Below are 57,671 nucleotides of genomic sequence, written 5' to 3'. Positions count from 1 at the left end.
GCTGACAGAGCTTAATATCAACAATGCCATCCTATTCGGGCACAGCGATGGAGGAACCATTGCCCTTATCACTGCTGCTAAATATCCCGAAAGAATAAAGGGTATAATCTGTGAAGCAGGGCATATTTTTGTAGAAGAAGTTACTTTAAAAGGAGTTTACGAAGCCTGGAACGCTTATAAAACGACCAATCTTGCCGAACGTCTTGCCAAATACCATGGAGAAAAAGTGGAAATGCTTTTCAGGACCTGGACGGAAACATGGACCCGTGAAGATTATAGAAACTGGAATATTGAATATCTGTTGAAGGACATCCACTGTCCGTTATTATTTATTCAGGGAGAGACTGACGAATATGGCACACTCAGTCAGGTGGAGAAAACAGTTTCCCAGGTGAGTGGTAAGGCAGAGAAATATATCATTCCCGGAATAGGTCATACGCCGCATAAAGAAGTTCCGGAGTTGGTTCTCACTAGAGTATCAGAGTTTTTAGAAAAAATATAGCTGTTGGAAACAAAATCAACAGTAAAAGAAGCATCTTGATTTTCAACAAGGTGCTTTTTTATACTTTATAACCAACCAGACAAGGAATAATTTATACAAATTGTACACATAATTGCTCGATTCAACACGGAAATACACATTATCAAGTCTGTGATTTTATTTTTAAGCTGTTTGTATATTAACCATGTACAAGTTTTAATAAAAATATGAAAATCAAAAATTTACTTTTCTGATAATATTTTAAATCTATTATTTCAAAAAGATTAACCTTTTTTTTATTTCAAAATTCTGTTTCCCAATCCGATAAATTATTGTGAAAATTACATATAATACGCAATTAAAATCACTGTTAAGTGAGATTTTGTTTCTATTTTTGAACTATCAAACAGCGATGCAGAAGATTCTGAAAACAAATTTGATGAAAAAAATCCCCTATAAGGAAATTTCCAATATTTCCTTTTTGGTTTGTTAGTTGATGGATAAGTTGTGTTTGAATGAATGGTTCCATTCTGGAGATGTGGCTTTGCTGCATCTCCTTTTTGTCATTTATAAAAGCTTAAGTTCCGCAGCTAAATTTTCCCTTGCCTGCTGCTCATATTTATCCTTGAAATGCTCTGTTTTGAAAATACTTTCCAGCTCCAGGAAGTGTTTTAACACCTTTTTTCTTCCCGGTTTGTAGAGAAGGTCTGGATACAGGGCATATTCCTTTCGGATCTTCCGCGTATAATCAAAATATATTACAGAATCTTTTCCCAGGATAGAAAGGTCTGCATCAAGAAGATAGTTTGTATCCGCATCATCTGACTTTTGATGGGACTTGGTAGCCAAAATCTGGTCTTCTATTTTTGAAATTATAGTTTGGGGCAATCCCATTTTATGAAGCCGTTCTGCAGCATACGATGCACTTCTTTCTTCATTGGACTTTGAAGAAGCATCATAAATAACATCATGGTAAAAAACAGAAAATGAAAGAGTAAAAAAATCTTCAATACGGTTTTTCACACTTTCCAGTTCCATAAACATATTCTGAAGATGAAAGAGATCATGGTAATACCTGTTTTTTCGGGAATATTTTTTTTCAATTTCATGCCACAGGTTTTCAATAAGACTCCTGTCCTTCGTAAAATGAAGACAGAGATCTGTGAAGTTTCCTTTCAGATTCATGATGAATGAATATAAAAAAAGGAACTTTTAAAAAGTTCCCTGATTTGATTCCAATACTGCTTTCAGATCAGCCCAGCCTCCGCCATTGTATCCGTCCTTCAGGCCCTGGCCATTAAGATATTCCAATGCTTTTCCACTTCTGTTTCCGCTTCTGCAGAATAAGATCACAGGTTTTTCGATGGATAAAATCTCTTCCTTTCTGTCTTCTACTTCACCAAGAGGAATATTTTTGGCTCCATCTATATTTCCGTCCATTTCAAGCTCCATTGGCTCGCGAACGTCAACTAATTCATAATTTCCTGACTGTATAACTTCTATTAAAGACATAACTGTGTAATTTAAGATTAAAAATAAGAACGAAAATACGCAATTTATTCCTGAAAAAAGTCTTTATCGAAACTTAAATTTTTCCCAAAAAAATGCTTAAAACTTAAGGCTCATCCACTTCTTACTGAAAACCATAAGATTCATAAAATTAATCTTAATTTTGCAGAATGGAAATCCTGAATGGCAGTGCCGAAAAATATTCTCAACTTATAAAATCCAAAGCAGAACATTTTGGATTTCAGAGCTGTGGTATTTCGAAAGCAGGATTTTTAGAAGAAGATGCTCCGAATCTTGAAAAATGGCTTCAAAATAATTTTCATGGCGAAATGAAGTACATGGAAAATCATTTTGATAAAAGATTGGATCCCAGGCTGCTTGTAGAAGGCTCAAAATCTGTTATTTCACTTTCTTACAATTACTTTCCAAAAGAAGAAATCTCTGCCCTGGAAAATTATAAGATCTCAAAATATGCCTACGCAGAAGATTATCATGAAGTGGTAAAAGAAATTCTCCGTGAAATGGTTTCAGAATTGCAGCAGGAGATAGGAGAGTTCGGGTTCCGGGTTTTTGTGGATTCTGCACCCATTTTGGAAAGAAGCTGGGCCAGAAAGTCAGGAATAGGCTGGGTAGGTAAAAATGCCAATCTCATCACAAAGCAAAACGGCTCCTTCTATTTTTTGGCAGAAATTATATGTGATCTTGAACTGGTTCCCGATCATGCTACTACAGATCATTGCGGAACCTGCAGGAAGTGTATTGATGCATGTCCTACGGATGCCATTGTTTCGGAAAAGATTATTGATGGAAGCCGCTGTATTTCTTACGCAACTATAGAGCTCAAAAACGAAATTCCCGATCATTTTAAAGATAAAATGGAAGACTGGATGTTCGGATGTGATATCTGCCAGGATGTATGTCCCTGGAACAGATTTTCTTCACCTAACCTTCAGAGTCGTTTTGCTCCGAATGAATCTCTTAAGAATTTCAAAAAAGAAGAGTGGAGAGAAATTACCCAGGAAATTTTTTCTGAGATCTTTAGAAAATCTCCCGTAAAGAGAACCAAATTTGCAGGTCTGAAGCGGAATATTGAATTTTTGGAACGTTCTTCAGATAAGCTTTAGGACAAATTTTTGGTGACAAATCCTTATCTGGAAGTTTAAAGTTCCAAAATAGAAGAGGAAAAATGACCATCCCTTAAGCTATCGGTCTTAAGGAGGTTAAGATTTAATTCAGTAAGAATCTCTGAAAAACTTTTCCTAAAAAGAAAATTGACTTTCAGGAGACCAATGTCCCACAGAAAATCAACGTTTTTTTTGTACTCTTTTTGGAGCTGTTTTTACCCGTACTTTAAATCTTTTTTGTGATTTTGTATTTTTACGCATATTTGTGAATATTTCGTAACTAAATTTAATCATTTTTTCGATTAAAACAAATACTTTTACAGAAAATTGAAGATTAAATTTTATTAAAACATGAGTGTGAAAATTGTATTACTGTATGTTCTGAAAACCTTAGGAATTATTTTGGGAATTGTTGCTCTGTATGTTATTCTGGGTCTTTTACTGCCGCTTATAGAAGTTTCTGCAGATAATGACGGAAAGCCTAAAGATATTCCGATTTATATTTTTACCAACGGCGTGCACACGGATATTGTAATGCCTGTAAAAAATGATCTTCAGGATTGGGGAGCAAAAGTTCCGTTTTCCAACACAAAATCAAAAAGCACAGATTACAGTTATATAGGAATAGGCTGGGGCGATAAAGGCTTTTATCTTGATACGCCGACATGGGCCGATCTGAAGTTCTCCACTGCTTTTAAAGCCACTTTCTGGCTCAGTGATTCTGCCATGCACTGTTCCTATTACAAAACCATGAAAGAAGGTGAAGACTGCAAAATGATCATGATCAGCAGGGATCAATATAAGAGTCTGGTGAAATTCATAGAAGATAAATTCGACAGAGATCAGAATGGAAACTTTATCCTGATTCCAACTGATGCTGTTTATGATGTTAACGATGCATTTTATGATGCTAAAGGAAAATATAGCTTCCTGAATACCTGCAATACCTGGGCAAACGATGCACTGAAAGCTGCAGGACAGAAAGCTGCATTATGGACACCTTCCGATTTTGGAATCTTTAGACATTACAAATAATTTTCAATGAAGATTTTTGCCCTAGTTTTTGCTTTACACCTTGTATTTTCATGCACTAATGAATCTAAAGGAAACCGTCACTTTCTAGCAGATCTTTCTGTTAAAGAAGGGAACAGGCCGGAAGCGGATCTTTCTAAAATTACATCAAAGGCCGAAGAAGCTTTGAAATTCTGTGTTTCAAAAAAACTAAATACGGATTTTTGTATTCTGATTGATATGAGTCTTCATTCAGGGATTAAAAGATTTTTTGTCTGGGATTTTAAAAAGAAATCGATTGTTAAAAGATACCTTGTGGGTCATGGCTGTGGTCCAAATCCATGGAGTGCAGATGGCTCAAAAGACAATCCACAGTTCAGTAATGAAGACGGAAGCCATCTTTCATCTTTAGGAAAATATAAGCTGTGGGGAAGAGGTCATAGTGATTGGGGAATCAATATCAAGTACCTGATGCATGGTTTGGATGAAACAAACAGTAATGCTTTAAAACGGTATATCGTTTTCCATTCCTGGGACCAGATGAGTGACGACGAAGTTTTTCCAAAAGGTTCTCCGGAAGGCTGGGGGTGTCCTACAGTGTCCAACAATGCAATGAAAGAAATAGATCCTATGATTCAAAAGGCCGGGAAGCCAGTTCTGATGTGGATCTATCAATAATTATACAGAGAATTTATGAAGTACTGTCTTGTCCGAGAGCAACAGCTCAACTGCAGTATAGAAACCGCATGGAATTTTTTTTCTTCTGCCAGTAATCTTTCCGAGATCACACCAAAAGACATGAATTTTATCGTCCTGACTACCATGGAAAATGATGAAATTTATGAAGGAATGCTCATCGATTATTACGTTTCACCTCTTTTTGGTATAAAAATGAAATGGCAGACAGTGATCATTAGAGTGGATTTTCAGAAGAGCTTTATAGATTTTCAGAAAAAAGGGCCCTATAAACTTTGGCATCATCGTCATGAATTCATCCCCAATGAAAAAGGTGTAATTATGAAAGATACTATTGATTATGAACTTCCCATGGGATTTTTGGGAGAAATAGCCCATTCACTCTTCGTTAAAAAGAAAGTGGAATATATTTTCGACTACCGCTATGCAGTACTGGAGAGAATGTTCAATAAAAAATAAGTTTAAAATACAATAAAAGCCGCTCACTGAGCGGCTTTCTTTATTTTTTTACAAAATCTGCTGTTGTGTAGCAGATCTGTTGTTTATTTAACCAATTCGATATTCACAGCAGAGAATCCTTTTGGAGATTTTTCTTTCTCGAAAGATACTTTGTTCCCCTTTTTTACAGGATGTGCACAGCTGTTGTTGTGAAAGAAAACATTTTCTTTGCTGTTGTCTTCAGTAATAAAGCCATAGCCTTTCTCACTGTGGAAAGTGATGATCCCAGTCTTTCTTATTTCTTCTGCCATAATAGGAGCGGCACCAAGCTGGATCTCATCAATGTTTACTTCCTGTCTTTCTCTGTCTTCAGGAGGTGTAGAGGTAAGTCTTCCGAATTCATCTACATACATGAAAACATCTTCTGCACCCTTGTTGTTATTCGTTTTACGATCTTCGCGTCTCAGCGCTTTTTCTTTTTGCTTTTGAATTTTTTTCTTGAAATTTTCTTTTTTAGAAAAAGAGTCTGCCATAAATTATTCTAGTATTTAATTTTATATTGTATTTGTTTACCTGATCTGCCAAATCTTATAAAGCTGCAGTCATCCGTCTGTTCTTCTTTATGAAACGAAGCGTCGAAAGCAGTTTGTTTGGGCGTTCATCAGTAAAAGAAGTGATTTTTAAAAAATGAGGCATCTGAAAAAGCGGGAACTGAAAAGAAAGAATTTCCATACTGTAACAGAGGGCAAAGGCAGCGGCCTATTAATTAATATACAAATATACGACAATTAACTGAATAAACCTATTTTAAATCATTGATTATCAAAAATGTATTTTCCCATTTAAAACAGACTGTTCATTTCATCGATTTAAATATTACTAAAAATCCTCAGCATGCTGAGGATTGTGGAAAATAATATATTATAAAAATGAAGTGGTGTATAATACGATTCATACAGCAGCAAATGTTGTGCCTAAAATTCACATATTTTGGATTTTTTTTGCGTGAAAGCTCAATTCTAGAGCAATTACAGAATGTATGCTGTTGGTATATAATATGATATCCTTTATATGTGTAAAATATTTTTTAATAATTCATTCATAATACATTAGATGTAAGGAATTCGGAATCCATTACAGTCTGTATCTTTTATATACACTTGTAGGCTGTTGATATTTGGCGTTCAAAATATTTTTTGTGATTTTTTAATTTAGATTCATGAAAAACAATTTCTATCTCTGTGCAGCTTTGTCGGTTATTTTGCTGATGCACAGTGTAGTATCTATTTTCAGTGGTGATGTTAATAATTTTGGGCGTCTTTACCTTGATACCATAGGCTTCAGTCCTTTTGGGCTCTATCTGGCCTGGGCTGTAAAACTAATCCACCTTTTCTCAGCATTGCTGATCTGGTCGGACCGGTATGTAAAGCCGGTTTCTATCTGTAATATGTTCATCCTGATGTTGGGGATTTATTTTATCCATTGGCAAAATGGGTGGTATGTTGTAGGCGGCGGAACGAACGGAATTGAATTCAATATTCTTTTAATTTGCTGTTTTTTGCAGCTTATTTTTAACGGAAAGAGAGGAAGCGGCAGTTCATAGACAATTACTGTAGATTAATCATTATATTTTTATTTTCCACTGAAAGATAGTATTTTGCATAGTAAATCCTATAACACTTAATGCCAGGCAGAAAATCAAAATTATATATCCATCTGCTCTTTTGGATACTGTATTATATTCTGGAAGTTTATCTGGACTTTTACTGGTCAAGGTATCAGTTTCCTAATGTAGAATGGCAGATAAGGCTTCAGAATACCGTTATTCTGGAACTTGGGTATCTTCTGGTTAAAATTCCGTTGGCTTATGCTCTTCTTTATGTATACGAAAGAACCGATATCAGAAGATTTCTTACCTGTATTCTCTCTGTCATTATTTTTATTGCTGCGGTTCTTGCCCACAGATTTTTCACCCATTATATTATTTATCCCCATATTTATGGGATTGTTGAAACATTGGATGGCAAACAGCCTTCAGGATTCCTCAACGGACTTGTGGCTTTCAACTCCTTTATGGATCTGGTCTTTATGGCAGGTCTTATCTTTGGCGTAGAAATTACCAGGCAGAAGAACCTGCTGAAAGAACAGATCTCAAAGCTGAAATCGGAAAAGCTGGATCAGGAGCTTACCATGCTTAAAGCCCAGATCAATCCTCATTTTTTGTTCAATACGCTGAATAATATTTACGGAATGGCTCTTAAAAAAGCCGATCAAACACCTGATGTCATCTTACAGCTTTCCAAAGTAATGCGGTATAATATTTATGATGCGGCCGAACGGTATATTTCCATAGATAAAGATGTAGAAAATATCAAGGATTTCCTTCAGATCCAGAAGATCCGGCATCATGATCTCGTGATTCGTTTTAATGAGAATATAGATAATCCTTCCCAGGAAATATCACCCCTTATTTTGATCCAGTTTGTTGAAAATGCTTTTAAACATGGCGTTTCAGAAACCTTTGGGAAAAGCTTTATTCACATTGATATTCAGCTGAAAAACGATGTTCTTCATTATCATATTGAAAATTCAAAAGAAGAGAAACCCCACGGAAATTCTACAAAAATAGGATTGAAAAATATCCGGAGACAGCTTGAACTGCTTTACCCAAAGCACATTCTTACCGTTGAAACTACCAATGAACGGTATATTATAACCTTAATTATTGATTTTAATGACACATTCCGCTTCTAGAAAATACACCTGCATCATTGTAGAAGACGAACCGATAGCCGCAGAAATCCTCGAAAATTTTGTTTCAAGGGATCAAGACTTTCATCTGGTGGCAAAATGTTCTGACGCTGTTTACGCCGGAAGCCTTTTAAACAGGTATGATATTGATCTGATGTTTCTGGATCTTCATCTTCCGGTTATCAAAGGTTTTGATTTCCTGAAAAGACTGACAAATCCACCTCTTGTCATTGTGACTACTGCTTATCATCAGTATGCTGTAGAAGGTTATGAGCTTGATATTGTAGATTATCTGATGAAGCCTGTTCCTTACAACAGGTTTACCAAAGCGGTTGAAAAATTTAAATACCTGATGAATGCAGAAGAAGTTTTATTGGAAGCGGCAGACCGCGAACATATTTTTATAAGCAGCGGAAAAAAGCAAATTAGAATTGTTCTTCATGATATTTTTTTTATTGAAAGCTTACGGGAATATATTCACATTCACACCAAAGATGGAACGATCACGGTGAAAATGCCAATCAGCAGGATAGAGGAAAGTCTGGATCCTAAAATATTTGTGAGAATTCACAAATCTTACATTGTTTCCAAGCTTAAAATTGAAGTTCGCTCTGCCAGTATGATACAGGTGATGGGTAAAAAACTTCCGATTGGCAGGACCTATAAGCCTTTCATTGAGTTGTAAGCCTTTATAGACTCAAAGCTTTATTTGATAGCTGTTTCTTTTATTTTTCTTCAGTTTTGACCAACTTTGAACTTAAAGAAGTTACGAGAACTTACAGTGGTAATAAAGGTTAAAAAAATGACCGATTGCAGTAATTAGAATATATGTGGATGTTAGTATTCTGAGGAATACGGATTGGCTTAATCATATTAAGCCAATTTTTTATTTGGAATAATCCGAAAAAAAACCTCCGGTATTACAATTGGTACCGGAGGTTTTGGTTATATTTTAAGGACTATGAAACTTTCATTTCTTTTTTGTCCCGGATACTTTTAATAATAAAGAAAAGCCCCAGGAACAGAAACGGGATGCTTAAAATTTGTCCCATATTCAGGCTCATTCCTTTTTCAAAATCAACCTGATCCACTTTTATGAATTCTACAAAAAATCTTACAATGAAGATCAGCAGAGTAGTGATGCCGAAGTAAAAACCTTTCCCCACTTTAAAGATGTTTTTGGTATAAATAAAATAAACCACAAGGAAGATCATCAGATAACAGATCGCTTCATACAGCTGAGCAGGATGCCTCGGAATATTGTCTATCTGTCTGAATATAAAAGCCCATGGCGCATTAGAAGGTGTTCCTATAATTTCAGAGTTCATCAGATTGCCCAACCTGATAAATGCTCCGGCCAGAGGGGTGGCAATAGCAATCACATCCAGAACAGTCATAAACTTAATAGAGAATTTTCTAGCATAGATCAGAAGCATAATAATAAGCCCGATTCCGCCGCCGTGGCTTGCCAGTCCTGCATATCCTGAAAAATGATAAGCTCCGTCAGCTCCTTTTTGGATCGGCAGGAATATCTCAATAGGGTGCTGGGAATAATAATCGAAGTCATAAAACAGACAGTGTCCCAATCTGGCACCTACTAAAATTCCTATAAATGCATAAGAGAAAAGTGCTTCATGTGCCTGTTGGCTTAAATTTTCTTTTTTATAGATGGTCTTTAGGATTGTATAGCACAGAACAAGTCCGGCCAAAAACAGTAGGCCATAATATTTAAGAGGAAATCCGGAAATATTGAAGATTTCAGGACTTATATCCCAGTTAACGTATAATACATTCATTGATGATGGTTGTAAAATTATTTTTTAAGGACAAATATAGCAGGATAGAGCCGTTTTTAAAGAATATAATCTAAATTTTAGGATATTTTGAGGGAATATATCATGTTTTATCTGCAAAAAACCTCTCACATCAAGTAAGAGGTTCTGAACGGACATCGAATGAAAGGTATTGCTACTTATCAGTCAATATTCGTTTAAACGTTATATTCAAATTATGCTAACTTTACGTTAACTGCATTTAAACCTTTGTCGCTTTTTTGTACTTCGAAAACTACTTTATCGTTTTCACGGATAGATCTTGTATCTAATCCTGAAGAGTGTACAAAAATGTCTTTACCTCCGTCTGCTGGAGAAATAAATCCGAAGCCTTTTGCTTCATTGAAAAATTTTACGGTGCCTTCTTGCATTGTAATAGTATTAAAAATTGTTGTATTAATTATTTGAGGATTCTTTCTTAAATTTCTTAGAGAATAATCCATCTATTTATTGTGATTTAATTTATATATTGTAATTTTTCCACTGGCATTATAAACCCTATCAACTTCTGAATATTAGTTAAATCAGAGCGTTCCCCTTCGTCACAGAAAGAAACGGCGGTACCCTGGATTCCTGCTCTTCCGGTTTTTCCAATGCGGTGAACATAGGTTTCCGGGACATCGGGAAGTTCATAATTAACTACATAAGGAAGTTCTTCAATGTCAATTCCTCTGGCGGCAATATCGGTAGCTACCAAAACACGAATCTTACTGTTTCTGAAATCTTCCACGGCCTGCTGTCTTGCCATCTGAGATTTGTTTCCATGGATAGCTGCCGCAAAAATTCCTGTACGCTCCAATTGTTTCACCAGTCTGTCGGCTCCCTGTTTGGTACGGGTAAAAACCAGTGAACGTAAAATAGATACATCCTGCAGTATATTGATAAGCAGATCAGTTTTCTTGGTTTTTTCAACAAAGTAAACGGACTGGTTAATGGTGTGTATTGGTGATGGAGCCGGATTAACTGTAATCTCTACAGGGTTCTTCAGCATGGCATCTGCAAATTTTTGGACTTCCGGTGGCAGTGTTGCGGTAAAAAATAAGGTCTGTCTTTTTTGTGAAACCAGCTTCAGTATCTTTTTTACATCTTCTGCAAATCCCATATCAAGCATTCTGTCAGCTTCATCTAAAACCAATATTTCAATTTTAGAGAGATCAATATATCTTTGGCTTACCAGATCCAGCAGTCTTTCCGGAGTTGCAATGAGGATATCCACTCTTTTTCTCAGAGCTGCCAGCTGGCTTCCTGATAATACACCTCCAAAAATGGAAAGCTGTGAAAGTGGTAAATATTTGCTGTAAACTTTAAAATTTTCTTCCAGCTGCAGGACCAAATCCCGTGTTGGAGTTAAGATTAAAGTTCGTATTTCTTTATGATCTGGTGTATTTCTTTTTAATAATTGGAGAATAGGCATTGCAAATGCCGCCGTTTTTCCTGTTCCGGTTTGAGCATACCCTATCACATCTCTTCCCGCTAAAATATGTGGAACAGCCATGTACTGTATCTCTGTGGGCTTGGAATATCCGGCTTCTGTAACGGCACGGACTATAGGATTTATTAAATTTAAATTTCTAAAACTCATCATATTCTACCGGAACATCCGGTTCTGAGTGGCCAAATCGGTTAAGATCTGAATTGTTGTCTTGTATCAAAAGTAATGAATATCAATTCTGATAAGCATTATCTTTAATTATTATTTTACTTTGCATTAACTTTGACAATAAATTCAGTTGGGAATATATTTGCTGAGCTTTGCAATATCATATCGTTTTCATTCTCAGGGCAGGATTTTATAAATCCATACTGTTCTGAGCTTTATAACTACTTTTAACCTGAAAACCAGAAGCAGTATTAAAAATTATTAAAAAATAAGTTTTAATTGGGCAGCTGAAAAAGCAAACTGAAAGAGAAAAAATGAAGATTTTAAACTGTTACAGAATAGCAAAAGGCAGAGACCTGTTTTTATAAACGCTTTGCAAAACTACAATAAAGAAACTGAATATTAATTGGTTTAAATAGTTGATTATCAAAAATTTATTCGTAGCTTTCGCACGTTAACTGAATTGTTTGCAACCAGCGGATGATTTTTAAATCCGTACTTATGCAGATTTCCGTTCCTACAACCAGCCCCCAGCCTCAAACCTTAGAGTCTAACTCAAGTCAGCACGTAAGAATTGCGTACTTCATTATGGTTCATCATAAGCCCGAAGTATTCAAAGCGATGTTTCAGAAGATCTATACGAGAGATCAGTTTTACCTTATTCATATCGACCGGAAAGCTAAAGAAGAGTTCACTGATGAGATTCAGATGTATTTCGTCAAGTTTCCCAACGTCTATATTCTGGAAAGCATTAATATTGTTTCCGGAGGATTCAGTATGATCCAGGTTGAGCTTGATGCCATGGAATTTCTTCTTAATGTCAGCCAGGAATGGGATTATTTTGTTAATCTAAGTGGTGAAGATTACCCTTTGAAATCACAGAATATCATCAGGAAATTTCTTACAGCCAACAATGGAAGGAATTATCTTTTCTATTATGATCAGAAGTTTTATCGTCCGGATACCCTTAAGAGAATACAGAATCATTTCACGGAACTATCTTATAAGATCTCGTCTCTTATGTATAAAAGAGAGTTTATGAAAGGCGTTACACCTTATATAGGAGGAAAGTGGATGATTTTCACCAGGGATACCTGCGCTTTTCTCACTAACAATAAAAGGGTGATGAATTTTGAGGATTATTACCTCCATACATTTCTCCCTGCAGAATCATTTTTCCAGACTGTACTTATGAATACTTCTTTTAATGATCTTATTGTAAATGATGATAAGAGAGCCGTCATCGAAAAGCCGATATTTGGTAAGAAACAGACACCAGATGAGCTTATTCTTTTCCTGAAAGCTACCAATCACCTTTTTATCAGGAAGATCAATGAAAAAACAGAAGAGGAAGTTCTAAAATATATTGAAGAAAGCTACGATCTTCCTTTACCGAACATAGATGAAGTAGAAAGAGAGCTGAAGATCGACAGAAGGCAGGATAATTAACTTCTGTATTTATTCAAATATTAATACAGGTCTTAGATTTCGCCCATTACATACATATTTTCCATGGTAGGGACTGCACTGCCGCCCTTCTTTTCAAGCGTTATAGCGAAGGCCTGTGCTTTCGGAATATGGGCAAGAGCTGTTTGCTGTCTTTTTCTTCAATGCATTCGCATTTTTGATTTTCACCGTTCCAAGAGGTATTTTCAGCTTTTCCGATATTTCGTTCTGCGTATAGCCCTGGTAATATGCTAAGTCGATAAGTTCCTGTTTATCAACCTCCAGACCTTTCAGTACATTATTAAATCCAATAAAATCAGATGAATTATTAGTCGTTGAAAGTTCTGCGGAGTTATATACAAAATCAGGAAACGGCTGGTTTTTAAGTTCATTCTGAAAACCTTTCGATTTTAAATAATCTATAGCCGTGTTTCTTGCAATATTAATCATCCATGTATAAAATCTTCCTTTTGAAGAATCGTACTGATGGACAACATTCCAGATCTTCACAAAAACATCCTGGATGATTTATATTTTTATGCTGTTAATTCTCTTTAATTTTTATTCGTTAAAAACACAATTATATGAAATAAAATTATGTTATATTAAATAAATTTTTAATTTTAGTATATCAAAAAACACTAAGACTATGAAATCATGGACAATGAAAATTTTAACTCATTTGAGTTGCTCAATGATCAATTTAAGTATCCTTTTCCAACTTTGAAAACCCTCATGCCAAACAGCTCCAGAAGATTACCGAAAAAGAATGGATAGAGAATATCTATGGCTTTATAAGCAAAACCCCGAACTCCGCAAAAAGTATAAAAAAACCAAAACAGCACATATTTCTGCTCAATGGTTTCTCGTTGCAATGCTATGGAATTTCCGGAAACCAGAGAATTGAAAGAAAAGTTAAGTCAATACAAATCTTATTAAAATACTTTATCTAAAATATTCAAATTTACAGCTAGAATGGAAATTTGCCGATAGGAGTCTTATGAAATTTCCCTTCTATATTCATTTTTTTTAACACTACAATTTAAAATACTATGAAAACAATTAATGTTCCAATTCCCAGTTACCCATGGCCCTATTTAGTAGGCCCCTTTGTAGAGTCCTTTACACAGGATGAAATTGATTGGTACGACACAGACTTTACATTCATGTCTGAAGCAACAAGAGAGAAATACAAAAAGCATGGTCTAGCACAGGCAACATCTTATATGTTTCCCGGTGCAGACACAATAGAAAAGATACGTCCCATATGTCGATTTATGATCTGGCTGACTTTGTATGATGATTATTATGAATTATGTCCAGTTGATGAACTGGCAGTCATTAGAGATCGCATTATGGAAGTGATGTTGGGAGCTTCGCTCAAGCCCGATGATATAGGATTAATAAGGCAGGTAGCCTATTGCAGGGATGAATTTCGCCCCTATGCTAATAATGAATGGTTTGATCGTTGGACACAGGCTTTCTACCGCTATACCACATATGGTCTTATGGAAGAAACACCATATAAGCTGTCAGGTAAAATGCCTACTCTTAATAATCTTCTGCTTATCCGTGAATACTCCATATCTATGTATACATTTGGTGAACCGGTAGAATTAACTATTGATTTTATAATGCCAGGATATATTGCAGAGCATCCGGCTATTCAACGTATAAAAATGTTGATGTGCAGGATTATTGCTATTCAAAATGATCTTGCTTCTTTACAAAAAGAACTTGCAGTAGAAACTGAAATATTAAACATTGTCTTGGTAATACAACATCAGTACAAAATTTCCCTGGAAGAGGCATGTGTAGAAACAATACGGATACATGATGAATATGTTAAAGAGTTACAGGATATGGAAGCTAATCTCCCAGACTTTGGCATATATCAAAAAGATGTGGAGAAGTACATTTATTATATGATTCTAATGATTACAGGGTTAGGTGCATGGTATTATAAAGGAACTTCTTCGCGCTATACAGTGCCTGGAGCATTTCCAAAGCCGGAATATGGAATTGCATCTTCCAATGTGCCCGAGTAGAATGAATAGAGTCTGCATATTCATTCTGACCAAAAATGAGCAAGACTACTGGATGGAGATTTCCAATTCTTGGGAATATCTTTTTGATCTTCATCCTCTAAAGTGAATCAGGCAGGGTTCAATACCAGTACTGATTTTGGAGCAGCTGCAGGATCTGTGGCTTATGATGAAATTTTAACGGGAAGTGAAGCTCAGGCGATTGCGGGTCTGTTTATTGTCTGAGGTAATTTTTAATATTGAGGTGTGAATCCTATCCTTGGAAAACTTTTGAGGATAGGAATTTTTTAATTATTTTAATCTTAATTATAAAAAATATTACCCAAAAGTGTAATTGACTTGTTTTGTTTTTATGACCAGTTTTACTATAAAATAATAAGCGATAAAATAGTGTACGAACGGCATTTATGCCGGAACTCTACTGTACAAATTGGATTTGTAATGATTACTGCTAATAAAAACAAAATTATCATGAAAACACTACATTTAAAAAAGTTAAAGACTGTTGTGAGCTTTTTCCTGCTCATTATGTTTACCAGTCTCTATTCGCAACTTCCGGCTCCTGTTGGCCGTATTTATGACCAGGCACATCAGCAAAGCTTTGTTTTGTATAATGACGGAATGATGGTACAAGATGGGAATCCCATGAATAAAGGCCTTGCGTATCATGATCCATCCGGAATGATGTATTTAAGATTGCCGGCTGCCAATCCGTACCAAAAAGCTTTTTTTCTTGACTACAACAGGAATGTTATTGAGATTGATTATATTAAGGGAGCCAGGATCATTGGTTATTCAGACATTCAGCCGCCACCAAATCCTATGATTAAGTATGTTCCGCCGATATACAATCCTAATGTTGGTATTCAGACAGCGAACGGTTTCCAGCCTTTACCGGATCAGATTGTAGACGTTGACAATCCGTATGGTAATCTGATGATCACAAATGAGCAGAACGCTAAAAACTGTTACGACCGGTCAGTTGGTTTTAATGGTGTACTGGACAAACAAAAATTTGGCGACTGCATGATTGAGAATATGGCCGGAAAAAAAGAGAATGAAATTTACCGCTGTGTTAAAAATGCTTCATCACCGGAAGAGCAGGCTTTATGTCTTGTTGGTACTATGGGAGGCACAAATGAAAGAAGAATATCTGCATCTCTGTTGAAATGTTATAAGCAGTATGGAAATGATTATAGTAAATATCCGTTATGTCTGGCAGGTGAATCCTCTGATCCTGAACTTCAAAAGCTTCTTTCCTGTGTGCAGCAGCAGGGCAGTTTTGGACAGGTAAACTTTATGAATACAGCCATGTGCTATGGAGCAAGTAAGCTTAATATGAATACAGAAGCTCAGATTGTTGTTCAGTGTGCTGTAACGTCAGGTGGACAGCCTTATGTTTTTGCCGGCTGTGCCGGTGGGCAGCTGATGTCAAGAGAGTTGGATAAATGTCTTACCAATGGAGTAGGCGGAGATTCCGGTTGTTTTGGTAAAAACAATGACATTATAAAAGGTTTGAATAAAATTGGTTTCGAGCTACAGAATCAGTTCGGCCCTAACAATGACATTGTGAAAACATGGAATAATACAATTCACGACATTCAGTATGGACCGGGTAAAAACCATGAAGCGGTAAAGGTCTTTACTAATCTTGGAAACGAGCTGGGAAAAGCAGGAAATAATATAGGGAAGGAAATAAAAAAAGTACTGCCGAAAATAAAATGGTAATTGCAGGAAGAATCTATTATTTTAAACTTAAAAAAACCTCTGATAGTCAAATGATTTCAGAGGTTTTTAATATCCGGAACCGGAGAAGTATTGAACCATTTCAGGGCCATACATAAAATCTTCTTATTTTACTCTTGTATTCCTAACTTGTTTCATTATTTAATCGCAACAAAGTTGCGGTACTTGAAATTTATATATACATTTGCAACCAAGTTGCATTATTTTTTTGTAAAATTTCCAGCCCATCAGATCTTAATTATGTATGTTATGAAGTTTTTGCTTTTTAAATCTGGAAGAAAGTTAGGAAACCAATTAAATCTGAAATTTGTGTTTATCTTCTTGATAAGCATTAATTTTGTTGAAGCTCAATATACAATATCAGGACGTATTCTTACCGAAGAAGATGAACCGGTTAAGGATGCTCAGGTTGAAATCCGGAATCTTGAATACCATATTTCCGAATGGAAGATAAGTGACTCTTCAGGCCAATATCAATTTATTAACATACCGGGGAGCTATCTGATTAATGTTGTCGCAAAAGGTTATAGATCCTATCGCAGTGACACAATACGAGTTGATGCCCAAACCCCTGTTCTTGTTAAGGATATCAATCTGAACAGTGGCGTAACTTCAATTCAAGCAGTTCATATTAACATTAGGAAACCAAATATTCAAACTGATAAAGGACAATTGATATTTAATGTCGCCGATTCCGGATTAGCAAGCGGACTTAATGGATTTGAATTACTAAAGAAAATACCGGGAATAGGCATTGGACAAAATGATGAAATATTATTCAGAGGAGGTGTCGGCGTTAATATCATGATTGATGGGCGGATGACTTATCTGTCTGGTCCCCAATTGAGTAATTATCTTAAAGGTCTCAGTGCCGAAGATATTGATAAAATAGAAATCAATACGACGCCAGGTGCAGAATTTGATGCTGCCGGGAATGCCGGTATTGTCAATTTCAAATTAAAGAAATCCAAGAAAAAAGAATTTTCTCTTGATCTGCGCAGTTCTGTCTCAAAATCCAGATTCTGGAAATTTAATGAAAATATCAATGCTGCATTTAAGTCCGAAAAATTGCTTTTTTACGGTTCTCTTGATTATAATACACCTCATAGTTTTTCCAGAGGCAGCAATGGTAACACCATCAATATTGATGGTTCGGTTCAGGAGCTTACAAGGGAAAATGAAAAAACGTTTAAAGTTAATTATTATACCTGGAAAGCTGGTGCTGTTTGGCAGTTTCTGCCAAAACATAATCTGGCTGTGGATTATCATGGATATTATGATGACTTTAAAAGTATTAGGTTATCGGAAGTTTCATTCTCAAAACCCGGCGCAGAAAATGCATATCTTTTTTCATCAAATACTGTTAAAGAGCCATATCATTATGATTCTGTAGCCTTAACGTACCGCTATGATATTGATTCCTCAGGAAAAAAAATAACAGCTGATGCTAATTATACCATCTACCGGAATTTTTCGGATGGACTAATGATTTCATCCTTTAAATTAACGGAAAATAACGTGGATACCCAATTACGTTCTCATCAGCCAGGAACGATTAAGATAAAATCGTTCAAAACAGATACTGAACTTCCTTTCACGAATTTTAAGTTGAAAGCTGGACTAAAATGGGCAGAAGTGAATAATGATAATAAGTTTGTTTATACTAATTTCACGGAAGGAACCTGGGAGATAGATCCTGGTATGAGTAATAATTTTAGTTATTCAGAAAAAATTGGAGCAGCTTATGTGACGGCAAATAAGGACTTTGAGACAACGTCTGTTATCATTGGAGTGCGTGTGGAATATACAGAAGCCAATGGTGAATTTTTACAGAATATACCGAATTACAAATTACATTATACAAAATTGTTTCCATCATTATCAGTAGAGCAGAAGATGGGGGATAATCACAAGATGAATGTTTCGTTAAGCCGGAGGATCAACCGTCCAGCGTATGCTGACCTGAACCCAGTAAAGTGGTTTGTAGATCCGTATTTTTATTTCACAGGTAATCCTCATCTCGTACCGGAAATAGCTTGGGTGTATCAGGTCAACTACAGTTTTAAAAAGAAATATATTTTCTCATTAGCCTATAACCAAAGTAAGAATTACATCAACCGAAGGCTTGTAATAGATGATATGCAGAGTATTATGAGTAGAAGCGATAACTTTGGGGATTATAGACGCTTTGACCTTACATTTTCCGCTCCTGTTAAATTGACTTCATTCTGGAACACTCAGTTTTTCATTGATCTCAACCATACATCGTACCCAATTTCAATGATTGATGGTGATAAGTTATTTAATTTATATGGAATAAACGGTTCCCTTCAGAATAATTTCCAGCTTCCTGCAGGTATTTCCGCTAATCTGCAGATGACTTATTACTCATCCGAGCCCCGCGGAATTTATAAAACAGCACCAACAGGATTTATCGATATTGGGATTTCAAAAGCTTTTTTTCATAAAAAGTTAGATGTTACGTTTAGCGCTAATGATATTTTCAACAGCAATCGTTATAAAGGAGTTTCCCAGTCCAATATCGTAGATTATCACTACAACGACAGACCATATGGTCAAAACTTCGGAATAACGCTAAAATATCATATAGGTAAAGAACTTGCTAAATCTTCAAGTTCAAAAACGGAAGAACAGGAAAGGTTATAATGAAAAAAGTATAAGATAATTTTCCATTTTTAAATATTTTTAGGGAATGGGTCTTCAAATGGGATTTTCTGGTCAAGTAGATATTTCTCATTATCTTCCAAAAGGCATTTATTCAGATCGAGAATGATTTGTTCTTTATCCAGATCCTGACCTATGAAAACCATTTCATTCATTCTGTCACCCCAGTCTTTGTCCCATTTACTTTCTATAAAATCCTGATTTTCTGTAAAGGAAGAATACATAGAACGCTGACTCATCGGCATACTGCACCACCACACACCAGCTTTTTCCAGCCTAAAAGAACCGCCCGCCTGTGAGAAGTTGAGAGCGTCATTGGGTCTTGAGGCCAGCCAGAACAATCCTTTGGCACGGATAACACCACTGGGATATTTTTCATTCAGATAATTCCAGAAACGCATCGGGTGGAAAGGTTTTTTATGTCGGAAAACAAAAGAACTTATGCCGTATTCCTCGGTTTCTGGTGTATGATGTTCTTTCTGAAGTTCCTTTTGCCATCCGGCAGAAACCTGAGCGGTACCAAAATCGAAAAGCCCGGTATTTAAGATTTCTTCGGGATTTACCTTTCCGAATTCCGATCGGATAAATTTCGCATCCGGATTGAGTTTTTTAATGGCTGCTTTCAGGAAATTCACTGTTTCATCCGTTACCAGATCAGTTTTGTTCAGAATGATGACATTGGCAAATTCTACCTGGTCGGTCAGAAGATTCACAATTGTCCGGTGATCGCCTTCGATGTCGGTAAGATCCCTGTCTATAAGCAATTCATCAGAGCCAAAATCTTTGAAGAAGTTGAGGCAGTCGACCACCGTCACCATTGTATCAATGTAACTAAAACGGGAAAGATCGATGCCGCTTTCTTCATCCACAAAGGAAAAAGTCTGGGCAATTGGCACAGGTTCTGCAATGCCGGTCCCTTCGATCAGAAGATAATCGAAGCGGCTTTCTTTAGCCAGATTTTCCACTTCTATCAAAAGGTCATCACGAAGTGTACAGCAAATACAGCCGTTGCTCATTTCTACCAATTTTTCTTCGGTTCGGGAAAGTGAATTTTCGTTTTTAACCAGCTTTGCATCGATATTAATTTCGCTCATATCATTCACAATGACCGCTACTCTCAAATTGTCTTTATTATGAAGGATATGATTTAGAAGTGTAGTTTTTCCGGCGCCCAAAAAGCCACTCAGAACGGTAACAGGAATTTTTTTTTTTGCATTTTTAAATTAAATTTTTATGATTTTTAAAATTGATGATATGGATGATGATTAATCCAAACGCTCCGATAAAATCAACTTAAAATGGATGTGAAGGATAAAATTCAGCCCAACAGAATAATAATGATAACAATTGAGCTCCAGAAAAGTATTTATTAGATTAAGCTAATCAATCAGTAATGGAAAAGCAATGCAATAGATAGGGTATAGAGCCAGTGCAGTCTAAGATTTTTTTCATAATTATCATTGTAAACTATTGCAAAAGTAAATAATAAAATTAATTAATGCAATATTGTTGCATTAATTAATCAAAAATATTTCAGAATGTTTACGGGTGTTTTCAAATCAGTAATGGATATGGTTTGGCATTATCTCATACAGGAATTCAAATAAAACAGGCATAAAAATTACCTGGGAAAAATCTTAAATAAACTAAAACGATCCTATCATAAATTGATGGCTTAAATAATAATAATAGGTTAAAACCTGTAGAAAATAGGCTAGGAAAACATTATTGGTGATGAATACTTTTAAATTAAGACTGATGGCAACGATCAGATTGAGAAGTTAGAAAATAAATTGACTAATTCAGATTAACTAAACTCTTTGCTTAGCCCCCAACTTTTGCGCTTGATCCATTTTAATTCCCTAAAAATTAAAAACCTCTGAAAATCAAATGATTTCAGAGGCTTTTTGTACCCATAACCGAAGAAATATCGAAATATTTGGTGGAAGATTTGGAAAGAATTTTAGAAATTAATAATCCTCTCATGTGACCAAGAAAGGATTATCTTCAAACACTTTTATAGATGATTTGGTTCGTTTGGGCCAACTAAAATAAGAATTACAAAGATTTTAATAATTTTCGTTAACTCTAGATATTATAATCTTTAGCAAATTAATTTTTAAAATTCAAAACACGTAAAATTATCATTTTCTAACTACACCTAAAAAATGTCGAAACACTTAATGAAGGATTACATTTAATTTTATGCAAAAAATAGAAGTATTGAAAGTCAGAAGCATTATTAAAGACCATCAAAACTATTCAGCTTAAGAAGCAATTATTTCAATTTCAAAATTTCCCCTTTCTCAAAATCAATTTTGAAATGGTCTGCAGGATCTCCCGAAGAGAGCTTAACTAAAACTCTGAAAAATAATTTCAGCTGATTTAGAAATTCATCATTTGTATTTAATTTTTCGAAATTTTCATGCAAAAATTTGAATTGCAAAAGTCGTTTTTCAGGAATATCTTTTTTTGCTAATTCGTCTGCAGACTGTAATTGATAAAGATTTAATAAAGCATCTTCAAAATTCCATGTTTTAAATTCTCCTGCATTTATTGTAGTTGAATTGGCCATGATACTTAAATAAAGTAAATCTTCTCCTGAAAGTTTACAGGCTTTCTGAATAAAATCTTTAGGCCAATCTGAAGGAACAAATCTCAGCCGCACCAGTTCTTTTAAATGGAATAATGTGAAATCGTGATAATTTTTTGTTTTTAAAATTTCAACATTCCAAACATCTTTTGTGGTCTGATTTTTTAAGATCTCAAATTCTTTCTTATACAAAGGAAATAGCTCATCAAAACGTGGCACATCAGTAATAGAAACCGTTTCGACTTCAAAATCAGCGGGAGAATTCACTGTCAGAATTTTATATCCCGGAAGATAAGCTGCCAACGAAGGAATCTGAATATTGACGAGCATTTTTCCGTTTTCAAACTTTTTGATTCCGGTGTCGTTGATGTGCATATGGCCGGCAAAATGAAGCTTCAGCCCTGCATCCGCAAAAACCTCAGCAACGTGATTATCTGGCACTCTGTCGAGCTGCCATTTATTTTTGCCTAATAAATTTTTAATATCTTCAGAAGAACCGTCATTGTAATCAAGCATCGGATAATGCGTAAATGCAATGAGAACTTTGTGTTTTTTTTCTGCTTCGTTTGAAATGTTTTTCACCCAATCAATCAAATGTTTTTTATTTGAAAGCACATTATTATATCCAACGGAAGCACTATGAAAATTATCTGGATCTATTGAATTTCCATTAATATTTTTTGGCAAATAGGTATTTCCGTCAATTGCCAAAAGCCAAATTCCATTTACGGGTTCTACCAGATAACTCAAATCAGGAACAGTAAATCCCGGACTGACTTCATACATTCTGTTGGAATATTCTGAACTTTTTAAAGCCTTTTTAAAACTATAATTTTCATAAGAACTATGATTAAACGGAGTCTCCCAAAACAGATCTTTTTCAGAAGGGCAAAATCCAAATTCTTTAAACTCTTTCATAATTTCAAAATAGCCAGACATCGCAATATCTTTGGTAATGAAAGTTTCCTGACCATTATCTTCAACTGAAATTTTATTACTAAAAATGTTAACAGGGCTTCCATTTTCACCTAAAAAATCAGATTTCCCGCCGTCTTTCAGAAACGGGCTTACCGGATCATGATTTCCTGTGGTAATAAAAAACCTTATTCCATGTTTTTTTTGATACTCATCTAAAATCTTTTTCAATCCTCTCAAATTGTAGGCTTGTCCGTCATCCGTATAATCACCGGGAAGTGCGACGATTTTAATCCCCCGTTTTGCCACATCATCCAAAGCCGCCAGAAAAGCAAAATAATTTTCATTAAAAATTCTTGTCGAGTGGAGCTGTGAATCCATTGTTCTCAATAAGGTTTTCTTTTGGGTTTTTGGATTTTTTACTCCTCTGAATGCGTTATCTGAAAAATCTCCATAAAGATCCTGAAAATGAACATCTGCCAAAAATGCTATTTGAATGGCTTTATGTTGCGCAAATACGTTTAACGAAAGCAGTAAAGCGATCAATAGATGAATGGAAAAATGTTTTTTCAAAGCTGTATGTATTTTAGAAAAAATAATTGTAAAACTAATTTACTTTCAAAGCTTTCAATATTTTATGGAAAATTTCATTATTCTCGTATACTCCCGTAAAAATTTCTGAGCCTGAACCGTAGGAAAACACAGGAATTAATGTAGCTGAGTGATCGTCTGTCGTAAAATCACCTTCTATAGTGCTTGTTTCCAGATCGCCATGAGGAATACTAAAACCTCCAGTCTCGTGATCTGCAGTAATTATCACCAAAGTCCCGGGGTTCTGGTCAGCAAACTGTACTGCTTTTGTAATTGCTCTGTCGAAATCAATACCTTCAGTAACGATGGTTCCTACATTATTGCTATGGCCGCCACTGTCAATTTGCGCTGCCTCAATCATGATGAAGAATGGTTTTTTCTTGCTTTTTAAAAATTGCAGCCCACTTTCTACAGTTTCAGCCAAAAGATTCCCGCGACCTTTCAAAACTTGCGGAACACCGTTATCGGAAAGATAATACGCCAAACGGTTGGCTTTACTTTCTGCAACCTCCTTCGGGTTTTCGGCTAATTTAAAATCATGCAGGCCGGAAACTTTAGATTTTCCGCCCGCTGCAAAAAAGTTAAGTTTTGATTTTGGTAAATCTTCAGCAATTTCCTTTTCCATACCACGGTCTTTCTGATGAGCATAAAATGCAGAAGGTGTTGCTCCCACAATTTCGTCAGTCGTAATAATTCCGGTGCTGAAACCTTTTTCTGATAGAATTTCAGTAAGATTTGCCGTTTTTTGCCCCTCAGAACTTACTCCGATAAATCTGTTTTTTGTTTTTTTTCCTGTTGCAAAAGCAGTTGCTCCTGCTGCAGAATCTGTGGTGAAATTATCAGTCGAAGAAGTCTTAATTAAACCAATATTTTTCAATTGTGTTAACGTTAATTGTCCTTTATTGGCTAAAACGGATGAAGAAATTTGTGAAAGGCCATTTCCGTCACCGATTAATAAAATAACATTTTTCACAGGAACATTTTTGTTCAGATATGAAAATTCAGGCTGATAAACTTCTGAAAACAGATTATTCTTAAAAGTTCTTTTCTGCAAAGAATTTACATATCCCACACATTCTTTCGGATGGTCTGTATTGATAAAATCAACACCGTTGTGTGCAAAAAATTCCCAGGACGTTTTTCCGTCGGGAATCGCCCAGAATCTGAATGGTTTCCCAAATGATTTTGCTTTTTTGATGACTTCGGTTACTTTCGGTAAATCTTCTTCCGTTAAACCTCCTTTACCGTTCCATTTAGAATATTGCGGAAAGCTTAGACTTACCAAGGCAACTTTCTTCCATTGATCTGTTGTTAAATTATCCAGTTTTTGATAATCAAAAAAAATAAATCCGGGATAAGAAGTATATTCTTCCGGTTGTGGCTGATTCCCTGAAATAACAAAATATACTTTTTTTTGAGCTGTAATGGCCGGATATTTCTGAATCGATTTTACAATCTGCTTTAAAGTTGTTTTAGCATCTGTTTTAATATCAATCAAAATCTGTAGAGATTCCTGTTTGATCATATTCATTCCTAATGCCTTATCAATAGGATTCAGATATAAACTTTCAAATGTTCGTTCATTGGTAATGTCTTTTTTGTTGTGGGCCACAAAAACTTCGTTGTTTTCAAGAAAAACATCCACTTCAATTGAATTTGCATCAGAACCTAAGGCATACCAAAATGGGATTTTCTGTTCATAATCATTATGAGAGTGCACTCTTGTAGTTTGACCGAAAACAGTTGCAACAAAAAAAAGAGTTACAAAGCCTGTGATTTTTTTTAAATGTAAGCACATAAAATTTCAGTAAAATTAAATTATTTAATAGTGGTTCCGTTTTTTTTCAAAGCTTCAACAAGCTTGTGATAGATGATGTTGTTTGGGTATACGCCAGAGAAAAGCTCCTGGTTTTTTCCCATCGCAAAAACGGGAACTAAAGCCGCAGTGTGTTGATTGTCGATGAAATTCACCTGCACTTTGTCTTTAATGTTCTTTTCTTTTCCTGTTGAATCTTTTTCCATGAATTTTCCGATGCTTGCACCGCCTGTCTCGTGATCTGCTGTGACAACCAACAGTGTATTCGGGTTTTCTTTGATGAATTTCATCACCACGCCGATGGTTTTGTCAAAGTCTATAACTTCTTTTACCATCATTTCGCCATCTTTTGCATGACCGCCCCAATCGATAAATGAACCTTCCACCATCAAGAAGAAAGGTTTTTCGTTTTTAGATAAGTAATCTAAAGCGGTTTGTGTGGCTTCAGGAAGAAAATCTCCTCTTCCCTGAACTTTATTCGGGAGTTCGTCCTGCGCCAAAAGATAAAAGTTGTTTTTATTTTGAATGGGTTTTGAAAGTTTCAGCGTGTCTATATTATAATTGAGTTTTTTAAATTCATTCAAAAGATTTTTTCCATCTTTTCTTTTATTAAAAAATTTTAAACCTCCGCCTGCTAAAAAATTGACGTTTGCTTTTACAAGGTCAAGTGCAATATCTTCATGAAGATCTCTGTCTTTTACATGAGCGTAGTAAGAAGCAGGTGTTGCATGGGTAATGCTTGTAAGACTTACTAATCCTGTCTGATAATTCTTTTTCTGCAGCTGTTCTAATATCGTTGGAAGTGCTACCGAATCTTTATTTACGCCAATCGCGCGTTTGTAAGTTTTTTCACCTGTTGATAAAGCGGTTGCTCCGGCAGCAGAATCTGTAACCCAATCGCTGGTTGAAGATGTTTCAGACAGACCTACAATTTTAAATTTTTGAAAATTGGGTTCTGAATTTCCAAAATAGAATGCAGAAGTAACCTGTGAAACGCCCATTCCATCACCAATCATAAAAATGACGTTAAGAGGCTTTTGTTTTTTTTGAGCTGATAACATGGCTACAAAAAGAAGCAACGAAAAAGCTGCGCTTGCCTTGAAATTAACATTTTTACAGAAATAATTCATAATGATTGGATTTTTAATAATTTTATAAGTATGAAATAAGCTGCGAAATTAGATATAATATCATTTCAAAAATTTCAATAATAAACTATAAATCCAATGTTAACAGGGAAATAATTGAATTTAAGAACTTTAAAAAAGTTTGTTTACATAAAGTTTTCATAAATTTAATTTCTGACAAAAATATTTACGTTTTATTAATTTTAAAAACCGGTTACTTAATGTTAAATTAACAGTTTTCGGCATTTTATCGAGCTAATTTTGCACGAAAATAATAAGGAATGAAACGTATTTATCTCGTGCCGACAGTTTTGATGAGTTGTGTCAGCTTAACATTTGCACAAAAAAAAGAATCCGACACGCTCAAGGATGAGAACAAATTGACAGATATTGAAGAAGTGGTGATGATAGGCTACGGAAGTCAAAAAAAATCTGATGTAACCGGAGCTGTAGGTTCTGTAAAAAGCGAAGATTTTAATAAAGGAATGGTTGCTAATGTTGGTCAATTGCTTCAGGGAAAAGTTGCCGGAGTAAATGTTGCGAATGTAAGTGGTGAACCGGGAGCTAACCAAAATATTATTATCAGAGGAGTCGGAAGTTTACGTTCAGGAACGACCCCACTTTACGTTATCGACGGGTTTGTAATCGATAACAGCAACACCGGAACAGCTAATAACCCGATGAACTTCATTAATCCTGATGATATTGAATCATTGGATATTTTGAAAGATGCTTCTGCAGCTGCAATTTATGGAGCAAGAGGAGCTAATGGAGTGATTATCATCACGACTAAAAAAGGTAAAAAAGGGAGAACTCAGATGAATCTTTCTTCCAATCTTACGATTTCCAATCTTGCGAACAAAATGAATGTTTTTGGAGCAGACGAATTCAGAAGACAGGTAACCGCAGCCGGAGGAAAATTGGATGATATGGGGGGAAATACCGATTGGCAGGATGAGTTGACAAGGACGGGTGTTTCTAAAAACGTAAATTTTTCAGCAGCCGGAGCGACAGATACTTCGAATTATTATGCTGCTTTAGGATATGAAGATCAGGAAGGAATTCTTCACAACAGTAATCTAAAAAGATATTCTGGTCGTATCAATGTTTCACAAAAAGCTTTTGACGGAAGAGTAAACATTGACTTTAACCTAAACGGAGTAAGAACCGAAAATAACAGACCCAATTCAACAGATGTAGTTTCCACTATGCTTACTTGGAACCCCACATATCCCGCATATACAAATGATGCACCAACTACTGTTTTTAATAATGGGGCTTTTAACCCATTAATTCGTCGCCAGATTTACAAAGATTTCACAACAAACAACAGAATTTTAGCCAACGTTTCCCCTTCTGTAGAAATTATTAAAGGATTGACTTATAAGCTGAATTTAGGAATTGACTATTCTACAGCGGAAAGAGTTATCCAGAATATTCCGCATGCTATTCCTCTGGAGATCGGAACTTTAAACCTAAGCAATTATTCAAATAATAATACTCTTGTAGAAAATACATTAACGTATAAATTTAAAATCAACAGTCATGATTTTAATGTAATGGCTGGGCATTCTTACCAGAGATTAATGTTAACATCGAGAGGGTGGTATTATCAGAACTTCCCAATTAATGGAATCGAACCGCAATATCAGATTCCTGCTGCAGGGGCAACGAACCAAACAACATCTGTTATTGCTAATAAAAATGAATTACAGTCCTGGTTTGGAAGGGTAAATTATGATTTTCAGGATAAATATCTTTTAACAGCAACTTTAAGAGCCGATGGATCTTCTAAGTTCGGAGCAAATAACAAATACGGAATATTTCCATCAGTCGCTGCAGGATGGAACATCAGCAAAGAAAAATTTCTTTCGGATGTAGAGCAGATCAACAATCTGAAATTAAGAGCAAGCTGGGGTAAAACAGGAAATCAGGAAATTCCGGGTAAGGTAACAAAAAAAAGCTACCAAGCCGATGCTAGCGGAACTGCACAAGCCACTTATCCTCTAAATGACAGTGGAAATTATCCTATAGGAGTGTATTTGGTAAGAGCTGACAATCCGGATCTACAATGGGAAGTAACGACACAAACCAATATTGGATTAGACTTTGGGATTTTAAATAATAGATTAACGGGTACTGTCGATTTCTTCAGAAAAATTTCTGATAACATTATTTCGGTAATAAATACTGTGGATCCTATAGAACCAGCTCCAACAATGTGGAAAAATATCCCGAATATGCAGATCAACAATACGGGTTGGGAAATTTCATTACACTACAACAGCAATCCGGATAAAGCGTTTACATACAGCATTGGAGGAAATGCTTCTTTTATTAAAAATGAAGTAAAAAATTCACCATATAAAGTAATTTCCACAGGAGAGGCACAGGGACCGGGAACAACTAATGCTGTTATCAATGGGTACATTAATAATGAACCAATCGGAACTTTCTACGTAAGGGAATTTCTAGGATTAAGCGAAAACGGCACCAATATCTTCAGAGATGTAAACGGAGACGGAATTATCACAGACAACGACAGAGTTGCTGCAGGAAGCGCTTTACCGGATTTCACTTATAATATTTACTTGAAAGCAGCTTACAAAAACTTCGATTTAGGATTAAATTTCAACGGCGTTTCAGGTAATATGATTTATAACAATACTGCTTCTACGTTATTTTCGAGAGGCAGATTGGGATTATCTCACAACACAACAGATGCTGCAACACAATTTCCTAATGAAAGTGTAAACAATACCAATGTAATTTCAACAAGATACCTTGAAAAGGGAGACTTTTTCAGATTGAATAATGCCACTTTAGGTTACAATCTGAATCCGAAAATCCTTGGAATTGGTGAGCATATCAGAAACATCAGATTCTCAGTAACAGCTCAGAATTTATTCGTGATTACCAAATATTCAGGTTTCGATCCTGAAATCAATACCGGTTTATCTCAGGGTGGAATTCAGTCTTTTGGAATTGATTACGTTACTTATCCTAAAGCCAGAAGCTTTGTATTTGGTGTAAACGTAGCATTTTAATTAATTATTTAAAAGAAAAAAAATGAAAAATAAATTTTTAACCTCTATTTTTAGTCTAAGTGTTTTGGCACTTGTAGGATGTACAGATCTTGAAGAATCGGTTATCGACGAATCACTTGATGCACAAACAACAACGCCTGTTGAATCTTTCATCGCTCCGGCTTACGGTCCGCTTTCAGATGCATTTACCCATACCAAAAATTATGGTCTTCAGCTGATCAGTTCAGACCAAGCCATTCTTCCTCCAAGAGGAAGTGGAAACGACTGGTATGATGGCGGAAAATACATTGAACTTCATCAGCACACCACTACAACTACAAACGTTGTTGTACAACAGACTTGGGATGCAATAAGATTAATGCTTTCGAGAACCGTAACTGCAATCGAAAAGCTACAACCTCTTGCTGCAACAAATCCCAATGCTGCTAAAGCTGTTGCAGAAATGCGTGCTTTGAGAGCTTATTACAATATGCTAATGCTTGATTATTGGGGAATTGCATTCAAAAAAGATAACACGGGACAAAACTCTGAAGTTCTAAGAAGGCAGGAAGCTGTTTCTTATATTGAAAGTGAGTTTTTAGCTGTTGTAAATGACCTTGACAACACGAAAGGTCCGGGAAGAGTTTCTCAAGCAGCAGTAAACGGATTTTTAGCACAGCTTTACCTTAATGCAGCGGTTTACAGAAACCCTTACGGAACTCCTTCTTTTGCAGCGGGAGATATGGATAAGGTAATTGAATATACTAACAAAGTTATCAATAGCGGGTTATTTAGTTTATCTGCGGAATATTTTGCCATATTTGACGACAATAACCATTCAAACAAAGAATTAATTTTTGCAATTGACCAACGTCAAGACCTTAATACATCACACAACAGATTAGGTTATTGGTCTTTGTCAGGAAGTCAGTATCCTTTAGCTGCATTTCCTAAGGCCAACGGAACAGATGGCCCAGCGATAACTTCTGATTTTTATAAGACATGGGTTCAGGCTTATGGAAGCACTGATCCGGCTCAGGCAGATGCCAGATTTTATAAAGAAAACTTTAGTGTTCCGTCAAATCTACAGGATTTGACTGGAGTGACTCCTGCAAATGATGGGAATCATTATTTCCTTGTGAATGGTGCTACTTATGAAATTAACAGAGGAATTCAGAGAGGAGTTCAGTGGGGATTGCGAAACGCATCAAATGGACAGCCTTTCCAAACTCTGAACGGACAATATAAAATTTATCCTATCATAGAGCAGAGAAATGGATTTGTAAGCTACGTAAATCACACGCTGGATATCGATTTAGAAAATCCAAACAATAAAGATTATACAGATGGATACCGAGTTTCAAAATACCAGTTCAGCAGAACTTCAGATACAGGAAGAAACAGAGGAAATGCAGACATTGTCCTTTTACGCTTAGCGGATATTTATCTGATGAGAGCAGAAGCCCAGTTAAGAAAAGGAAATGCAGGGGCAGCTTTAGCGGATGTTAATCTCGTTAGAGCATCTAGAACAGCTAGACCTAACGTTACACCTCCTGCACTGACAGTGATGAATCTTGATCTTTTATACAGAGAAAGAGGTTTTGAGTTTTACTGGGAATATTCCAGAAGAACAGATATGATCCGTTTTGGTCATTATGAAGATGCCTATACCTCTAAAACAAATACTGATGTACGAAAAAGGCTTTTCCCGATTCCGCAATCGACAATTGACGGAGCATCAAGCGTTCCTGGATATCTGGTTCAGAACGAGGGATATTAATTTTACATTTTTTTACTTTCAAAAAACTGTCAGCAGAATTTCTGCTGACAGTTTTGATTTTATGGTCCAATTTAATCATTTGTAAGGTTGACTTTATTTCTCCCTCTAAGGATCGATGTCTGGATTGTTCTACTTGGCAAATGTTCTTCAACTCATCATTAATCGTCTCAGTGATAGAGCACTTTCTAAGCAAGAACTTATCACTCATTTCCATCAAGTTATTCTTTATATTATTGCGTATACTGGTGATTAATTGAATTCCATCTACAAATAATAATTGGGTTAGTTTTTCGCTGATATAACTCTTGTCACCGAATAACTCACCAAATATAGCCTTTAAAAAGGTTTCATTTTTCAGCGGCTCTCTATCATCAATATTTGCCTGTGTTACACATAAACTTAGAAACTCACCCTTATCATTGATGATGATATGAAGTTTGAAACCGTAAAACCAACCCATTGTAGATTTTCCCGTGGCAGCAATGTCTCTTGTAGAAACGAACGTGAATTGATTATAATCACCCATAACAGCTCCTGTGAAGATTGTATTAAAATGAAGTCAGAAAGATCTGGGTAAGCTGATCGAACACCATCACTATCATTCAGGATTTTTTCTACATGATATAATCCTTGTATAAATCCTTTTTCAGGAGATAAATGCACACCGTAATGACTTAAGTACTCCTTTACTTTGGTATTTAAATTTTCCTGGAAGCCTGTAACTACGATGTTCATTATTGCCAAGTTTTTCAATAGTATTGTAAGAACAGATCCAAATCTATTTTTCTTATTCTACAGCTTAAAAAACTCACCACCACAATTGTCAGATTCAAAGTGAAATTTGTCCGATTGATCAAATTTTCAGAAAAACATACATCAAAAAGTTCTGAAATTTGAACAAAATAGACAGGTATGAATAGTTTTTTGAAAAAAATAAAAATGAAAAATATTCTGATTGTTATGCTTGTTGCTTTTATTGGAATTCAGTTTTACAGACCCGAAATTGTACAAAAGCCAATAACCGGCGAAATTCATGCTCCCAGCGATGTAAGAGCGATACTGCAGCGTTCATGTTTCGACTGCCATTCCAATCAGACAGATTTGAAGTGGTTTGATCAGATTGCTCCCGCTTACTGGCTGGTAGCAGATCATATTAAAAAAGGAAAAAAAGGGCTGAATTTTTCTCAGTGGGATCAACTGGCTCCTTCTGTACAAAATGCAAAACTTTGGGAAGCTTTTAACCAGATTAACCTAGAAGCGATGCCTCTTAAAAGCTACGAATTACTGCATCCTGAAGCTAAGCTTTCTGAAAATGATATCCGTATCCTGAAAAACTATGTGACCTCTCTTGCTCCAAAGCAAAAACCTGATACAGCAAAGGTCTCTGCTTATAACAAACAGCTTCAGCAAGTCAATGCGATGCATACTACAGCATCCAGGCCATCATTGCCCACTGCTCTGAATGGTATTAGCTATATCCCTGATTATAAAAGCTGGAAACCGATAAGTTCTACAGAGAGGTTTGATAATGGGACAATGCGTATCATATTCGGAAACGATATCGCTATAAAAGCGGCAAAAGAACATACAACAAACCCATGGCCGGACGGAACTATATTCGCAAAAGTAGCATGGGAGCAGATTATTGACAGTGATGGTAATATCACTACTGGAGCCTTTAAGCAGGTGGAATATATGATCAAGGATTCTAAAAAATTCGTCTCAACAAAAGGGTGGGGATGGGCAAGGTTTTTATCTCCCAAACTTGAACCTTATGGAAAAGCAGCAGACTTTACCAGCGAGTGCATCAGCTGCCACCGTCCAATGGAAGACAATGATTTCGTATTTACTTCTCCTATTAACCATTAAGCTATGAAGAATCTGATCGCTTATTTAATAATGTACGTATTTGTTGTGAACTGCAGTTCCAAAAAAGAATACGAACCCGTGAATGAAAGTGCTTCCCTTCCTGAAAGTTTTGATTTTAACGCAATGAACTTAAAGGTGGTAGCCTCTTCAATTGTAATAGCCACGACTTTATCTGACAGTTAGGGGTTAAAAATAATTGTCAGTTATCCAATATTGTCCTTACTTCCAAAAGTAAGGATTTTTTGTTCCTCTGCAAGAGTTTCCAATAATTTCTCTTTTGCTATAGTTTTACTATCCAAAAATGTCTGCATCGGTGTTTTACCGTAACAATGTTTTCCTGTATGTGTTCTTTCATTGTTGTAATACGACAACCAGCTGTTTAGATCTAATTGCAGCTCCTCAATGCTTCTGTAAATTTTCTTTCTGAAAGCTATGGCATAAAATTCTTCCTGTATCGTTCTGTGAAAGCGTTCACAGATGCCGTTGGTTTGAGGGCTTTTAGCCTTGGTCTTAGTATGATCGATATCTTCAATGGCCAAATAGAGCTGGTATTCATGCTGTTCTCTTATCCCACAGTATTCAGTTCCTCGGTCTGTTAAAATTCTGAGTAAACGAAGTTCCTGCTGCTCAAAGAAAGGGACTACCTGATCATTAAGCATGTCAGCAGCAATAAGGGCATTTTTACGGTCATATAGCTTTGCAAATACTACCTTTGAATACGTGTCAAAAGTTTGCTGATAAATATGTCCAACTCCTTTTATATTGCCTACGTAATAAATGTCTTGAGCTCCTAAATATCCAGGATGGTGAGTTTCAATTTCTCCATGAGCTTTTTTCTCTTCCCTGGCTTTCTCTAATGCTGAAAGTTGAGATTCGGTAAGAACTATACCATCTTGGGCAGATTTTGCTTCTAGTGCTTTTAATCTTAGTTTAAATGTATGTAGATCGTGTCTTAACCAGATGCTTCTAACTCCTCCTGGAGATACGATAAAACCTTTCTTTTTAAGTTCATTACTTACTCTAAGCTGTCCTAAAGCAGGGTTCTCAATAGCTATCTCAACAACAGCCTTTTCTATGGCTTCATCTACACGATTCTTTAATACTGGCTTTCTTCTCGAGATTTCCTGTAATGCCAATTCGCCTCCTTGCTCATACAATTCTTTGAATCTATAGAAACTGTCTCGGGAATACCCCATTACCTTGCAGGCTTTGGATACGTTTCCTAAATGTTGTGCTAATTCAAGTACGCCTAATTTGTTTTTGATGATTTTTTGTTGTGTAGTCATAATACTTAATCTGTTTTAAAGTTATTTAATTTGATTATAACTGTCAGATTAAGTATTGACTAATTCATTCATTTATGGCCTGTTATCAAACAGTTCATGCAGTTTTTTCTGTAGAACCTTTTTGTCAGAAAGCTGTGTTTTGTACTCCGAAACCATTGTCGGAGACAGGCTTCTGTTGAGTGTATATTCTACCACTTCACTGTCCTTGTCCTTGCACAGCAAAACACCAATGCTTGGATTTTCATTCTGACGTTTAACATCCCTGTCCAAACTGGGTGTATTAAAAGAAAAGCTGAGTTTGACAAAGAAAAGTCCAAAGGGTGAAATTGAATGACCTTGTCATATCAGCTTTTTTGTTACTTATTCCATATTCATAGGGTTTTTACTTGCCATTTTTGCAAACCCCATGTGGTAGAGGATGTCAGCTCTTGTTCCTTCCTTATGATGAAAATTTTCCATAGTATTTAGTATATCTTCTTTAAAACCCTGTCTGGAATAATGCCTGTTTACGTCCTCGATATATTTTTTGCTTAGCTGAAATCTGTTGGCTCCAACCACATCCATAGCTGCTCCTTTAGAAAGACTATAAGCTTCATTTCCATATTTATGCTTATTCACAGTAGGGTAAAGATGTAATTCAATAATCTGTTTAACGGCTGATGCCTTCTTTAGATCCTGACCATGTTCTAAACAGAATTGTTGGCTAAACTCTCCACCGTAATTTGCAAAACACTGTTTTGAACAGATATGATTATGCTTATCTGTAAGACCTATATCATGCAAAAGCGATGAAACAAAAAGCAATTCAGCATCCACTTTCAGATTTTCAGATAAGGCTAATCCGCTACTCCAGAAGTAGGTTCGGTAAGAGTGGTAAAGCAAAATAGGATTACAGGTTTCCTGAGCTTCTTCGACAGTTTTTTTCGCAAGTTGGGAGTCCGGAATAATAATTTTTTTATAATCAGTCTTTGTATATTGCTTTAAGTTGGCTGCTGACAGTAATTTATTAATATTTTCCAGTAATTTGGACTGTATCAGCATAAGTTTGAATTTCTGAACTTCACTTTTGCTTAAAATGCCGGAGGCCGGTAAAATAATTTCCATATAGAAAAGTTTTTGATTAAATGATTTTGTTGTAAATATTGGATAATACTGATAATTGTTTTACATAAAAATACTAATTAGTATGTTTTTTTGTAAAAAAATTTCAGGAAAATTTTTAGTTAAGGATTTCCGATAATCGGAAAGTATGAAAAGCGTAGTCTGCTTAGCGTTGTATTTATGTGCATTTTTTTCCTTTTTAAGTATTGTGATCAGATGGTGTTCCATTCATTAGTTCTTTTTCAAAGCCTGTCTGAAGTTTTCATGCTATGTTGTCATTTCCAGTACAAGATTAGAGACAGGGCATCCATATTTTACTGTTATAAATTTGTTTTTCACAAGCAGTCTATTCATTATGTGGCAAATGATTTCTGACAACTTAAAATCAGGTCTTCCGATGTTGATCTCATTATTTTCATTAACAACAATTCCATTTCATCTATATTCTTGAAATAATAGTATAAAAAAACCTTTGCTGACCTTTGTGGTAGATAATTTCGTCAATACTCTTTTGTTATATTCTTTCGCATAAATAAGCTCATAAGCTTTCTGAAGGATGTTCAATCTAGTGAATTTAGTTTTTCTTATAAAAACATACTAAATAGTATCTTTTGCAAAGTAAAAATATTTTTTTATGATCTGCAAGTCTTAAAGAATGGTATAATAAAATTGTTATGTGGTTCGGATTTATTTAACCTTAGATCTATATTAATATTTTTAGTTTAGACTTTAATGATAATTTTGTTAATGCAGTCCTGTTCATATATTTTTTTACGTGTTTTTTATAATTTTTACCATATAAAGCGTTAAAAATACCACCTTAGTGGCTAATGTATAATCTACCTTTGTGCTTTGATGATAACTATGGACAAGATTGATAAGATGGAATTGTATACGATAGAAACTCTGATTTCTAATCATTCTACTTTGACTGATTTTAGCATTCATAGGTTAGAGGACTTTTCAAAACAGTTTAAGCATTTGAAAGCCCCTCATCTTCATGATTTTTATTCAATTATAATATTTGAAAAAGGAGTTGGTGTGCATGTCATCGATCTTGTAAATTATAATATACAGGCGAATCGAATTTTTTTAATAAACTATGGCCAGGTCCATTCATGGATAAAATTAAAAGATGCTAAGGGATATATTATTAATTTTACAAAAGAGTTTTATAATCTTATTTATACAGGGAATAATAAAATTAAGAGTGATCTGATCAATTCTGAAATAACGCCTTACATTGATATTGATGAAACAACCATGTCTGAATGGAATCAGTTGGCAGAACTTATCAAAAATGAATACCAGGCAGAGAAAAGAGAATATAAGGAACTTATTTGTATTTATTTAAAAGCAATTCTGATAAAATACAGGAGGAATCACAGCAGCTGTACACTAGAAGGAACTATTAATAAAAGTAACAGAAAAACAGTTTTAATCCAACAATTTAATGAATTGGTTAATCTTAAATTTAAACAATGGAAATTTCCAAGGCAATATGCTGAAGAATTGCATATTACCTCTAATTACTTAAATATAGTTGTCAAAAAATCGTTGGGCTGGTCTGCAGGCTACATTATTCGTGAAAGGATTGTTCTGGAAGCCAAAAGACTTCTGCAGAGTACAGATTTAACGGTGGCTCAAATAGGAATAGAATTAGGGTTTACTGATAAATCCAATTTTAACAAGTATTTTAAGGGATATGTGAATACCACTCCTGAAAATTACAGAAAGCAATCTTTTCAGCAGAAAAGCTAATCACATTTATGGAAAACTTTACAGAAATAAAAAACTACCCATATATTATTATCATGTTCGAAAGGATGTGAGATGATTTGTCCAGTGCGGGCAGTATTTGAAAATCAAATGCTGCCCCTTTTTAATTAAAATCAAGTTTTCAAAAATTGCAAAAATGAACAAAAAACTGACGGAACTGCAATCTACTGCTATTAGTGGAAACGATATTACTTCCTCATGTCTCTATGTTTCTGCACTCACCATATTATATGCCGGGCAGTGGGCATGGCTTTCGTTATGTATTGTTGCTTTGGTACTTTTTCTTTTCAGGAGAATATATGGAGAGGTTGTTGGAGCTCTACCTTTGAACGGTGGAGCCTACAATGTACTTTTGAATACAGCTACCAAAAGAACAGCTTCGCTTGCAGCCACTTTGACCATTTTGTCTTATATGGCTACCGCCGTTATTTCTGCCTCCGAAGCTATGCATTATATGTCTTCGATTTTCAAACAGCTTCCTGTGCTTATTGCGACTGTTGTTGTTCTTGTTCTTTTCTGTATTTTAACGATCAGCGGAATAGGGGAATCAGCTAATGTAGCGGTCTTTATATTTCTATTCCATTTACTTTCTTTGGTGATTCTTATTTTAGCATCAGGAGTATTTATTTACCAGCATGGTTTTTCACTTTTAGAAATTAACTGGAATATCCCTCTACAATCATCTTCTATTTGGAAAGCATTATTTTTTGGTTTTTCAGCTGCTATGCTTGGAATATCAGGGTTTGAAAGTTCTGCTAATTTTGTCGAAGAACAGCAGCCCCATGTATTTCCTAAAACATTACGCAACATGTGGATCGTGGTCAGTATTGTGAACCCACTCCTTGCTTTTTTATTAATTTGTATATTGCCGATGGCTACCGTTGGTGATCATAAAGAGTCACTTTTGGCTTATTTGGGTCATGTCACCGGTGGAAGATGGCTTTCTATCTTAATTTCAATTGATGCAGTATTGGTATTATGTGGAGCTGTGCTTACATCATTTGTCGGAGTATCCGGTCTTATGAACAGAATTACTTTGGATAGGATACTGCCTAACTTTTTACTTAAGCAAAATAAAAAGGGGGCGAGCTACAGAATCGTCATCTTGTTTTTGATATTATGCCTATCTGTTTTAATGGTTACAGAAGGTCATCTGGGCAGCTTGGCTGGTGTATATACATTTTCATTTCTGTCGGTAATGGGGTTATTTGCTGTTGGAAATTTGCTCCTTAAAATCAAACGGCAAAAACTGCCAAGACCGGAAAAAGCTACTGTTGTATCAGTACTTTTGGCCATACTGTTTGTAGGAGCAGCGTTTTATGGAAATATACTTCTTAATAAGGCTTCGTTCTATACATTTTTGAAATACCTTCTTCCTACACTGTGTTTTATTTACATTATGCTTAACCGCTTTGAAGTAATAGATGTGCTGATCAGGTTGATTGAATTCCTTTATAGTCCTTTACGAAAGTTTGTCGTAGTGGTAAACCGCTATCTTTTTAAAGCGAAAAGAAGACTTCATAGCCAGGAGTTTGTTTTTTTTTACGAAGAAAGATAATGTGGCAATTTTGAACAAGGTAATGCAATATGTGCAGGCTAATGAGGCTACAAAGAAACTAAAGATTGTCAATGTCATTAAAGATGGGGAAGATAATGAATTGCTAAAAAAAGATCTTGAAGTTCTTGATCGGGCGTATCCAGAGATAGACATTGAGTTCATTGAGATTGAAGGAGTGTTCGGACCGGATTTAATAGAAGAGTTATCTGTAAAATGGCATATCCCTAAAAACTTTATGTTTATTGCTTCTCCGAGCGATCGTTTTAGTTATAGGGTTGCTGAACTGGGGGGTGTAAGACTAATTATGTAAATATATAAATGAAAGAATTTTTAGATTATCAGATTTTTAAAATAGGTAAAATAACCTTAGAAGTTAACCAATTGCTTTTGCTTATTGTCTTTGCAATAGTGATTAAATATCTTCTGGCTTTTATAAAAAAAATCATCTATCGTAATAAGAAACTTGACGGATCCAAAAAATATACGATCTATGCCTTGATTAAATATATCATATATATTCTTGCCATCATAGGATGTTTTGATATTATAGGAATTAATATCTCAATTTTTCTTGCCGGTTCTGCTGCATTGCTTGTTGGGATTGGTTTAGGATTACAAAACCTTTTCAGTGATTTTATATCCGGGATAATTCTTTTAGTGGACCGGACTATAAAAATAGATGATATTATTGAGGTCAATGGAATGGTATGTAAAGTAAAAGAGATTAATTTGCGTACTACTACTGTGCTGACCCGTGATCAGCGTAATATTATATTACCCAATACAGAGCTCACCAAAAATTATCTCATCAACTGGACCCATACTGATGAGTTGGCACGCTTTGATGTTAAAATAGGAATTGGATATGGAGCGGACATTGACCTGGCGATGCAAATCATGGAAAACGCAGCTCAGAGGGACCCTAAAGTTTCTATTGATGAAAAGCCCTTTTGCCGTCTTGAGGATTTTGGAGATTCCGCAGTGATTGTGGCGGTATACTTCTGGACACCTGATATTTTTGCTGTTGAAAATACCAAGAGCCGCATCAGGCAGGAAATCTTCAAATGGTTCAAATCAGGAGGGATAGATATACCTTACCCTCAAAGAGTAATGCATTTAAGGGAAGATAAAGAGAGCTGATTCTTCCATAAACAATATACTAAGATAAAAATAAATGATATAAAATATGAAAATAGGTCTGATTGGATTTGGAAAAGCCGGAAAAGCGGTAGCGAATGTTATTTTACAGAATACAGATTTTTCTTTGGAATGGGTGTTGAAGAACAGCCCTATGCCAACTATTTTTTCTGCAGCAGAGTTTTTGGGGGTGAATTCTGAAGATCAGGGCTTAATTTATTCTTTAGAAAATATTACAGTTGATGAATTGTTGGATATGCATCCAGTAGATGTTATCATAGATTTTTCATCAACCGACAGTATTTTTGTGTATGGAAAAATGGCAGCTGAAAGAAAGGTGACCATAATTTCAGCAATTTCACATTATGGAGATGTCGAAAAAGAACTTCTCAGAGAGCTTTCTGAAGAAACAACTGTCTTTTGGTCTCCCAATATTACCTTAGGAGTTAATTACTTAATGTTTGCTTCCGGTTTGCTTAAAAATATAGTTCCTGATGTAGATATTGAAGTTATTGAGGAACATTTCAAAGCAAAAGAAGGGGTGTCGGGAACCGCTTTGAAAATTGCAGAGAAGCTGGATTTGGAAAAGGAAAATATTAACTCAGTCAGAGCAGGCGGTATTGTAGGCAAACACGAGGTTGTTTTTGGTTTTCCTTACCAAACGGTACGCTTGGTACACGAGTCCATTTCCAGAGAGGCTTTTGGTAACGGAGCTTTGTTTGCTGCAAGAGAACTTGCTGATAAACCTAAAGGTTTATATAATTTTGAAGATATCCTGCGTCCTTATTTTGAATTAAAAGAAGGATAAGACCATAAAATTTAGTGTTAATATTGTATTGTAGCTTTACGGTATAAATATTATTTTTATGACTTAAAGTTTATTAGAAATGCTTGGAAAACTATATAAATTTATTAGTCTGCACTACGGAGAGGAAGAAAAGGAAAAGGTGCTGGAAAACGTTACTGAAAATATTTCCTTCCGGGGTTCAAATCTCTGGATTCTGGCTTGTGCTATTGTGATCGCCTCTATAGGCCTTAATGTCAATTCAACGGCAGTCATCATTGGAGCCATGCTAATTTCTCCGTTAATGGGTCCGATCCTGGGGGCAGGTTTTGCTTTGGGTACTTATAATTTTCAACTGCTCAAACGATCCATCAAAAATCTTCTTATAGCCACTATAGTCAGTTTATTGGTTTCTTTCATTTATTTCTTCTTAAGTCCTTTTAAAGAAACGCAATCTGAACTTCTGGCACGTACAGCACCTAACATTTATGATGTTCTTATTGCATTTTTTGGCGGATTGGTAGGAGTGATTGCCATTACAAGGGTTAAGAAAGGTAATCCGATTCCGGGTGTGGCCATTGCAACCGCTTTAATGCCTCCTTTATGTACGGCCGGATATGGCTTAGCCATTGGTAACTGGGTGTATTTTATCGGAGCCTTTTACCTGTATACGATCAATTGTTTTTTCATTTGTATTGCTACTTTTTTAATTACAAAGTATCTTAGGTATCAGCCTGTCAAAATGGTTGGTGAAAAGTATGAAAAGCAGATTAAATATGGTATTACAGCGTTGATTGTTATTATGATTGTTCCCAGCTTTTATCTGGCTTACAACTTATTGAATGAGAAAAAGTTTAAACAGAATACCGATCAGTTTATAGATAAGGAGTTTGTTAAGGAAGGGTATACCATCATCTATAAGAAAATAAGTTATCATTCATCACCAAAAATAATAGAGCTTGCTTTTCTATCCAAAAAATTTACTGCTGATGAGCTGAAGAAGCTCAATGAAGAACTAAAGGAATTCGGTTTAGTGAATGCTCAGCTTGTTATCAAGCAGGATGCCACCGACCTTAAATCGGAGATTCTCAATGAAATTGGCAAAAAAGATAATATCCTTTCAGAAAAAGACATCATTATCAATAACTTAAGAAACGAGCTGGATAAGTATTCGGTCAAGGATTCCGGAGTGGTTAAAGAGATGGCCATACTTTTTCCAAAATTTCAGAATGTTTCTATAGGAAAGATTACTGATTTCCCGAATACAGACAGTGCACGTTTGGCAACCATTGTGATGTACAGTTCAGAAAAAGAGGACAAGAATGATGAGCTGAAACTTAAACAGTGGATGTCTCAAAAATTGGCAGATAGGAATACTAAAGTAATACGGCGCTAAAAAGACTTAGAATTATCTAAGTCTTTTTAGTGGCTATTAGCTTAAATTATTGAATTGATTATGAAAAAGTTGTTGTTTTACTAATTTAGTGAAAAATTTTCTTATAAATGCTATTCTGAGTACTCTTTTAACAATTGGCGATATCCCATTAAAATGGATGACTTGGAAATAAATCCAATAAATCTGTTTCCTTCACCCACCACAGGCAAATTCCAGATTCCTGTATCATCAAAGATCTGAAGGATTTCCAAGGGTTTATCCCCTTTGTGAATAATCGCTGCCGGGGCTTTCATAATCTGAGTAATATTTTTAGGGATGTCATGGTCTCCGAACAGGTAAGGGCGGATATCATCTATTGAGAACATGCCCCTTAATATTCTTTTATCATCGATTACCGCAAAAACATTCTTATTGCTCTTTTTGAAAAGTTCGAACATTTCTTTCTGTAATGGAAATATTTTCGTTAATTGTTTGAGAGTTATAATCTATAAAATCCTCGCTGTGAAGCGCAAAAAAGAATATTCCTATCGTGTTTATCCCCTTGGTCGGCCATTGACTTGAGTTCAGGTGATATGGATGAAAACCATTTGGCAATAAGATAGGAGATTCCTCCTCTCAATCCTCCCCATGTCATAATAAATAGGGATTTTGTCCCAAAAGCCTTTTTAAATCTGAATAGAACTGCAGGAATATATAAGGACACAAAGCGGGCGATTAGAATAATAATTGCAGTAATAATACCAATAGCCAGATAACTCATGTCAAACGAAACGATAACGATTTCAAGCCCAATCAGCATAAATAAAATGGCATTTAATACCTCGTCAGTTACTTCCCAGAATTTGCCCAGGTAATCGCGGGTAATATCGCTCATTACCAGTTCTTTTCCTCTATTACCTGTCATTAACCCTGCAACTACCATGGCTAAAGGTCCTGAAACATGGATGGAATGACAAAGGCTGTAGCCCCCATAACCATTGCTAATGAAATTAAAATCTCGGTTTGAAAATGATCTATGGATTTCATAAGTTTATAACCTATAAAACCAATAATAAGACCGATAATAATACCGCCGATGGCTTCATGAATAAAAAGCATTCCGATGTCGGCAGGTCCAAAGTTTTGCAGTCCTAGTGTGGCTATTTTTAAAATAGTAACGAAGATCACAACTCCGATACCGTCATTAAAAAGAGATTCTCCAACAATATTGGTTTCTATATTTTTGGATAAATTCGTTTTTTTCAGGATCCCCATTACAGCAATAGGATCAGTGGGTGAGATCAGAGCCCCAAACAGCAGGCAGTATATAAGGAGAATGTTTTGATGAAAAGCTGAGAGAAGATAAAACAAACTGTATCCCACTACCAATGTAGATATTAATGTCCCGATGGTGGCAAAACTAATGATGCTTTTTGCAGATTTTTTTAATTCCGGAATAGAGATGTGCAGAGAACCGGCGAATAACAAAAAACTTAAAAGAATACCCAATAGAAATTCTGAAAAATCAATTAAAGCCAGCTTCTCACGGATCATTTCTGTGAAACCTGAAGAAAAATATCCGGTAACAATCACACCAGCCGCCGCTAATACCCCATCATCATCAGACTGATTCCGGAAGGAAGTTATAAAAATTTTATATTAAGATAAGAAAAGAATGCTGCGAGTGTGATGAGAATAGAGAAGATTAAAAATAGCTCCATAAATATAATTTGTTGTCTTACAAAAGTACTGAAAACCGAAAACGAACTTAATTCTTTAGCTACAATCATTTTAATTAATCTGATTCTGACAAATGATGAAAAAGATTGTACAATATCAATTAACTTTTATTTTGTAAATTTTTAACATAAATTAAAAAAAAATTAAAGTAAAATGACTTACATTTGTTAATATACTATTTTTAATCCCCTGAATTTTCAATATTACGGCTGAATGTTATTATTTAGAACGTCTTTTTGTTTTTATATTTTTACACTCTTTTTTGTTTTCAACTCAGATAGGGCTGGCAAAACATCGGTCAATATCGCTGCTTTTAAATATCCTGTACCCAGCGGCGCGAATCGCTCTATCAAGAAGTATAACAATGTAAAGGCAGTTGAAGTTGAGAATAAAAGCTTTTCTAAATATCTAAATTATTTTGATATTCCAGGCAAGTCGGAGAATTGTCCTGAAGTCCTTATTAAAGTTGTTCGCAAGGGTCCACCTATTTCTTCTGGAGACATATTTTGCGCCGTAAAATCCTATCTTCATTTACTGCAGTTGTTTTAAACTGATACTTCCTCCTATTTTTTTTCGTAAAGTTTCAGTTATAAAATTCTATAATGAATATAAAAAGTTTCATATTATGCGTAAGTGCATTATTATGCGCATTATCATGTGGTAAAAACAATCCCAATAAAAATAAAAACACTAAGGAAGTCCCCGTTCTTGAGGTAAAACAAAAAGATACACTGATCAGCAATCAGTTTGTTACCGATATACAGGCCAAAAGAAATGTTGAAATCCGCTCCAGAATTGACGGCATCATTCAACATATTTATGTGAATGAAGGACAGTTTGTAAAAAAAGGGCAGTCGCTCTTCAAGATCAATGATGCTGAGTTGCAGATGGATCTGTTGAAGGCTGAGGCCAGGTTTAAACAGACAAAAGCTGACCTTCGGATCGCTGAGGTTGAACTCAGACAGATTGAAAGTTTATATGCCAAAAAGTTTGTTGCTGCTAACGAGTTTGAGCTTGCTAAAGCCAGGCTGGCATCGGCCCGGGCAAAATGTTCTTTTGCCGAGGCTGAAAAAAAAGCGGTTGTTCAGCAGATTAATTTTACATTGATTACAGCACCATTCGACGGTGTGATCGATGTCATTCCCCATAAAAGCGGAAGTTTGGTCAATAACGGAACACTTCTGACGACACTCTCGCAACTGGATGAGGTATATGCTTACTTCTCTATTCCTGAAAATAAATACTTTGAGCTTTTAGCAAGCGATAAATTAGGAAAGCATCAGAAGATTGAGCTTACCCTTCCTAACGGAACAAACTATCAGTTTAACGGTACCTTAAAATCTGCTGAAAGCGAGATTGACCGTGCTACCGGATCCATCAGATATAAGGTGCTTTTTCCAAACCCACAACATATAATCAAACATGGGACTTCCGGTAAGCTGACCATTTCGGATGTTCAGAATAATGCACTTCTCATTCCACAAAAATCAACCTTTTCAATTCAGGATAAAACCTACATATTTTTGGTGGATAAGAATAATAAGGTAAAGATGACCAATATTAAAGTCGGTCCGGCCATAAAGAATTCATATCTGGTTGAAAGTGGTATCAAAAAGGGAGATCTGATTATTTATGAGGGAGCGCAGTCTCTTAAAGACGGTGATATGATCAAAATTAAAGACAGATTATAATTCTTAAATAGTTGATTATGGTAGAGATATTTATAAAGCGAAAAGTACTTTCGTTGGTGATTTCCATTGTCTTTGTTTTGATAGGAATTATGGCGCTGACTAAGATGCCTATCACCCAGTTTCCTGACATCGTTCCACCTTCAGTAACCGTTACAGCAAAATATACAGGGGCTAACGCCGAAGTTTCAGCAGATGCGGTTGCTCTACCCCTGGAGCGTGCTATTAATGGTGTACCGGGAATGACCTATATGTCAACCGTTACTTCAAATGATGGACTGACAGTTATACAGGTCTTTTTTGAAGTGGGTACTGATCCGGATTTGGCTGCAGTGAATGTACAGAACCGGGTAACTACAATTCTTGATGAACTTCCTGAGGAAGTAATCCGGGCCGGGGTGACTACTGAAAAGGAGGTAAACAGTATGCTGATGTACCTCAATATTACCAGCAGCGATCCTAGCCAGGATGAGCAGTTTATTTACAACTTTACAGATATTAATATTCTTCAGGAACTCAAGCGCCTGGATGGAGTGGGGAGAGCAGAGATTATGGGGCAGAAGGAATATTCCATGAGGGTCTGGCTTGATCCCCAGAAAATGGCGGCGTATAATATTTCCACGGAAGAAGTAATCAGTTCCCTGCAGAAACAGAATATTTCGGCAGCTCCGGGAAAGGTAGGAGAATCCTCCGGTAAAAAGGCAGGCCAGATTCAGTATGTTGTAAAATACAGAGGAAAGTTTTTTGAGCCTCAGCAATATGAAGAAATTCCCGTTAGGGCGGATGAAGAAGGAACGATATTAAAACTGAAAGATATCGCAAAAGTTGAATTTGGAGCGATGACTTATGGAATGGTTTCGAAAACCGATGGAAGGCCGTCAGCATCAATCATGATGAAACAAAGACCGGGATCTAATGCCTCTGAGGTTATCCAGAATGTCAAAAATAAAATGGCGGAACTGAAAGAAGGCTCGTTCCCACCGGGGATGGATTATAACCTTGCGTATGATGTTTCAAGGTTTCTGGATGCTTCTATCCATGCTGTTTTAAAGACCCTTATCGAAGCCTTTATTCTGGTGGCGATAGTTGTTTTTCTTTTCCTTCAGGACTGGCGTTCTACGCTTATTCCGGTGCTCGCTATTCCGGTGGCTTTGGTGGGTACATTTGCTTTTATGGATATGCTGGGTTTTTCACTTAATCTGTTGACTTTATTTGCGCTGGTTCTGTCTATTGGTATTGTTGTAGATAATGCCATTGTTGTCGTTGAAGCTGTTCATGTCAAAATGGAAGAAGGACATATGCCTTTTGAAGCCACGATAATGGCAGCTAAAGAAATATCGGGTGCAGTAGTAGCTATAACCTTGGTCATGTCGGCGGTTTTTATTCCTGTAGCATTCCTGGATGGCCCTGTAGGAGTATTTTACCGGCAGTTTTCGCTTACTTTGGCAATCAGTATCGTGATTTCCGGTATTAATGCATTAACCCTTACTCCAGCTTTATGTGCACTCATATTGAAGCCTCATGATGATCATCGTAAGAAAGGTTTACTGGATCGTTTTTTCAGTGTATTTAATACCATTCTTGACAGAGTTACCAACGGTTATGTAAAAGTCCTGTCAAAATTTGCCACCCGGACGACAGTGACTTTCGGACTCCTGACTTTATTCATACTACTAACGGGACTGACATCAAAATTTCTGGCATCGGGATTCATTCCTATGGAAGATCAAGGGATGGCGTATATCAGTGTTACCACTCCCCAGGGAGCGACGGTAGAAAGAACCGAAAAGGTACTTGATGAAATTACCAGTATCGCTAAAAAGATGGATGGAGTAGAAAATGTAACAACTCTTGCAGGATATAATGTGGTCACTGAAATTGCGGGGTCATCATATGGAATGGCGATGATTAATCTTAAAGACTGGAAAGAAAGAAGTGTATCTGTGGATGACTTTATTAAAGAATTAAATGAGAAAACGAATGGGATTGCCGATGCGGAAATTGAAGCTTTTGCGCCCCCAACAGTTCCGGGATTTGGGAATACCAGCGGCTTTGAACTTCGCCTCTTGGACAGAACCGGCGGAAGTATTGAAAATATGGATCAAGTAACCAAGGATTTTGTTAAGAAACTGAATGATGCTCCTGAGCTTAAGAACAGCTTTACCAGCTTTGATGCTACTTTTCCGCAGTATATGGTGAATATCGATTATGATATGGCGGCGAAGAAAGGAATTTCAGCGGATAATGCAATGTCCACTTTACAAACTTTGCTGGGATCCTATTATGCTACCAATTTCATCCGGTTCAGGCAGATGTATAAAGTTATGGTTCAGGCAGGGCCTGAATTCCGCGATACTCCGGAGAGTATATTGAACCTATTTTTAAAAAATGACAAAGGTGAAATGGTACCTTTTTCAACCTTTATAACAATTGAAAGAGTATATGGACCCGAGGTGCTTACGCGGTATAATATGTATATGTCTGCAATGATCAATGGAGAGGCCGCTGAGGGCTTTAGTTCAGGTGACGCTATTGCTGCAGTAGATAAAATAGCAAAAGAAACTCTTCCTAAAGGCTTCGATATTGAATGGTCGGGTATGACCCGTGAAGAGATCTTATCAGGAAATCAAACGGTTTATATTTTCCTGGTCTGCCTGATTTTCGTCTACCTTTTACTGGCAGCACAATATGAGAGTTTTCTGCTTCCTATGCCGGTGCTGTTAAGTTTACCAACGGGAATTTTCGGTTCTTATATCGCTCTGCTGGTTTGTGGTCTTGACAACAATATTTATGCTCAGGTGGCATTGGTAATGCTGATAGGGCTGCTTGCCAAAAATGCGATCTTAATTGTGGAGTTTGCCATTGCAAGTTACAAGGAGGGAAACAGCATTATTTCAGCTGCTATAGAAGGAGCAAGACAGCGTCTTCGTCCCATTCTGATGACCTCTTTCGCTTTTATCGCAGGATTGATTCCATTATGTGTAGCATCGGGTGCCGGAGCTGTCGGGAACCGTTCTATTGGAACTGCAGCAGCAGGAGGGATGTTAATCGGTACAGTCTTCGGTCTTATCATCATTCCTGGCCTTTACATTTTCTTTGCAACCCTTGAAAACAGAAAAAAAGCATGAAACGAATTCAATTAAAACTTATATTTTGGAGTATCACAGGATTGCTCATGACATCCTGTGCTGTTCCTAAAGTAGCTTCTATGAAGGAAGTTGATAAATTGCCGGATTCCGTTGCAGCTGATTCTGCTACCGGCAGATCGGAATTTTCAGGAATAGATCTGAAAGGTTATTTTACGGATCCCCATTTATTATATCTTTTCGAAGAGGTAAAAAAAGCCAATCCCGATTTTAAAATAGCCCAGCAAAGAGTAGAAATAGCCAACAGCTTTTTAAAGCGGTCAAAAACAGAATTACTACCCTCTCTGGAAGTCGGAGTTCAGGTTTCCGGCGACCGGTATGGGAAATATACAATGGAAGGGGTTGGGAATTATGATACCAATCTTTCCTCCAATATCACTGAAGAACAAAAAATCAATACTTCCTTTACTCCGAATTACTGGATGGGCGCCAGAAGCAGCTGGGAAATTGATGCCTGGGGAAAACTAAAAAATAAGAAACTTTCAGCTCAGAACAAATTTCTTGCTTCAACAGAAGGTTTGAAGCTTCTTCAGACCGATCTTTTTACGGATATCGCCAATTTATATTATGATCTGATTGCTTTAGACAAGCGGTTAAAAATCTACCGGGATAATTACAATCTTCAGAAGCGTGCCTTTGAAATTATCAAAGCACAGCGTGAAGTTGGTAAGGTAACTGAACTGGCTGTACAGCAGTTTAAGGCGCAGAACAATAACTGGCTGGCAGAAATTGAACATATTAAAGTAGAAATAGTCACCGTGAAGCAAGCCATATCAACCTTAACAGGGGTATATGGTGGCGATGTACAGAGAGGTGATACTCTTCTGCCTACGAATTTCAATATTCTGAATTCCAATATCAATCTTGATAAGATAATCCATTCCAGACCGGATGTGATTTCAAACTACTATTATCTTAAGGCTTCACATGCCGATGCCAGGGCTGCAAGAGCTGCTTTTTATCCTAAAATTGATATTGGAGCAGGATTAGGAATCAATTCCTTTTCTGCCGAAACACTTTTCAAACCAGCCTCTTTGGCTGGACAGATTTTAGGAGGATTGATAGTCCCTGTTTTTAACAAAGGCCAGCTGCAATATAAATTTAAAGTTGCTGGCATAGGACAGGAAATTGCATTTCTGAATTACCAGAAGAGTGTTACTACTGCCTTTAATGAGTTGCAGTCTATTCTGAAACAGACTCAAATATTTCATAAAGTTTTAGAACTTAAAGAAGAGGAAGTCAATTATCTTGATAAGGGAATAGAGGTATCTAACGACTTGTATATTACGGGTTATGCGAACTACTTTGAACTGATCAATGCTCAGAAGAGCAAGCTGCAAGCCGAGCTTGATCTTTTGAAATTTCAACATGAAAATACCAGAAACAATGTATTGCTATTTAAAGCGTTAGCAGGTAAATTACAATGATATGTTAGTTAGTTGATTTTATATGTTAGTAAGGCTGTCTCAGAAATGGGACGGCTTTTTTGTTTACAGGGGAAAAAATTGTATTCTTTAACACTTTTTTAATCTCTATTATTTGTAATCATTTTGAAGTTTACTTACATTTGTGCCTGTAATGAAAGGGAAATTCTATCAATATCTATACAGTTTGTTATTTGCTCTGTTAACCGTCTTAGGATGGTACTATGGGCAACTTCAACAGTACGTATCTGTAGAGGATAATGAGTTAGGTTTTCATTTTTGTAGTACATGCGATAAAAGTTCTGAGAAATCATTCGTATTGATTAAAGAGCATGAAGGTCAGGATTTATATAATGAAGTCATCTTGACTTTTTACGATTAAGAATAGTTCGATAACTATCCGTCCAAGCATTTGTTCTTTCGATCGAATATCGTTCTCTATAAAGCTTTTTATCTAATATACGCTCAGTGTATTGGCTATTATTTCTTCTGTTATATGCTATATTAGGAATTATTTCTTTTTGTTCGCAAGCCAAAAGTAGATCTACAGAATCAAAACCTGCATCGGCATTCATAAAAAGACCTTTTACGGAAATTGATGCTGATTCAAGGGTATCCGTTATTTCTTCAAATTGAAGCTTGATATTATAGAAATCATTATGGTTACCTGATACAGGTGAAGACATTGCTATAGGGAGACCCTGTCTGTCAGTTAGGTAATTGGTTCGATATTTCCTGAAAAATTGCAATTTTCAAAAAATCATTATCGAACCACCCGACCCAATGTTTTGCTCTCCTATATATATCAGATAAACAATGAGTTAGGTGCGTAAAAAAACCGGAGAGAAAGTGAATTATCACCTCTTTCCGGTCTTGTACCCAGGACCGGGATCGAACCGGTACTCCTAAGAACTGGTGTTTGAGACCAGCGCGTCTACCAATTCCGCCACCTGGGCAAGTGTTAAATTGGTGTGCAAATATATAAACTTTTTTTAATGTTCAAAAGCTTTTTAAGGGAAAAATTTTAAAACTCTATCTCCAGACCATCATAGGCCAGATGCATTCCCTCAGGAAGATCCTTATTTTCAATATCATGCAGTCCGAGATGGTGGCTGATGTGAGTTAAAAATAATTTTTTAGGCTTAAGCTCCTTGAACAGGGCAATAGCGTCAGGAAGAATAAAATGGGCAGGATGCGGATCGAATTTTCTGATGCAGTTCAAAACCAACACATCCAAATTTTGCAGCTTCTCCTTTTCTGTATCCGAAATAAAATTGGCATCCGTAATGTAGGCAAGGTTTTTAAATTTATATCCAAAGACCGTAATTTCATAATGGATCACTTCAACAGGCGTGATTTCGGTATCTAAAACGTGGAAAGGTTTATTTTCAATTTCATGAAGATCAAAAGCCGGTGCTCCTGGATATCTTATATCAGCGAAGGCATAAGGAAAACGGTTTTTAATTTCATTTCCAACTCTTTGGTAGCAGTAAATCGGCATGTTTTTTCCGCTTTTAAAAATCAGCGGACGCATATCATCAAGCCCAATCACATGGTCGTTGTGTTCATGGGTAAGAAGAGCAATATCTACAGTATTTTCGTGGTTGAGAAGCATCTGTTCCCTGAAATCCGGTCCGCAGTCGATCAGTATTTTTTTACTTTCCTCAGTAGTAATTATTACTGAAGAGCGGAAACGCCTGTCTTTGGGATTTTTGGAAGTGCATACCTCGCATGTACAGCCTATAACGGGCACACCCTGGGAAGTACCGGTTCCTAAAAATTTCAACTTCATTTTCTTTTGAGGTTGGTTTAATTTTGGTAAATTTACGAAAAATTTCACGTCCTAATGTATCAGAAACTAACTCCTAAACAAAAAGCATTAACAATTAATCTAGATCCTACTATTTATGGTACTTTCGCAGAAATTGGAGCAGGGCAGGAGACTGTTCGTCACTTTTTTAGAGCAGGAGGGGCTTCCGGTACAATTGCTAAGGCGATGTCTGCTTATGACAAAGATTTTAGTGATGCCATTTACGGAAAAGAAGCAAAAAACAGGTATGTTACTCAAAACAGACTTCGTAAAATGCTCCGTTATGAAGTTGCTTTAATTGAAGAAAGAATTTCAAGGGAAAACAATCCCAACAGAAAATTTTTCTCTTATGCAAATACGGTAACTACCATTAATTTCGACAAAACGCTTAAAGGCCACGGATGGGTAGGAATCCGTTTCCAGACAAAGGAAAACGAAGATTACAATGAGATCGTGATCCACGTAAAATTTAAGGAAAATGATGCTACATTACAGCAGGAAACCTTAGGAAACCTTGGAGTAAACCTTATTTTCGGAGCTTTTCATTACTACGACAATCCTAGAAATTTAATCGAATCTTTATACGATGACATTGCAAAAGACGGTCTTGAAATTGATATGATTGATTTCAGCGGTCCTGCTTTTGACTATGTTGATAATAGGCTCATGTCGCTGCAGCTTGTGAAGCATGGAATGACAGATGCGGTGATTTTCAATTCTCAGGGAAGCAATATGCTGCCTGCCGATGTTTTATATAAGAAAAATATATTTGCAGTAAGAGGGAGTTTCAGGCCCGTAACGAAGGTGAATATCGATATGCTTAAAAACGGTCTTGAGATGTTTCAGAAAGACGCAATCTGTACCCATGAAGAAACAGAAGTGCTTATTGAGATCACCATTTCAAACCTTCGGGCGGATGGAGATATTGATGAGAGAGATTTTATGGACAGGGTGGATATTCTCGGTAAACTGGGATATACCGTTATTATTTCCAACTTCTCGGAATACTACAGGCTGATCGATTATTTTGCATCTTATACGAGCGGAGATATTGGTGTTGCAATGGGTGTTAATAACCTTCTGATGGTATTTGACGAGAAATATTACAAAGACCTTTCGGGTGGAATTCTTGAAGCATTTGGAAAATTCTTCAGAAACGGAATGAGGGTGTATCTTTACCCTTACAAAGATCCTGAAACCCATGAATTGCTGGATTCTTCAAATCTTAAAGTAGAAGAAAACCTAAAAGAGCTTTACAAATATTTCAAGCACAACAACCGTATTGTAGATATTACCAATCATAATCCCGAGTTCCTGGAAATTTATTCCAGAGAAATCTTAAGAAAAATTGCATGCTGCGTTAAAGGCTGGGAAAACCAGGTTCCTGAAGGTGTGGCAGAAATGATAAAAGAACGCGGAATGTTCGGCTATAAAGAAGAACTTTCCTTCAAACAATTCTCCTAAAACAAAATAAAATGTCAGAAATAAAGAAAAGACTTTCTTCCATTCTTGAAAGTCCAAAACATAATACAGAAGAAAAGCTTGAGAAGGTGTGTCACCTGTTGGATCAGGAAATCTCTTACTTCAACTGGACAGGATTCTACTTTAAAAACGGGGATAAAGATGAGCTAAAACTCGGTCCTTACGTAGGAGCACCTACCGATCATACCATCATTCCTTACGGAAAAGGGATCTGCGGACAGGTTGCTGTTTCCAATGAGACATTTGTAGTTCCGGATGTTCATCAGGAAAGCAATTATCTGAGCTGCTCTATTGATACGAAAGCTGAGATTGTGGTACCGATTTTCAAAGATGGTCAGAATGTGGGTCAGATTGATATCGATTCCCATACTGTAGACCCATTTACTGCTCAGGACCGTGAACTTTTGGAATGGCTTTGTAATGAGGTGTCAAAGATTTTGTAATTGAAATTTCAATTCCACAGATAAAATACAAGCTCCGATGTAAATTGGGGCTTTTTTGTTGCATTTAAATACAATTGGTGGCTGAGATTCCCGAAGCCATCAAATTGATTGGTTCAAGAGATTGTTGAGAAATGTGGATATTCTTTTTGACCACCCCGTCAAAAATTCTTTGAATTTTCGCCACCCCTCCAGAGGAGGGGAATTCTGAACCCTCAGACGAATTTTTGCCCGTATGAAAATCAAAGATTTTCAGAGAACTTAAGTGCTCTTCTATGCAGCTTTTATTACAACTTATAAAAAACTTAAGTGTTTAAAACTTTTACCCCTTTTGTGATTAAAATTAACGCTGCATGGCATGAATTTCAGCTAGTAATTCTTTAAAATAATCCCCGCATTTTGCAATATGCGTTCCGTACCATGAAAATGCTTCTCCATCCACAATCATGATTTTTTTATCATGATAAAAGGCCTTCATCTCTTCAATATGTTTTTCTTTGAAAGGGAAAGGCTCCGAAGAAAGCATAATGACTTCCGCTTCAGCAAGATCTTCTATTTCAATCTCAGGATAACGGGTTCTGTTCTTAAAAATATTTTCAAAACCAATCTCCGACAGGATTCTGTGTATAAAAGTATCTGAACCGATGGTCATATAAGGATTTTTCCAGATGAGGTAAGCTGCTTTTACTGGTGAATCGAGTTTTGCCAGTTCCAGAACTTCATAAATCTTGAGATTGAACTGTTGTGCCCTTTCTTCTTTGTTAAAAAGATTTCCGAGTGTTTTAAGAAGGTAATAATTATCTTCAACGGTCTCCACATTAGTTACGGTGACTTTAAAATCGCCCATCAGTGCTTCTACCTGCTCTTTGATATTTTCCTCTTTATTGGCCAGAATGAGATCCGGCTGCAGTGCTTTGATCTTATCAATATTGATGTTTTTTGTTCCGCCGATAACAGGAACGTTCTTCACTGTGTTTTCAGGGTGGATACAGAATTTTGTCCTGCCGATCACTTCATTTTCAGTAAGGCCAAGATCAAATAACGCCTCTGTAATAGAGGGGACTAAAGAAACAACTTTCATATTCAGACTTTGTCTGCCTAAATTACAAAAGTTTTCCTGTCAGGAAAAGTCCGGCTACAGAAAAATAAATAATAAGTCCGGTGACATCCACCAGAGTTGCGACAAATGGGGCGGAAGAAGTGGCAGGGTCGAGGTTCAGTTTTTTCAGGATAAAAGGAACCATGGATCCTGAGAGCGTCCCCCAAAGAACAATCAGCACTAGAGAAACCCCAACACTTAAGCCTACATAAGGCCAGTACATTCCATAATTGAAGAATCCTGCTTCATGCCATACCATAATCCTTAAAAAGCCGATAACACCAAGAATACCGCCTAGCGCGAGCCCGGTAAAGATCTCTTTTTTCATCACATACCACCAGTCTTTCAGACCGATTTCCTGAAGAGCCATAGCCCGGATAATAAGGGTTGCTGCCTGGGAACCGGAATTTCCTCCACTGGAAATAATTAACGGCACAAATAAGGCCAGTACAACAGCTTTCTGAATTTCATCTTCAAAATAACCCATCGCGGAAGCAGTCAGCATTTCCGAAAAGAAAAGAATAATCAGCCACGTACCCCTCTTTTTGATCATCTCCATGAGCGAAGTCTGCGTGTAAGGATCATCTAAGGCCTCAAGACCCCCGAATTTCTGAATATCTTCCGTATTCTGCTGTTCGATCTGGTCAAGAATATCATCAATAGTTACAATACCTACAAGGACACCGGCTTCTGTAATGATGGGAAGGGCAGTCCGGTCATATTTTTCAAAATACGTTACTGCATCTTCTTTTGAAGTAGTTGTCATTATTGCTACGAAATGATTGTCAGTCATATCCGAGATCAGAGTATCCTCTTCTGCCAAAAGCAGGCTTCCTAAGGCAATATCATCAATCAGACGGTTTCTTTCATCCACCACATACAGGTGGTTCATGGTTTCCACTCTTTTTCCGACCTTTTTGATCTGCTGAAGACATCTTTTTACCGTCCATTCTTTACGGATCTGGATATAATAAGGTGTCATCAGACGGGCAATAGAGTCTGAGTCATAGCCCAGAAGCTTCAGGGCAATCCTTCTTTCCTGAGGATTAAGATGATTGATGGAATACTTGATCAACTCGTCCGGAAAGTCCTCAAAAAGAGAAGTTCTGTCATCCGGAGTCATTCCGTTCAGAATTTCGGAAACTTCTTCGCTTCCGATACTTCTGATAGTTTCTTCCTGGAAATCAGGATCAAGATGGGAAAAAACTTCCGCTTTATATTCTTTCGGAACTTTTAAAAATGCCAAAAGCCTCTCATCAGCAGGAAGGCTGCTAAGAGTTTCGGCGATATCGGCAGGATTAAAGATAAGTTCGTCTCTGGAATTCAAAACGTGAATTTTTTTTGGATATGCAAAAATAATTCAAAAATTTAAGACTATGAAGGAAAGCAGCAAAATTAAGGATTAATTAAAGCTTAAAATCAATTAGAATATTTTTTGGAAACAAAAAACACCCGCCGGAGCGGATGTTCAAAAATTAAATTTAATTCATAAATACCTATATTATTCAAGAATAGGTCCGCATAAAGGGTAGGGAGAAGGCATACACATGCCTCCGTCACAGCATTCTCCAAATCCACACTGTGTGTGGTTCTGGCATTTCTTGCCCAGTCCGCTGCCGTTGATCGTCAGCTGTTCTTTTCTGGTGAGTTTTTTTATATTTTTCATGGATATTCTGTATTAAGTAAAAACTGATTTATTCTTCAATACAGTCATATTCCATACACACTCCCCAGCAGCAGAAACCAATAAAACATGGTCTGGTTGCGCTGCATCTTTCAATAGCTCCTCCGTTGATTTTTCTTTGTTGTTCTCTGTTGAGTTTCTTTAAATTTTTCATGATAAATATTTTTTAGTTCAATAAAAGATAAGATTCTTAGAATTCAATACATGCTTGTGGGCTACATACTCCATCACAACACCATCCAACGGTGCATGGTCTGGTTAAGCTGCATCTTGCGATAGTTCCGCCATTGATCTGGCTTTGCTGCTCTCTGTTTAGTTTCTTTAGATTTTTCATATCAATAGATTTAATCATTAAGATAAAAGATCTAATACTTAAAGCTCAGGATCAATACATGCATAAGGTGAGCATACTCCGTTGCAGCACCATCCTATAGAGCAGGGTCTGTTGGTATTGTTACATCTGTTAATAGCACCTCCATTAATTTGTTTCTGTTGCTCTCTGTTGAGCTTCTTTAAATTTTTCATATTATATAAGTTTTAATTTGTAAAACTAAAATAGTAAAAAATATCATATTATTCACTATATGATGATAATATTTAACTAATAATCAGTTTGTTCTGGATGTTTCTCTGTTTTTATTAAAAAGTGTAAATAGAAAAAAACGTTGGGGAAGTGAATTGTGAATGGTCAATTTTGCTACGCAAGTGAATCGTTAGTTCTGAAATTAATTATGTGCTAAAAAATTGATAGCGGAGCAAAATTGATCAATGACCATTAAAAACAGTATTGATTTGTGAATAGTGAATTGTTAATGGTGAACCTTAACAGTTTAACACATCAATTGACTATTGACTTGCGCAGCAAAATTCACAATTGACCATTAGAAATATAGTTTGTGAATAGTGAATCGCCAATGAGTGAATTTTTTGATTGTAATAATTGACAATTGACTTGCGAAGCAAAATTCACAATTGACCATTAGAAATATAGTTTGTGAATTGCGAATCGCCAATGGGTGATTTTTTTGATCGTAATAATTGAGAATTGACTTGCGAA

Annotated in this window: 50 protein-coding genes, 1 tRNA gene and 2 pseudogenes (1 of these 53 running past the window's edge); 27 read left to right on the top strand and 26 right to left on the bottom strand. The window is 36.2% G+C overall.

Annotated elements, in window-relative coordinates:
• Positions 1-502: the 3' portion of an alpha/beta fold hydrolase gene (locus DRF60_RS12825; protein ID WP_116012430.1), read on the top strand. It extends 266 nt beyond the left edge of the window; only the last 502 of its 768 coding nucleotides appear in the window; its start codon lies beyond the left edge, outside the window; the stop codon is at positions 500-502.
• Between the two features lie 546 nt (positions 503-1,048).
• Here the strand turns inward: DRF60_RS12825 and DRF60_RS12820 are convergent.
• Both DRF60_RS12820 and DRF60_RS12815 read right to left on the bottom strand, forming a co-directional pair.
• Positions 1,049-1,666, bottom strand: a complete 618-nt coding sequence (locus tag DRF60_RS12820; RefSeq protein WP_116012429.1) for an HD domain-containing protein — start codon at positions 1,664-1,666, stop codon at positions 1,049-1,051.
• A 27-nt stretch (positions 1,667-1,693) separates the two neighbouring features.
• Positions 1,694-1,993, bottom strand: coding sequence for a rhodanese-like domain-containing protein (locus DRF60_RS12815; RefSeq protein ID WP_116012428.1), 300 nt, complete (start codon positions 1,991-1,993; stop codon positions 1,694-1,696).
• Positions 1,994-2,160: 167 nt separating this feature from the next.
• On the opposite strand from DRF60_RS12815, the gene queG reads away from it, so the two are divergent.
• The 4 genes from queG to DRF60_RS12795 all read left to right on the top strand — a co-directional run bounded on the left by queG (position 2,161) and on the right by DRF60_RS12795 (position 5,280).
• A complete protein-coding gene (gene queG / locus DRF60_RS12810; RefSeq protein WP_116012427.1) occupies positions 2,161-3,114 on the top strand; it encodes a tRNA epoxyqueuosine(34) reductase QueG in 954 nt (317 codons plus the stop codon).
• Positions 3,115-3,471: 357 nt separating this feature from the next.
• The gene (locus DRF60_RS12805) at positions 3,472-4,149 is read left to right on the top strand and encodes a TIGR02117 family protein (RefSeq protein WP_394337460.1); all 678 of its coding nucleotides are present in this window, start codon (positions 3,472-3,474) and stop codon (positions 4,147-4,149) included.
• Positions 4,150-4,155: 6 nt separating this feature from the next.
• Positions 4,156-4,803, top strand: a complete 648-nt coding sequence (locus DRF60_RS12800; protein WP_116012425.1) for a murein L,D-transpeptidase catalytic domain-containing protein — start codon at positions 4,156-4,158, stop codon at positions 4,801-4,803.
• Between the two features lie 15 nt (positions 4,804-4,818).
• Complete coding sequence (locus DRF60_RS12795; RefSeq protein WP_116012424.1) at positions 4,819-5,280, top strand: SRPBCC family protein; 462 nt, start codon at positions 4,819-4,821, stop codon at positions 5,278-5,280.
• Positions 5,281-5,363: 83 nt separating this feature from the next.
• Here the strand turns inward: DRF60_RS12795 and DRF60_RS12790 are convergent, their stop codons facing one another.
• Entirely contained in the window at positions 5,364-5,792 is a 429-nt protein-coding gene (locus tag DRF60_RS12790; RefSeq protein ID WP_111956070.1) for a cold-shock protein, read from the bottom strand.
• 686 nt (positions 5,793-6,478) lie between these two features.
• On the opposite strand from DRF60_RS12790, the gene DRF60_RS12785 reads away from it, so the two are divergent.
• The 3 genes from DRF60_RS12785 to DRF60_RS12775 all read left to right on the top strand — a co-directional run bounded on the left by DRF60_RS12785 (position 6,479) and on the right by DRF60_RS12775 (position 8,695).
• Positions 6,479-6,862 (top strand): DoxX family protein, encoded by a 384-nt coding sequence (locus tag DRF60_RS12785; protein ID WP_116012423.1) that lies wholly within the window; start codon positions 6,479-6,481, stop codon positions 6,860-6,862.
• Positions 6,863-6,942: 80 nt separating this feature from the next.
• A complete protein-coding gene (locus DRF60_RS12780) occupies positions 6,943-8,013 on the top strand; it encodes a sensor histidine kinase (protein ID WP_116012422.1) in 1,071 nt (356 codons plus the stop codon).
• Positions 7,994-8,695 carry a LytR/AlgR family response regulator transcription factor gene (locus DRF60_RS12775; RefSeq protein WP_116012421.1) on the top strand — a complete coding sequence of 234 codons (702 nt, stop codon included), beginning with the start codon at positions 7,994-7,996 and terminating at the stop codon, positions 8,693-8,695. Before DRF60_RS12780 ends, DRF60_RS12775 begins: the two co-directional genes overlap by 20 nt.
• A 274-nt stretch (positions 8,696-8,969) precedes the next feature.
• Here the strand turns inward: DRF60_RS12775 and lgt are convergent, their stop codons facing one another.
• The 3 genes from lgt to DRF60_RS12760 all read right to left on the bottom strand — a co-directional run bounded on the left by lgt (position 8,970) and on the right by DRF60_RS12760 (position 11,424).
• The gene (lgt, locus tag DRF60_RS12770; RefSeq protein WP_116012420.1) at positions 8,970-9,806 is read right to left on the bottom strand and encodes a prolipoprotein diacylglyceryl transferase; all 837 of its coding nucleotides are present in this window, start codon (positions 9,804-9,806) and stop codon (positions 8,970-8,972) included.
• A 212-nt stretch (positions 9,807-10,018) separates the two neighbouring features.
• Entirely contained in the window at positions 10,019-10,213 is a 195-nt protein-coding gene (locus DRF60_RS12765; protein ID WP_034741125.1) for a cold-shock protein, read from the bottom strand.
• Positions 10,214-10,299: 86 nt separating this feature from the next.
• Positions 10,300-11,424 (bottom strand): DEAD/DEAH box helicase, encoded by a 1,125-nt coding sequence (locus tag DRF60_RS12760; protein WP_116012509.1) that lies wholly within the window; start codon positions 11,422-11,424, stop codon positions 10,300-10,302.
• Between the two features lie 519 nt (positions 11,425-11,943).
• Between DRF60_RS12760 and DRF60_RS12755 the strand changes: the two genes are divergently transcribed.
• The gene (locus DRF60_RS12755; protein WP_116012419.1) at positions 11,944-12,891 is read left to right on the top strand and encodes a beta-1,6-N-acetylglucosaminyltransferase; all 948 of its coding nucleotides are present in this window, start codon (positions 11,944-11,946) and stop codon (positions 12,889-12,891) included.
• A gap of 93 nt (positions 12,892-12,984) precedes the next feature.
• Here the strand turns inward: DRF60_RS12755 and DRF60_RS12750 are convergent, their stop codons facing one another.
• Positions 12,985-13,413, bottom strand: coding sequence for an RNA polymerase sigma factor (locus tag DRF60_RS12750; RefSeq protein WP_262510881.1), 429 nt, complete (start codon positions 13,411-13,413; stop codon positions 12,985-12,987).
• 527 nt (positions 13,414-13,940) lie between these two features.
• Here DRF60_RS12750 and DRF60_RS12745 point away from each other — a divergent pair.
• The 3 genes from DRF60_RS12745 to DRF60_RS12730 all read left to right on the top strand — a co-directional run bounded on the left by DRF60_RS12745 (position 13,941) and on the right by DRF60_RS12730 (position 19,346).
• Positions 13,941-14,936, top strand: coding sequence for a terpene synthase family protein (locus DRF60_RS12745; protein ID WP_116012418.1), 996 nt, complete (start codon positions 13,941-13,943; stop codon positions 14,934-14,936).
• Positions 14,937-15,404: 468 nt separating this feature from the next.
• On the top strand, positions 15,405-16,661 hold the full coding sequence (locus DRF60_RS12735; RefSeq protein ID WP_123902681.1) for a hypothetical protein: 1,257 nt from the start codon (positions 15,405-15,407) through the stop codon (positions 16,659-16,661).
• A gap of 267 nt (positions 16,662-16,928) precedes the next feature.
• Positions 16,929-19,346, top strand: a complete 2,418-nt coding sequence (locus DRF60_RS12730; RefSeq protein ID WP_167443734.1) for a TonB-dependent receptor — start codon at positions 16,929-16,931, stop codon at positions 19,344-19,346.
• A 29-nt stretch (positions 19,347-19,375) separates the two neighbouring features.
• On the opposite strand, the gene DRF60_RS12725 is transcribed toward DRF60_RS12730, so the two are convergent.
• From DRF60_RS12725 to DRF60_RS12710, 4 genes are all read right to left on the bottom strand, one after another.
• The gene (locus DRF60_RS12725; RefSeq protein WP_116012415.1) at positions 19,376-20,566 is read right to left on the bottom strand and encodes a GTP-binding protein; all 1,191 of its coding nucleotides are present in this window, start codon (positions 20,564-20,566) and stop codon (positions 19,376-19,378) included.
• Between the two features lie 1,076 nt (positions 20,567-21,642).
• The gene (locus tag DRF60_RS12720) at positions 21,643-23,445 is read right to left on the bottom strand and encodes a metallophosphoesterase family protein (RefSeq protein ID WP_238640205.1); all 1,803 of its coding nucleotides are present in this window, start codon (positions 23,443-23,445) and stop codon (positions 21,643-21,645) included.
• A 34-nt stretch (positions 23,446-23,479) separates the two neighbouring features.
• A complete protein-coding gene (locus DRF60_RS12715; RefSeq protein ID WP_238640204.1) occupies positions 23,480-25,183 on the bottom strand; it encodes an alkaline phosphatase in 1,704 nt (567 codons plus the stop codon).
• Between the two features lie 98 nt (positions 25,184-25,281).
• The gene (locus tag DRF60_RS12710) at positions 25,282-26,409 is read right to left on the bottom strand and encodes an alkaline phosphatase (RefSeq protein WP_116012413.1); all 1,128 of its coding nucleotides are present in this window, start codon (positions 26,407-26,409) and stop codon (positions 25,282-25,284) included.
• A 278-nt stretch (positions 26,410-26,687) separates the two neighbouring features.
• On the opposite strand from DRF60_RS12710, the gene DRF60_RS12705 reads away from it, so the two are divergent.
• Together DRF60_RS12705 and DRF60_RS12700 are read left to right on the top strand one after the other, a co-directional pair.
• Positions 26,688-29,453 (top strand): SusC/RagA family TonB-linked outer membrane protein, encoded by a 2,766-nt coding sequence (locus DRF60_RS12705; protein WP_116012412.1) that lies wholly within the window; start codon positions 26,688-26,690, stop codon positions 29,451-29,453.
• 22 nt (positions 29,454-29,475) lie between these two features.
• Positions 29,476-31,212 carry a RagB/SusD family nutrient uptake outer membrane protein gene (locus tag DRF60_RS12700; protein ID WP_116012411.1) on the top strand — a complete coding sequence of 579 codons (1,737 nt, stop codon included), beginning with the start codon at positions 29,476-29,478 and terminating at the stop codon, positions 31,210-31,212.
• 106 nt (positions 31,213-31,318) lie between these two features.
• Here the strand turns inward: DRF60_RS12700 and DRF60_RS21945 are convergent.
• A pseudogene (locus DRF60_RS21945) lies at positions 31,319-31,702 on the bottom strand (IS982 family transposase); the annotation flags it as partial.
• 449 nt (positions 31,703-32,151) lie between these two features.
• On the opposite strand from DRF60_RS21945, the gene DRF60_RS12690 reads away from it, so the two are divergent.
• Positions 32,152-33,081, top strand: coding sequence for a heme-binding domain-containing protein (locus DRF60_RS12690; protein WP_238640202.1), 930 nt, complete (start codon positions 32,152-32,154; stop codon positions 33,079-33,081).
• A 3-nt stretch (positions 33,082-33,084) separates the two neighbouring features.
• Positions 33,085-33,264, top strand: a complete 180-nt coding sequence (locus tag DRF60_RS12685) for a hypothetical protein (RefSeq protein WP_116012409.1) — start codon at positions 33,085-33,087, stop codon at positions 33,262-33,264.
• Positions 33,265-33,284: 20 nt separating this feature from the next.
• Here DRF60_RS12685 and DRF60_RS12680 read toward each other — a convergent pair whose 3' ends face one another.
• The 3 genes from DRF60_RS12680 to DRF60_RS12670 all read right to left on the bottom strand — a co-directional run bounded on the left by DRF60_RS12680 (position 33,285) and on the right by DRF60_RS12670 (position 35,471).
• Entirely contained in the window at positions 33,285-34,367 is a 1,083-nt protein-coding gene (locus DRF60_RS12680) for an IS481 family transposase (RefSeq protein WP_116012408.1), read from the bottom strand.
• Positions 34,368-34,439: 72 nt separating this feature from the next.
• Positions 34,440-34,637, bottom strand: coding sequence for a PDDEXK nuclease domain-containing protein (locus DRF60_RS12675; RefSeq protein WP_449384866.1), 198 nt, complete (start codon positions 34,635-34,637; stop codon positions 34,440-34,442).
• A 90-nt stretch (positions 34,638-34,727) separates the two neighbouring features.
• Positions 34,728-35,471 (bottom strand): HD domain-containing protein, encoded by a 744-nt coding sequence (locus DRF60_RS12670; protein ID WP_116012407.1) that lies wholly within the window; start codon positions 35,469-35,471, stop codon positions 34,728-34,730.
• A gap of 861 nt (positions 35,472-36,332) precedes the next feature.
• On the opposite strand from DRF60_RS12670, the gene DRF60_RS12665 reads away from it, so the two are divergent.
• From DRF60_RS12665 to DRF60_RS12645, 6 genes are all read left to right on the top strand, one after another.
• Positions 36,333-37,229: an AraC family transcriptional regulator gene (locus DRF60_RS12665; protein ID WP_167443733.1), complete on the top strand. Its 897-nt coding sequence runs from the start codon at positions 36,333-36,335 to the stop codon at positions 37,227-37,229.
• A 154-nt stretch (positions 37,230-37,383) separates the two neighbouring features.
• The gene (locus DRF60_RS12660) at positions 37,384-38,805 is read left to right on the top strand and encodes an APC family permease (RefSeq protein WP_238640201.1); all 1,422 of its coding nucleotides are present in this window, start codon (positions 37,384-37,386) and stop codon (positions 38,803-38,805) included.
• A 1-nt stretch (position 38,806) separates the two neighbouring features.
• Positions 38,807-39,115: a hypothetical protein gene (locus DRF60_RS21640; protein WP_238640200.1), complete on the top strand. Its 309-nt coding sequence runs from the start codon at positions 38,807-38,809 to the stop codon at positions 39,113-39,115.
• A gap of 8 nt (positions 39,116-39,123) precedes the next feature.
• Entirely contained in the window at positions 39,124-39,945 is an 822-nt protein-coding gene (locus tag DRF60_RS12655; protein ID WP_116012405.1) for a mechanosensitive ion channel family protein, read from the top strand.
• Positions 39,946-39,991: 46 nt separating this feature from the next.
• The gene (locus DRF60_RS12650) at positions 39,992-40,750 is read left to right on the top strand and encodes a 4-hydroxy-tetrahydrodipicolinate reductase (protein WP_116012404.1); all 759 of its coding nucleotides are present in this window, start codon (positions 39,992-39,994) and stop codon (positions 40,748-40,750) included.
• Positions 40,751-40,829: 79 nt separating this feature from the next.
• Positions 40,830-42,122, top strand: a complete 1,293-nt coding sequence (locus DRF60_RS12645) for a DUF389 domain-containing protein (RefSeq protein WP_116012403.1) — start codon at positions 40,830-40,832, stop codon at positions 42,120-42,122.
• A gap of 110 nt (positions 42,123-42,232) precedes the next feature.
• Here the strand turns inward: DRF60_RS12645 and DRF60_RS12640 are convergent, their stop codons facing one another.
• Together DRF60_RS12640 and DRF60_RS21635 are read right to left on the bottom strand one after the other, a co-directional pair.
• The gene (locus DRF60_RS12640) at positions 42,233-42,559 is read right to left on the bottom strand and encodes a CBS domain-containing protein (protein ID WP_116012402.1); all 327 of its coding nucleotides are present in this window, start codon (positions 42,557-42,559) and stop codon (positions 42,233-42,235) included.
• A 41-nt stretch (positions 42,560-42,600) separates the two neighbouring features.
• A pseudogene (locus DRF60_RS21635) lies at positions 42,601-43,655 on the bottom strand (cation:proton antiporter).
• A 788-nt stretch (positions 43,656-44,443) separates the two neighbouring features.
• On the opposite strand from DRF60_RS21635, the gene DRF60_RS12620 reads away from it, so the two are divergent.
• The 3 genes from DRF60_RS12620 to DRF60_RS12610 are packed head-to-tail and all read left to right on the top strand — an operon-like array spanning position 44,444 to position 50,102.
• Positions 44,444-45,532 (top strand): efflux RND transporter periplasmic adaptor subunit, encoded by a 1,089-nt coding sequence (locus DRF60_RS12620; protein ID WP_116012398.1) that lies wholly within the window; start codon positions 44,444-44,446, stop codon positions 45,530-45,532.
• Between the two features lie 17 nt (positions 45,533-45,549).
• Positions 45,550-48,657: an efflux RND transporter permease subunit gene (locus tag DRF60_RS12615; RefSeq protein WP_116012397.1), complete on the top strand. Its 3,108-nt coding sequence runs from the start codon at positions 45,550-45,552 to the stop codon at positions 48,655-48,657.
• A complete protein-coding gene (locus DRF60_RS12610) occupies positions 48,654-50,102 on the top strand; it encodes a TolC family protein (RefSeq protein ID WP_116012396.1) in 1,449 nt (482 codons plus the stop codon). The genes DRF60_RS12615 and DRF60_RS12610 overlap by 4 nt, the downstream gene beginning before the upstream one ends.
• A gap of 356 nt (positions 50,103-50,458) precedes the next feature.
• Here DRF60_RS12610 and DRF60_RS12600 read toward each other — a convergent pair whose 3' ends face one another.
• The 3 genes from DRF60_RS12600 to DRF60_RS12590 form a co-directional block, all read right to left on the bottom strand.
• The gene (locus tag DRF60_RS12600) at positions 50,459-50,785 is read right to left on the bottom strand and encodes a hypothetical protein (protein ID WP_123902680.1); all 327 of its coding nucleotides are present in this window, start codon (positions 50,783-50,785) and stop codon (positions 50,459-50,461) included.
• Between the two features lie 190 nt (positions 50,786-50,975).
• Positions 50,976-51,055, bottom strand: a tRNA-Leu gene (locus DRF60_RS12595).
• A 68-nt stretch (positions 51,056-51,123) separates the two neighbouring features.
• Positions 51,124-51,891: an MBL fold metallo-hydrolase gene (locus DRF60_RS12590; protein WP_116012393.1), complete on the bottom strand. Its 768-nt coding sequence runs from the start codon at positions 51,889-51,891 to the stop codon at positions 51,124-51,126.
• 54 nt (positions 51,892-51,945) lie between these two features.
• Between DRF60_RS12590 and DRF60_RS12585 the strand changes: the two genes are divergently transcribed.
• Both DRF60_RS12585 and DRF60_RS12580 read left to right on the top strand, forming a co-directional pair.
• Positions 51,946-53,373 (top strand): TonB-dependent receptor, encoded by a 1,428-nt coding sequence (locus DRF60_RS12585; RefSeq protein WP_116012392.1) that lies wholly within the window; start codon positions 51,946-51,948, stop codon positions 53,371-53,373.
• An 11-nt stretch (positions 53,374-53,384) separates the two neighbouring features.
• Positions 53,385-53,834 carry a GAF domain-containing protein gene (locus DRF60_RS12580; RefSeq protein ID WP_111956090.1) on the top strand — a complete coding sequence of 150 codons (450 nt, stop codon included), beginning with the start codon at positions 53,385-53,387 and terminating at the stop codon, positions 53,832-53,834.
• A gap of 340 nt (positions 53,835-54,174) precedes the next feature.
• Here the strand turns inward: DRF60_RS12580 and DRF60_RS12575 are convergent, their stop codons facing one another.
• The 6 genes from DRF60_RS12575 to DRF60_RS21150 form a co-directional block, all read right to left on the bottom strand.
• Positions 54,175-54,912, bottom strand: coding sequence for an ABC transporter substrate-binding protein (locus DRF60_RS12575; protein ID WP_116012391.1), 738 nt, complete (start codon positions 54,910-54,912; stop codon positions 54,175-54,177).
• A gap of 22 nt (positions 54,913-54,934) precedes the next feature.
• Positions 54,935-56,257, bottom strand: coding sequence for a magnesium transporter (mgtE, locus tag DRF60_RS12570; RefSeq protein WP_116012390.1), 1,323 nt, complete (start codon positions 56,255-56,257; stop codon positions 54,935-54,937).
• A gap of 174 nt (positions 56,258-56,431) precedes the next feature.
• Positions 56,432-56,596 (bottom strand): hypothetical protein, encoded by a 165-nt coding sequence (locus DRF60_RS21165; protein WP_157967961.1) that lies wholly within the window; start codon positions 56,594-56,596, stop codon positions 56,432-56,434.
• 28 nt (positions 56,597-56,624) lie between these two features.
• Positions 56,625-56,768 (bottom strand): bacteriocin-like protein, encoded by a 144-nt coding sequence (locus tag DRF60_RS21160; protein ID WP_157967960.1) that lies wholly within the window; start codon positions 56,766-56,768, stop codon positions 56,625-56,627.
• A gap of 36 nt (positions 56,769-56,804) precedes the next feature.
• Complete coding sequence (locus DRF60_RS21155; RefSeq protein WP_157963374.1) at positions 56,805-56,948, bottom strand: bacteriocin-like protein; 144 nt, start codon at positions 56,946-56,948, stop codon at positions 56,805-56,807.
• A gap of 38 nt (positions 56,949-56,986) precedes the next feature.
• Positions 56,987-57,139, bottom strand: a complete 153-nt coding sequence (locus tag DRF60_RS21150; protein WP_156122694.1) for a bacteriocin-like protein — start codon at positions 57,137-57,139, stop codon at positions 56,987-56,989.
• Positions 57,140-57,671: the final 532 nt, after the last annotated feature.

Origin of the sequence: Chryseobacterium elymi (assembly GCF_003385495.1) — a bacterium.
Lineage (GTDB): Bacteria > Bacteroidota > Bacteroidia > Flavobacteriales > Weeksellaceae > Chryseobacterium > Chryseobacterium elymi.
The sequence above is the reverse complement of the archived record's forward strand: the minus strand, read 5'-3'. Positions and strand labels throughout refer to the sequence as shown.

Excerpts from the sequence above, each read along its gene's own strand:
- DRF60_RS12820 (WP_116012429.1), bottom strand. The coding sequence starts at position 1,666 with ATGAATCTGAAAGGAAACTTCACAGATCTCTGTCTTCATTTTACGAAG.
- DRF60_RS12815 (WP_116012428.1), bottom strand. The coding sequence starts at position 1,993 with ATGTCTTTAATAGAAGTTATACAGTCAGGAAATTATGAATTAGTTGAC.
- queG (WP_116012427.1), top strand. The coding sequence starts at position 2,161 with ATGGAAATCCTGAATGGCAGTGCCGAAAAATATTCTCAACTTATAAAA.
- DRF60_RS12800 (WP_116012425.1), top strand. The coding sequence starts at position 4,156 with ATGAAGATTTTTGCCCTAGTTTTTGCTTTACACCTTGTATTTTCATGC.
- DRF60_RS12795 (WP_116012424.1), top strand. The coding sequence starts at position 4,819 with ATGAAGTACTGTCTTGTCCGAGAGCAACAGCTCAACTGCAGTATAGAA.
- DRF60_RS12790 (WP_111956070.1), bottom strand. The coding sequence starts at position 5,792 with ATGGCAGACTCTTTTTCTAAAAAAGAAAATTTCAAGAAAAAAATTCAA.
- DRF60_RS12785 (WP_116012423.1), top strand. The coding sequence starts at position 6,479 with ATGAAAAACAATTTCTATCTCTGTGCAGCTTTGTCGGTTATTTTGCTG.
- DRF60_RS12780 (WP_116012422.1), top strand. The coding sequence starts at position 6,943 with ATGCCAGGCAGAAAATCAAAATTATATATCCATCTGCTCTTTTGGATA.
- DRF60_RS12775 (WP_116012421.1), top strand. The coding sequence starts at position 7,994 with ATGACACATTCCGCTTCTAGAAAATACACCTGCATCATTGTAGAAGAC.
- lgt (WP_116012420.1), bottom strand. The coding sequence starts at position 9,806 with ATGAATGTATTATACGTTAACTGGGATATAAGTCCTGAAATCTTCAAT.
- DRF60_RS12765 (WP_034741125.1), bottom strand. The coding sequence starts at position 10,213 with ATGCAAGAAGGCACCGTAAAATTTTTCAATGAAGCAAAAGGCTTCGGA.
- DRF60_RS12760 (WP_116012509.1), bottom strand. The coding sequence starts at position 11,424 with ATGAGTTTTAGAAATTTAAATTTAATAAATCCTATAGTCCGTGCCGTT.
- DRF60_RS12755 (WP_116012419.1), top strand. The coding sequence starts at position 11,944 with ATGCAGATTTCCGTTCCTACAACCAGCCCCCAGCCTCAAACCTTAGAG.
- DRF60_RS12745 (WP_116012418.1), top strand. The coding sequence starts at position 13,941 with ATGAAAACAATTAATGTTCCAATTCCCAGTTACCCATGGCCCTATTTA.
- DRF60_RS12735 (WP_123902681.1), top strand. The coding sequence starts at position 15,405 with ATGAAAACACTACATTTAAAAAAGTTAAAGACTGTTGTGAGCTTTTTC.
- DRF60_RS12730 (WP_167443734.1), top strand. The coding sequence starts at position 16,929 with ATGAAGTTTTTGCTTTTTAAATCTGGAAGAAAGTTAGGAAACCAATTA.
- DRF60_RS12710 (WP_116012413.1), bottom strand. The coding sequence starts at position 26,409 with ATGAATTATTTCTGTAAAAATGTTAATTTCAAGGCAAGCGCAGCTTTT.
- DRF60_RS12705 (WP_116012412.1), top strand. The coding sequence starts at position 26,688 with ATGAAACGTATTTATCTCGTGCCGACAGTTTTGATGAGTTGTGTCAGC.
- DRF60_RS12700 (WP_116012411.1), top strand. The coding sequence starts at position 29,476 with ATGAAAAATAAATTTTTAACCTCTATTTTTAGTCTAAGTGTTTTGGCA.
- DRF60_RS12690 (WP_238640202.1), top strand. The coding sequence starts at position 32,152 with ATGAAAAATATTCTGATTGTTATGCTTGTTGCTTTTATTGGAATTCAG.
- DRF60_RS12685 (WP_116012409.1), top strand. The coding sequence starts at position 33,085 with ATGAAGAATCTGATCGCTTATTTAATAATGTACGTATTTGTTGTGAAC.
- DRF60_RS12680 (WP_116012408.1), bottom strand. The coding sequence starts at position 34,367 with ATGACTACACAACAAAAAATCATCAAAAACAAATTAGGCGTACTTGAA.
- DRF60_RS12670 (WP_116012407.1), bottom strand. The coding sequence starts at position 35,471 with ATGGAAATTATTTTACCGGCCTCCGGCATTTTAAGCAAAAGTGAAGTT.
- DRF60_RS12665 (WP_167443733.1), top strand. The coding sequence starts at position 36,333 with ATGGACAAGATTGATAAGATGGAATTGTATACGATAGAAACTCTGATT.
- DRF60_RS12660 (WP_238640201.1), top strand. The coding sequence starts at position 37,384 with ATGAACAAAAAACTGACGGAACTGCAATCTACTGCTATTAGTGGAAAC.
- DRF60_RS12655 (WP_116012405.1), top strand. The coding sequence starts at position 39,124 with ATGAAAGAATTTTTAGATTATCAGATTTTTAAAATAGGTAAAATAACC.
- DRF60_RS12650 (WP_116012404.1), top strand. The coding sequence starts at position 39,992 with ATGAAAATAGGTCTGATTGGATTTGGAAAAGCCGGAAAAGCGGTAGCG.
- DRF60_RS12645 (WP_116012403.1), top strand. The coding sequence starts at position 40,830 with ATGCTTGGAAAACTATATAAATTTATTAGTCTGCACTACGGAGAGGAA.
- DRF60_RS12640 (WP_116012402.1), bottom strand. The coding sequence starts at position 42,559 with ATGTTCGAACTTTTCAAAAAGAGCAATAAGAATGTTTTTGCGGTAATC.
- DRF60_RS12620 (WP_116012398.1), top strand. The coding sequence starts at position 44,444 with ATGAATATAAAAAGTTTCATATTATGCGTAAGTGCATTATTATGCGCA.
- DRF60_RS12615 (WP_116012397.1), top strand. The coding sequence starts at position 45,550 with ATGGTAGAGATATTTATAAAGCGAAAAGTACTTTCGTTGGTGATTTCC.
- DRF60_RS12610 (WP_116012396.1), top strand. The coding sequence starts at position 48,654 with ATGAAACGAATTCAATTAAAACTTATATTTTGGAGTATCACAGGATTG.
- DRF60_RS12600 (WP_123902680.1), bottom strand. The coding sequence starts at position 50,785 with ATGTCTTCACCTGTATCAGGTAACCATAATGATTTCTATAATATCAAG.
- DRF60_RS12590 (WP_116012393.1), bottom strand. The coding sequence starts at position 51,891 with ATGAAGTTGAAATTTTTAGGAACCGGTACTTCCCAGGGTGTGCCCGTT.
- DRF60_RS12585 (WP_116012392.1), top strand. The coding sequence starts at position 51,946 with ATGTATCAGAAACTAACTCCTAAACAAAAAGCATTAACAATTAATCTA.
- DRF60_RS12580 (WP_111956090.1), top strand. The coding sequence starts at position 53,385 with ATGTCAGAAATAAAGAAAAGACTTTCTTCCATTCTTGAAAGTCCAAAA.
- DRF60_RS12575 (WP_116012391.1), bottom strand. The coding sequence starts at position 54,912 with ATGAAAGTTGTTTCTTTAGTCCCCTCTATTACAGAGGCGTTATTTGAT.
- DRF60_RS21165 (WP_157967961.1), bottom strand. The coding sequence starts at position 56,596 with ATGAAAAATATAAAAAAACTCACCAGAAAAGAACAGCTGACGATCAAC.
- DRF60_RS21160 (WP_157967960.1), bottom strand. The coding sequence starts at position 56,768 with ATGAAAAATTTAAAGAAACTCAACAGAGAACAACAAAGAAAAATCAAC.
- DRF60_RS21155 (WP_157963374.1), bottom strand. The coding sequence starts at position 56,948 with ATGAAAAATCTAAAGAAACTAAACAGAGAGCAGCAAAGCCAGATCAAT.
- DRF60_RS21150 (WP_156122694.1), bottom strand. The coding sequence starts at position 57,139 with ATGAAAAATTTAAAGAAGCTCAACAGAGAGCAACAGAAACAAATTAAT.